Source organism: Amycolatopsis sp. EV170708-02-1 (assembly GCF_022479115.1).
Taxonomy (GTDB): Bacteria; Actinomycetota; Actinomycetes; order Mycobacteriales; family Pseudonocardiaceae; genus Amycolatopsis.
The window spans coordinates 6,383,521-6,440,519 of sequence record NZ_CP092497.1; the positions used below are offsets into that span (position 1 = coordinate 6,383,521).

At 69.3% G+C, this 56,999-nt stretch carries 54 protein-coding genes and 1 pseudogene (2 of these 55 only partly in view); 27 read left to right on the top strand and 28 right to left on the bottom strand.

Going from position 1 to position 56,999, the window contains the following annotated elements:
• The 7 genes from ffh to MJQ72_RS28965 form a co-directional block, all read right to left on the bottom strand.
• On the bottom strand, positions 1-1,246 hold the 5' portion of the coding sequence (gene ffh / locus MJQ72_RS28935; RefSeq protein ID WP_063271547.1) for a signal recognition particle protein. 296 nt of this gene lie to the left of the window's left edge; the window shows 1,246 of its 1,542 coding nt (coding positions 1-1,246); the start codon lies at positions 1,244-1,246; its stop codon lies off the left edge, out of view.
• Positions 1,247-1,324: 78 nt separating this feature from the next.
• The gene (locus MJQ72_RS28940) at positions 1,325-2,881 is read right to left on the bottom strand and encodes a pentapeptide repeat-containing protein (protein WP_240594238.1); all 1,557 of its coding nucleotides are present in this window, start codon (positions 2,879-2,881) and stop codon (positions 1,325-1,327) included.
• Positions 2,882-3,187: 306 nt separating this feature from the next.
• Positions 3,188-4,036: a Ku protein gene (locus MJQ72_RS28945; protein WP_240594239.1), complete on the bottom strand. Its 849-nt coding sequence runs from the start codon at positions 4,034-4,036 to the stop codon at positions 3,188-3,190.
• A gap of 50 nt (positions 4,037-4,086) precedes the next feature.
• The gene (locus MJQ72_RS28950) at positions 4,087-4,500 is read right to left on the bottom strand and encodes a hypothetical protein (RefSeq protein ID WP_315860764.1); all 414 of its coding nucleotides are present in this window, start codon (positions 4,498-4,500) and stop codon (positions 4,087-4,089) included.
• Between the two features lie 49 nt (positions 4,501-4,549).
• A complete protein-coding gene (locus MJQ72_RS28955; RefSeq protein WP_240594241.1) occupies positions 4,550-6,865 on the bottom strand; it encodes a [protein-PII] uridylyltransferase in 2,316 nt (771 codons plus the stop codon).
• 10 nt (positions 6,866-6,875) lie between these two features.
• Positions 6,876-7,214, bottom strand: a complete 339-nt coding sequence (locus MJQ72_RS28960; RefSeq protein WP_038509839.1) for a P-II family nitrogen regulator — start codon at positions 7,212-7,214, stop codon at positions 6,876-6,878.
• Positions 7,211-8,605, bottom strand: a complete 1,395-nt coding sequence (locus MJQ72_RS28965) for an ammonium transporter (RefSeq protein WP_240594242.1) — start codon at positions 8,603-8,605, stop codon at positions 7,211-7,213. The genes MJQ72_RS28960 and MJQ72_RS28965 overlap by 4 nt, the downstream gene beginning before the upstream one ends.
• Positions 8,606-8,780: 175 nt before the next feature.
• On the opposite strand from MJQ72_RS28965, the gene MJQ72_RS28970 reads away from it, so the two are divergent.
• The gene (locus MJQ72_RS28970; RefSeq protein ID WP_240594243.1) at positions 8,781-9,641 is read left to right on the top strand and encodes a putative RNA methyltransferase; all 861 of its coding nucleotides are present in this window, start codon (positions 8,781-8,783) and stop codon (positions 9,639-9,641) included.
• Positions 9,641-10,255, top strand: coding sequence for a (2Fe-2S)-binding protein (locus tag MJQ72_RS28975; protein WP_240594244.1), 615 nt, complete (start codon positions 9,641-9,643; stop codon positions 10,253-10,255). The genes MJQ72_RS28970 and MJQ72_RS28975 overlap by 1 nt, the downstream gene beginning before the upstream one ends.
• A 582-nt stretch (positions 10,256-10,837) precedes the next feature.
• On the opposite strand, the gene MJQ72_RS28980 is transcribed toward MJQ72_RS28975, so the two are convergent.
• On the bottom strand, positions 10,838-11,137 hold the full coding sequence (locus tag MJQ72_RS28980; protein ID WP_043848303.1) for a helix-turn-helix transcriptional regulator: 300 nt from the start codon (positions 11,135-11,137) through the stop codon (positions 10,838-10,840).
• Positions 11,138-11,484: 347 nt separating this feature from the next.
• On the opposite strand from MJQ72_RS28980, the gene MJQ72_RS28985 reads away from it, so the two are divergent.
• The 8 genes from MJQ72_RS28985 to MJQ72_RS29020 are packed head-to-tail and all read left to right on the top strand — an operon-like array spanning position 11,485 to position 18,680.
• Positions 11,485-12,297 carry a hypothetical protein gene (locus MJQ72_RS28985; RefSeq protein WP_240594245.1) on the top strand — a complete coding sequence of 271 codons (813 nt, stop codon included), beginning with the start codon at positions 11,485-11,487 and terminating at the stop codon, positions 12,295-12,297.
• Entirely contained in the window at positions 12,281-13,618 is a 1,338-nt protein-coding gene (locus MJQ72_RS28990; protein WP_240594246.1) for a hypothetical protein, read from the top strand. The genes MJQ72_RS28985 and MJQ72_RS28990 overlap by 17 nt, the downstream gene beginning before the upstream one ends.
• The gene (locus tag MJQ72_RS28995) at positions 13,615-14,079 is read left to right on the top strand and encodes a hypothetical protein (RefSeq protein WP_240594247.1); all 465 of its coding nucleotides are present in this window, start codon (positions 13,615-13,617) and stop codon (positions 14,077-14,079) included. The genes MJQ72_RS28990 and MJQ72_RS28995 overlap by 4 nt, the downstream gene beginning before the upstream one ends.
• Positions 14,076-15,446 (top strand): hypothetical protein, encoded by a 1,371-nt coding sequence (locus tag MJQ72_RS29000; RefSeq protein WP_240594248.1) that lies wholly within the window; start codon positions 14,076-14,078, stop codon positions 15,444-15,446. The genes MJQ72_RS28995 and MJQ72_RS29000 overlap by 4 nt, the downstream gene beginning before the upstream one ends.
• Positions 15,447-15,470: 24 nt before the next feature.
• Complete coding sequence (locus MJQ72_RS29005) at positions 15,471-16,652, top strand: hypothetical protein (protein ID WP_037342298.1); 1,182 nt, start codon at positions 15,471-15,473, stop codon at positions 16,650-16,652.
• 54 nt (positions 16,653-16,706) lie between these two features.
• Positions 16,707-17,996, top strand: a complete 1,290-nt coding sequence (locus tag MJQ72_RS29010; RefSeq protein ID WP_240594249.1) for an O-acetylhomoserine aminocarboxypropyltransferase/cysteine synthase family protein — start codon at positions 16,707-16,709, stop codon at positions 17,994-17,996.
• Positions 17,993-18,469 (top strand): CoA-binding protein, encoded by a 477-nt coding sequence (locus MJQ72_RS29015; protein WP_240594250.1) that lies wholly within the window; start codon positions 17,993-17,995, stop codon positions 18,467-18,469. Before MJQ72_RS29010 ends, MJQ72_RS29015 begins: the two co-directional genes overlap by 4 nt.
• Before the next feature lie 34 nt (positions 18,470-18,503).
• Positions 18,504-18,680: a hypothetical protein gene (locus tag MJQ72_RS29020; protein WP_167337779.1), complete on the top strand. Its 177-nt coding sequence runs from the start codon at positions 18,504-18,506 to the stop codon at positions 18,678-18,680.
• On the opposite strand, the pseudogene alc reads toward MJQ72_RS29020, so the two are convergent.
• Positions 18,671-19,683, bottom strand: a pseudogene (gene alc, locus MJQ72_RS29025) (allantoicase). The gene MJQ72_RS29020 and the pseudogene alc sit on opposite strands and share 10 nt — an antisense overlap.
• 1 nt (position 19,684) lies before the next feature.
• Positions 19,685-21,013: an allantoinase AllB gene (gene allB / locus MJQ72_RS29030; RefSeq protein WP_240594251.1), complete on the bottom strand. Its 1,329-nt coding sequence runs from the start codon at positions 21,011-21,013 to the stop codon at positions 19,685-19,687.
• Positions 21,014-21,117: 104 nt separating this feature from the next.
• Between allB and MJQ72_RS29035 the strand changes: the two genes are divergently transcribed.
• The 4 genes from MJQ72_RS29035 to pucL are packed head-to-tail and all read left to right on the top strand — an operon-like array spanning position 21,118 to position 23,343.
• Positions 21,118-21,594: a helix-turn-helix domain-containing protein gene (locus MJQ72_RS29035; protein ID WP_240594252.1), complete on the top strand. Its 477-nt coding sequence runs from the start codon at positions 21,118-21,120 to the stop codon at positions 21,592-21,594.
• A gap of 58 nt (positions 21,595-21,652) precedes the next feature.
• Positions 21,653-22,144 (top strand): 2-oxo-4-hydroxy-4-carboxy-5-ureidoimidazoline decarboxylase, encoded by a 492-nt coding sequence (gene uraD, locus MJQ72_RS29040; protein WP_038509815.1) that lies wholly within the window; start codon positions 21,653-21,655, stop codon positions 22,142-22,144.
• Positions 22,141-22,458, top strand: a complete 318-nt coding sequence (uraH, locus tag MJQ72_RS29045; protein WP_240594253.1) for a hydroxyisourate hydrolase — start codon at positions 22,141-22,143, stop codon at positions 22,456-22,458. The genes uraD and uraH overlap by 4 nt, the downstream gene beginning before the upstream one ends.
• Positions 22,459-22,464: 6 nt before the next feature.
• Positions 22,465-23,343 (top strand): factor-independent urate hydroxylase, encoded by an 879-nt coding sequence (gene pucL, locus MJQ72_RS29050; RefSeq protein WP_240594254.1) that lies wholly within the window; start codon positions 22,465-22,467, stop codon positions 23,341-23,343.
• Here the strand turns inward: pucL and MJQ72_RS29055 are convergent.
• Complete coding sequence (locus tag MJQ72_RS29055) at positions 23,340-24,845, bottom strand: alpha/beta hydrolase (protein ID WP_240594255.1); 1,506 nt, start codon at positions 24,843-24,845, stop codon at positions 23,340-23,342. The two genes, pucL and MJQ72_RS29055, sit on opposite strands and share 4 nt — an antisense overlap.
• A 151-nt stretch (positions 24,846-24,996) precedes the next feature.
• Here MJQ72_RS29055 and MJQ72_RS29060 point away from each other — a divergent pair, with 151 nt between their 5' ends.
• Positions 24,997-25,581: a TetR/AcrR family transcriptional regulator gene (locus MJQ72_RS29060; protein WP_240594256.1), complete on the top strand. Its 585-nt coding sequence runs from the start codon at positions 24,997-24,999 to the stop codon at positions 25,579-25,581.
• Between the two features lie 102 nt (positions 25,582-25,683).
• On the top strand, positions 25,684-26,373 hold the full coding sequence (locus MJQ72_RS29065; protein ID WP_240594257.1) for a hypothetical protein: 690 nt from the start codon (positions 25,684-25,686) through the stop codon (positions 26,371-26,373).
• A gap of 59 nt (positions 26,374-26,432) precedes the next feature.
• Here the strand turns inward: MJQ72_RS29065 and MJQ72_RS29070 are convergent, their stop codons facing one another.
• The 7 genes from MJQ72_RS29070 to MJQ72_RS29100 are packed head-to-tail and all read right to left on the bottom strand — an operon-like array spanning position 26,433 to position 33,751.
• Entirely contained in the window at positions 26,433-26,804 is a 372-nt protein-coding gene (locus tag MJQ72_RS29070; RefSeq protein WP_240594258.1) for a gamma-glutamylcyclotransferase, read from the bottom strand.
• Positions 26,795-28,237, bottom strand: coding sequence for an NCS2 family permease (locus tag MJQ72_RS29075; protein WP_240594259.1), 1,443 nt, complete (start codon positions 28,235-28,237; stop codon positions 26,795-26,797). Before MJQ72_RS29075 ends, MJQ72_RS29070 begins: the two co-directional genes overlap by 10 nt.
• 33 nt (positions 28,238-28,270) lie before the next feature.
• Positions 28,271-28,765 (bottom strand): nucleoside deaminase, encoded by a 495-nt coding sequence (locus MJQ72_RS29080; protein WP_240594260.1) that lies wholly within the window; start codon positions 28,763-28,765, stop codon positions 28,271-28,273.
• A gap of 33 nt (positions 28,766-28,798) precedes the next feature.
• A complete protein-coding gene (pucD, locus tag MJQ72_RS29085) occupies positions 28,799-31,078 on the bottom strand; it encodes a xanthine dehydrogenase subunit D (protein WP_240594261.1) in 2,280 nt (759 codons plus the stop codon).
• Positions 31,075-32,424 (bottom strand): 8-oxoguanine deaminase, encoded by a 1,350-nt coding sequence (locus MJQ72_RS29090; RefSeq protein WP_240594262.1) that lies wholly within the window; start codon positions 32,422-32,424, stop codon positions 31,075-31,077. The genes pucD and MJQ72_RS29090 overlap by 4 nt, the downstream gene beginning before the upstream one ends.
• On the bottom strand, positions 32,421-32,891 hold the full coding sequence (locus MJQ72_RS29095; protein ID WP_240594263.1) for a (2Fe-2S)-binding protein: 471 nt from the start codon (positions 32,889-32,891) through the stop codon (positions 32,421-32,423). Before MJQ72_RS29095 ends, MJQ72_RS29090 begins: the two co-directional genes overlap by 4 nt.
• Entirely contained in the window at positions 32,882-33,751 is an 870-nt protein-coding gene (locus tag MJQ72_RS29100) for a xanthine dehydrogenase family protein subunit M (RefSeq protein ID WP_240594264.1), read from the bottom strand. The genes MJQ72_RS29095 and MJQ72_RS29100 overlap by 10 nt, the downstream gene beginning before the upstream one ends.
• A gap of 135 nt (positions 33,752-33,886) precedes the next feature.
• Here MJQ72_RS29100 and MJQ72_RS29105 point away from each other — a divergent pair, with 135 nt between their 5' ends.
• The 6 genes from MJQ72_RS29105 (at position 33,887) to MJQ72_RS29130 (ending at position 38,527) form a co-directional block, all read left to right on the top strand.
• On the top strand, positions 33,887-34,507 hold the full coding sequence (locus MJQ72_RS29105) for a PucR family transcriptional regulator ligand-binding domain-containing protein (protein WP_240594265.1): 621 nt from the start codon (positions 33,887-33,889) through the stop codon (positions 34,505-34,507).
• A complete protein-coding gene (locus MJQ72_RS29110) occupies positions 34,474-35,307 on the top strand; it encodes a CdaR family transcriptional regulator (RefSeq protein WP_240594266.1) in 834 nt (277 codons plus the stop codon). The genes MJQ72_RS29105 and MJQ72_RS29110 overlap by 34 nt, the downstream gene beginning before the upstream one ends.
• A gap of 1 nt (position 35,308) precedes the next feature.
• Complete coding sequence (locus MJQ72_RS29115) at positions 35,309-35,791, top strand: MarR family winged helix-turn-helix transcriptional regulator (protein ID WP_240594267.1); 483 nt, start codon at positions 35,309-35,311, stop codon at positions 35,789-35,791.
• Between the two features lie 35 nt (positions 35,792-35,826).
• Entirely contained in the window at positions 35,827-36,432 is a 606-nt protein-coding gene (locus tag MJQ72_RS29120) for a DsbA family protein (protein WP_240594268.1), read from the top strand.
• A gap of 9 nt (positions 36,433-36,441) precedes the next feature.
• Complete coding sequence (locus tag MJQ72_RS29125; RefSeq protein ID WP_240594269.1) at positions 36,442-36,921, top strand: N-acetyltransferase; 480 nt, start codon at positions 36,442-36,444, stop codon at positions 36,919-36,921.
• Between the two features lie 352 nt (positions 36,922-37,273).
• On the top strand, positions 37,274-38,527 hold the full coding sequence (locus MJQ72_RS29130; protein ID WP_240594270.1) for an HNH endonuclease signature motif containing protein: 1,254 nt from the start codon (positions 37,274-37,276) through the stop codon (positions 38,525-38,527).
• A gap of 176 nt (positions 38,528-38,703) precedes the next feature.
• Here MJQ72_RS29130 and MJQ72_RS29135 read toward each other — a convergent pair whose 3' ends face one another.
• On the bottom strand, positions 38,704-39,327 hold the full coding sequence (locus tag MJQ72_RS29135) for a TetR/AcrR family transcriptional regulator (RefSeq protein WP_240594271.1): 624 nt from the start codon (positions 39,325-39,327) through the stop codon (positions 38,704-38,706).
• A gap of 70 nt (positions 39,328-39,397) precedes the next feature.
• Here MJQ72_RS29135 and MJQ72_RS29140 point away from each other — a divergent pair, with 70 nt between their 5' ends.
• Positions 39,398-40,144: an ABC transporter ATP-binding protein gene (locus MJQ72_RS29140; RefSeq protein WP_240594272.1), complete on the top strand. Its 747-nt coding sequence runs from the start codon at positions 39,398-39,400 to the stop codon at positions 40,142-40,144.
• On the opposite strand, the gene MJQ72_RS29145 is transcribed toward MJQ72_RS29140, so the two are convergent.
• Together MJQ72_RS29145 and aceB are read right to left on the bottom strand one after the other, a co-directional pair.
• Positions 40,123-41,319 (bottom strand): DUF6986 family protein, encoded by a 1,197-nt coding sequence (locus MJQ72_RS29145; protein WP_240594273.1) that lies wholly within the window; start codon positions 41,317-41,319, stop codon positions 40,123-40,125. The genes MJQ72_RS29140 and MJQ72_RS29145 overlap by 22 nt on opposite strands.
• A 4-nt stretch (positions 41,320-41,323) precedes the next feature.
• Positions 41,324-42,901, bottom strand: a complete 1,578-nt coding sequence (aceB, locus tag MJQ72_RS29150; RefSeq protein ID WP_240594274.1) for a malate synthase A — start codon at positions 42,899-42,901, stop codon at positions 41,324-41,326.
• A gap of 103 nt (positions 42,902-43,004) precedes the next feature.
• Here aceB and MJQ72_RS29155 point away from each other — a divergent pair, with 103 nt between their 5' ends.
• Positions 43,005-43,781 carry an IclR family transcriptional regulator gene (locus MJQ72_RS29155; protein ID WP_240594275.1) on the top strand — a complete coding sequence of 259 codons (777 nt, stop codon included), beginning with the start codon at positions 43,005-43,007 and terminating at the stop codon, positions 43,779-43,781.
• On the opposite strand, the gene MJQ72_RS29160 is transcribed toward MJQ72_RS29155, so the two are convergent.
• On the bottom strand, positions 43,771-44,502 hold the full coding sequence (locus tag MJQ72_RS29160) for a TetR/AcrR family transcriptional regulator (RefSeq protein ID WP_240594276.1): 732 nt from the start codon (positions 44,500-44,502) through the stop codon (positions 43,771-43,773). The genes MJQ72_RS29155 and MJQ72_RS29160 overlap by 11 nt on opposite strands.
• 106 nt (positions 44,503-44,608) lie before the next feature.
• Here MJQ72_RS29160 and MJQ72_RS29165 point away from each other — a divergent pair, with 106 nt between their 5' ends.
• Positions 44,609-46,105 (top strand): MFS transporter, encoded by a 1,497-nt coding sequence (locus MJQ72_RS29165; RefSeq protein ID WP_240594277.1) that lies wholly within the window; start codon positions 44,609-44,611, stop codon positions 46,103-46,105.
• 62 nt (positions 46,106-46,167) lie between these two features.
• Here the strand turns inward: MJQ72_RS29165 and ftsY are convergent, their stop codons facing one another.
• The gene (gene ftsY, locus MJQ72_RS29170) at positions 46,168-47,472 is read right to left on the bottom strand and encodes a signal recognition particle-docking protein FtsY (protein ID WP_240594278.1); all 1,305 of its coding nucleotides are present in this window, start codon (positions 47,470-47,472) and stop codon (positions 46,168-46,170) included.
• Between the two features lie 152 nt (positions 47,473-47,624).
• Between ftsY and MJQ72_RS29175 the strand changes: the two genes are divergently transcribed.
• Both MJQ72_RS29175 and MJQ72_RS29180 read left to right on the top strand, forming a co-directional pair.
• Positions 47,625-48,833, top strand: a complete 1,209-nt coding sequence (locus MJQ72_RS29175) for an anhydro-N-acetylmuramic acid kinase (protein ID WP_240594279.1) — start codon at positions 47,625-47,627, stop codon at positions 48,831-48,833.
• Between the two features lie 9 nt (positions 48,834-48,842).
• The gene (locus MJQ72_RS29180; protein WP_240594280.1) at positions 48,843-50,426 is read left to right on the top strand and encodes a sodium:solute symporter; all 1,584 of its coding nucleotides are present in this window, start codon (positions 48,843-48,845) and stop codon (positions 50,424-50,426) included.
• Positions 50,427-50,468: 42 nt separating this feature from the next.
• On the opposite strand, the gene smc is transcribed toward MJQ72_RS29180, so the two are convergent.
• The 5 genes from smc to MJQ72_RS29205 all read right to left on the bottom strand — a co-directional run.
• Complete coding sequence (smc, locus tag MJQ72_RS29185) at positions 50,469-54,068, bottom strand: chromosome segregation protein SMC (RefSeq protein ID WP_240594281.1); 3,600 nt, start codon at positions 54,066-54,068, stop codon at positions 50,469-50,471.
• Positions 54,069-54,156: 88 nt separating this feature from the next.
• On the bottom strand, positions 54,157-54,444 hold the full coding sequence (locus MJQ72_RS29190) for an acylphosphatase (protein ID WP_084098086.1): 288 nt from the start codon (positions 54,442-54,444) through the stop codon (positions 54,157-54,159).
• Positions 54,445-54,697: 253 nt separating this feature from the next.
• Positions 54,698-55,291: a hypothetical protein gene (locus tag MJQ72_RS29195; RefSeq protein WP_240594282.1), complete on the bottom strand. Its 594-nt coding sequence runs from the start codon at positions 55,289-55,291 to the stop codon at positions 54,698-54,700.
• 41 nt (positions 55,292-55,332) lie between these two features.
• Complete coding sequence (locus tag MJQ72_RS29200) at positions 55,333-56,034, bottom strand: response regulator (protein WP_005154857.1); 702 nt, start codon at positions 56,032-56,034, stop codon at positions 55,333-55,335.
• Positions 56,031-56,999, bottom strand: the final stretch of a protein-coding gene (locus MJQ72_RS29205; RefSeq protein WP_240594283.1) for a sensor histidine kinase KdpD. The gene runs 1,617 nt beyond the window's last position; 969 of the gene's 2,586 nt are visible here — the last part of the coding sequence; its start codon lies beyond the right edge, outside the window; it ends in the stop codon at positions 56,031-56,033. The genes MJQ72_RS29200 and MJQ72_RS29205 overlap by 4 nt, the downstream gene beginning before the upstream one ends.

Consider the following 56,999-nt stretch of genomic DNA (forward strand, 5'->3'; position numbering starts at 1 on the left):
GGTCGTTGACGTCGCGGACGGCGACACCGGACCCCTTCGAGATCCGCACGCGGCGCGAGGCGTTGATGATCTTCGGGTCGGCCCGCTCGGCGGGGGTCATGCCGCGGATGATCGCCTGCAGCTTGTCGAGCTGCTTGTCGTCGACCTGCGCGAGCTGGTCCTTCATCTGGCCGGCGCCGGGCAGCATGCCGAGCAGGTTGCCGATCGGGCCCATCTTGCGGACCGCGAGCATCTGCTCGAGGAAGTCTTCGAGGGTGAGCTGGCCGCTGCCGAGCTTGGCCGCGGTCTGCTCGGCCTTCTCCTGGTCGAAATGCTGCTCGGCCTGCTCGATGAGGCTGAGCACGTCGCCCATGCCGAGGATCCGGCTGGCCATCCGGTCCGGGTGGAAGAGGTCGAAGTCTTCGAGCTTCTCACCGTTGGAGGCGAACAGGATCGGCTGGCCGGTGACCTGGCGGACCGACAGCGCGGCACCACCGCGGGCGTCACCGTCGAGCTTGGTGAGCACGACACCGGTGAAGCCGACGCCGTCGCGGAACGCCTCGGCCGTGGTGACCGCGTCCTGACCGATCATCGCGTCGACGACGAACAGCGTCTCGTCCGGCGAGACGGCGTCGCGGATGTCCGCGGCCTGCTTCATCAGCTCTTCGTCGACGCCGAGACGGCCGGCGGTGTCGACCAGGACGATGTCGTGCTGGGCGCGTTTGGCCTCGTCGATGGCGCGGCGGGCGACGTCGACCGGGTCTCCGACGCCGTTGCCGGGCTCGGGCGCGAAGACCGCGACACCGGCCCGCTCGCCGACGACCTGCAGCTGCGTGACCGCGTTGGGGCGCTGGAGGTCACAGGCGACCAGCATCGGCGCGTGGCCCTGCTTCTTCAGCCACATCGCGAGCTTGCCCGCGAGCGTCGTCTTACCGGCACCCTGCAGACCCGCGAGCATGATGACCGTCGGCGGGTTCTTCGCGAAGGTGAGCCGCCTGGTCTCGCCGCCGAGGATGGTGACGAGTTCCTCGTTGACGATCTTGATGACCTGCTGCGCCGGGTTCAGCGCGCCGTGCACCTCGGCACCCTTGGCGCGCTCCTTGATCCGGGCGATGAAGTCCTTGACCACAGACAGCGCGACATCCGCCTCGAGCAGCGCGATCCGGATCTCGCGCGCGGTGGCGTCGATGTCGGCGTCCGAGAGCCTGCCCTTGCGAGACAGGGTCTGCAGGGCGGACGTGAGCCGATCGGAGAGGGTGTCGAACACGGGTGTGCACGCTCCAGCTGGGTCGTTGTGGCTTGCCGGTACGAACCGGCGGCTTCCCAGGGTAGTCGGTGTCCGAGGTCAGCGTTTGACGCGGTTGCGGACGGCCAGCAGCGTCAGTCCGAGCAGCAGCGGCCCGAGGACGCGCGTGACCAGCCGCAGGACCTCGCCGAACGGCGTCAGCTCCTTCGGCAGCGACGCCAGTTTCGTCTCCAGCGAAACGGTGCTCTGGGCGACGTAGATCAAGGTGTCACCGAAGGCGGGCGTGGTCTTGAAGCCGCCTAGCCAAATGCTCGTGCTCACGACGGCTATGAGGACCGCCAGGGTCGCGAGGGCCCTGAGGGCGCGAAGGCCGTAGCCGGAGACGAGCCAGTAGAGGTGGAGGATGACGCGCTCGGACCACGGGGTGGCCGGGCTGTGGCGGCGCATCTCCATCTCGCCGTAGTAGAAGTCGGCGGCGCCGGGTTCGTTCTTGCTGTCCTCCTGTGCCTTGCGGAGCTGGCGGTAGAGGTCGGCGATGCGGCGGGGGCCGACCGGCGCGTTCCGGTCTCTTCGCCAGGCACGCTCCTCCGCGAGCACCTGGCGCTTGCGGTACGAGCCGAACCCGCAGTCACCTTCCAGCCGCAGCTTGTCCAGGTGATGCGCGCCGGTGAAAAGACAGCTCGCGAGGTCGATGTCGGTGAACACGACATCCGCGACATCGGTGCCCTCGACGGATTTCACCGACGCGGGCCCCATGACCGTCGATGCCTTGCCGAAGATCGTCCGCTGCAGGCCGGCCGCCGAGTTCGCGCCCAGCCTGAGCGTGACCCCTTCCTCGAACCTGGTCTCGGCGCAGTCCATCGCCGGGGCTTCGGCGGTGACGAGCATCCGTCTGCGGAAGGTCGCACGCCCGAAGATCAGGTGCTCGGCGGTGACCGGCCCGAAGCGCTCGGCCGCCGTGAACTCGGCACCGCGGAAGCGGGCCGTCGCCTCGAATCGCACGCCTTCGAACTTCACGTCTCCGTCGAACCTGGAGTCCTTGAAGCAGGCGTGGTCCTTGAAACGGGACTCCGTGAACGTCGCGGCCCCGTGGAATTTCGCACCGTTGAAGAGGGCGCGGCCGTCGAACAGCAACGAGCCGAAGCCCGCTTCGCCCGCGAATTCCGCTCCGGCGAACGAAACCTGATCGGGGAATCCGTGCGAGAACGACACGTCGGTTTCGAACTTCGCGTTCTCGAAGGAGACACGACCGCCGAATCGCGTCTCGGCGAACGAGGTGTCCTCGAAGGATACGTCCTCGAACGTCACCGAGCCGCCGAACCGGCTGCGAAGAAACGAAGCGCTGTCCCGGAAGCCGGCCTTGTCGAACCTGGCGGCACCTTCGAACGTGGCATCGGTGAAGTCCGCGTCGAAGAACGTGACGTCTTCGAAGACCACGAGACCGTGGAAGCGCGCCCCGGCGAAATCCGCGCGGCCGAACTCCGCGCGACGGCCGTCGATGCTCCCGACGGCGTCGACGAGTCTCCCGACGAGTTCGCCGGAAAGCCCGGTCCCCCGGAGATCGACTTCGGCGCCGAGCGACAGACCGCGGAAGTACTCGTCCTGCCCGCTTCGTTCGAGATGTTCGAGACAGTGATCGAAATCCGGGACGCGCACGCCGCGGCAATCCTCGCGATCGCATGACGGCCAAGCCTCGCCCATGCGTAATTACTAGCGCAAAAAACAGGGCTCCGGGACCGATCGCCCCTCGCAGACCGGTACCGGAGCCCCTACGGAAGGCTCGCCTCCCCGCGAGCCGACCGTAAGCACACTTGGCGAGCTTCGCGGGACTCGGTATCGCCGGACCCCCAGTACCAGGCGATTCGCTGCCCGCGCTCTCTCCGCGCGATGGGCATAACCTTGCCCGGTCACCGTGGGGTCACGGCAGCGTGAAGACCCCCAACTCCCCCTGAGTAGATCTACTCAACTGGTCTTGGCCGACGACGCCGACGACGAAGCCCGCTTCGCCCGCGTCCGCGCCTGGCGGGCCTTGTCCGCCGCTTCGTTGGCCTTCTCGACCGGGCCCTGCTGCAAGGCGGCCAGGAGCCGCGTCACCCCTTCCGCCTGTTCGGCGGCGGTCGGCTGGAGTACGTCGTCGCCGTCCAGCTTGGCCTGGATGAGCGCTTCGAGCGCCTCGCGGTAGCGATCGGTGTACCCGCCGGGGTCGAAATCCCGCGTGAGGTCTTCGATCAGGGAGACCGCGTTCCGCAGTTCCCCGCGCCGCAGGTCGACGTCCTCGTGCAGGAACGGGAAGTCGGGCCGCCGGATCTCGTCGGGCCACAGCATCGTCTCGAGCAGGATCACCTGGTCCCGCACGCGCAGCGCGCCCAGCGTCTCGCGCTGCCGCAAGGTCACCTTCACGATCGCGATCCGCCCGGACTGCTGCAGCGCCTCGCTCAACAGCACGTACGGCTTCGTGCCCGCCGGCTCCGGTTCCAGGTAGTAGCTGCGCGCGAAGTACATCGGGTCGACCTGGTCGGCCGGGGTGAAGCCGACGACATCCATCGACTGGGTGGTCGGCGCGAGCAGCGACGCGAAATCCCCGCTGGTCAGCAGGACGACGTCACCGTTGGGGACGGGATAGCCCTTGGCGATCTCGGCCGCGGGCACCTCGGCGCCGTCGACCTCGCAGACCCACTTCACCCGCACCCTGCCGCCGTCCGGCTCGTGCACCTGGTGGAGGGGGATGTTGTGCTCTTCGGTCGCGCTGTACGCCTTCACCGGAATGGCGTAGGTCCCGAATCCGATCGTGCCTTTCCACACCGCTCGCATGGCCCACCTCCGCCTGGTCAGCGTATCCACGCGCCGAAGCGGCGGAACAGCTACAAACGGGTGTCAGGGGCGACTGAATCGCTCACACATTCGAATGACGGGCGCGATTCGGCGAGCGCCTCGGCCGAACAGTCGACAGCGGTGGCCGCCGCACGGAGCACTTCGGCGACCACCTCGACGTCGACCATCCGGGCGGTGGCCAGCGCGCCTTCGCCTCCTCCTTCGACCCGGCCCGCCATGCCTTCGAGCGCGATGGCGAGCGCCTGCTGGCCCGCGACGAGGTGCCGGACCACTTTGAGCAGCTCGGGCACGGTCGCGGCGGGACCGGACGCGGTGAGGGAGACGGCGAGGTCGTCCGCGCACGCGCGGAGATGGGAGGCGACGACGGTCGGGGGCAGCGTGACACGTTGCGGACCGGGCACGTGCTCACCACCCTCCGGCTCCTTCGGGTCTCGACCGCGCACATCCTGCCACCGCTACCCTCCGCGACTCGCGCGACACCCCGATCCCGGCTCAGGAAGCGGCCGTCAGCAGCGCCGCTTCGACCTTCGACCGCCACGCCTGGTCGACCTGTCCGCTCCGCGGAGCGACGGCGAACGAATCGACGACGGCGCCACCGAGCGTGGCGACCTTCGCCCACCGCACCTCGGCCTCGCACCGGCGCAACGCGCCCGCGACCCGGTACAGCAACCCGATCCGGTTCGCGGCCCGCAGTTCGACGACGACCGTGTCACGCCCGCTGGTCTCGTCGTCGAACCAGATCACCTTCGCCCCGGCCGACGGCGCCTCCCCTCCGCCGTAGTCCCGTTCCTTCGCGGCGAGCCGCTGGGTGAGCGGCAGCGTGCCCGCCACCGCCCGCGCGAACTGCTCCCGCAGCAACGTGACGTCGGGCAGCGAGCCGAACTTCGGTGACGCCGTGAAGACTCCCGCCCGTCCCCCGTCGTGCCCGCGCAGCACCGCCGCGTGGACTTCGAGCGAGTTCAGCGCGAGCACCCCGGCCGCGGGCGCCAGCAGTTCCGCGCGGGCCGGGACGGCGAGCACCACCGTCACCACCTTGCCGGCGGCGGTGATGCGCACCTCGCCGCGGCCGGACGCCACGGCTTCGGCGACGAGCTCCCGTTGTTCGGCACCCATCGGCTCCGGCGGCACGAAACCCTTGCCGTGCAAGGCTTCTTCGCAGCCGGACACCAGTTCGGCGAGCAGGCGCGCCTTCCAGTCCGTCCACACGCCCGGCCCGGTGGCCAGCGAATCCGCCGTCGTCAGGGCGTGCAGCAGTTCCAGCAGGACGAGGTTGTCGTCGAGGGTCTTGGTGACCCGCTGGATGGTGGCGGGATCACTGATGTCCCGCCGCGTCGCGGTGTGCGGCAGCAGCAGGTGATGCCGCACCATCGCCGCCACGAGCGCCGAATCGGCGGGCGGCAAGCCGAGCCGGGCCGCCACCTGAGCGCTGATCTTCGCGCCGAGTTCGGAATGGTCCGCGTCGCGGCCCTTGCCGATGTCGTGCAGCAACGCGCCGATCAGCAGCAGATCCGGCCGCGAGACGGTGGTCGTCAGTTTCGACGCCTCGACCGCGGCCCGGACGAGATGCCGGTCGACGGTCCACGAATGCACCGGCGACCTCGGCGGGAGATCCCGCACCGCACCCCATTCGGGGAACAGCCGCGCCCAGAGGCCCGTGCGGTCCAGCGCCTCCACGGCGTCGACGAGTCCCTCGCCCGCGCCGAGCAGTTCCACCAGCGCCTTGAGGGCGTCGGCGGGCCACGGCGCACGCAGTTCGGGCGCGGTGTCGGCGAGCGCCCGCAGGGTTCCGTGCGCGATGGGCTTGCGGATCCGGGCCGACGCCGCGGCGACCCGCAGCAGCAGGGCCGGATCCTTGGCGGGCAAGGCGTCCCGCGCCAGCGCGACCTCGTTCCCGTGCAGGACGACGCCCTCGTCGAGCGGCGTCCGCGCCGGACGGCGGCCGAACCGCGCCTTCGGTGGTTCCACAGTGGACCGGAGCGCGACGTCGACCGCGTACGCGATGGTCCGCCCGGCGCCGGAAAGCTTGCGCGCCAGCGTGAACCGATCGCCGAAGCCGAGTTCGCCCGCGACCGTCTCGGCCTCCGGCGCGCTGAGGATGTCCCGCTCCCGCCGCAGTTCCCGGCGCAGCTCCGTCCGGACGTCGAGCAGCAGACTCTTGGCCGCCAGCAGTTCCTCGCCGGGCCTGGCCGTCAACTGTGCCGCCGCCAGCGCTTCGAGGACGGCGAAGTCGCGAAGCCCGCCTCGGCCGTGCTTGAGATCCGGCTCGGCGGACTGCGCGATCTCGCCGCTTCGGGCCCAGCGCTGGCGCACCGCGTCCGACAGTTCGCCCATCCGCTTCCGCGCGGTCCTCCGCCACTGGTCCCGCGCCGCGGCGGCCAGCCTCGCGGTGATCTCGGCGTCCCCGGAGATGTGGCGGATGTCGAGCAGCCCCATCGCGGTCCGCAGATCCTCCGACGCCACCTTCAGCGCCTCACCCGGAGTGCGGACCGAGTGATCGAGGCCGATCTTGGCGTCCCACAACGGGTACCAGATCGCGTCGGCGATCTCGCCGACGCGCGAGTTGCCGTTGTGCAGCAACAACAGATCGAGGTCGGAGAAGGGCACCAGTTCGCTGCGCCCGAGGCCGCCGACGGCGGCCAGCGCGACACCGGGTTCAGCGGTGTCGACGCCGGCCGCCGCAGCGCCCTTGCCCAACCAGAATTCGTAGAGGTCGACGCACGCCGCGCGCAACGCGGCCGCCCCTAACCTCCCGTGCCTGCCCTCGAGCAAACGCTCGGTGGCCTTGACCAGCTCACCCCCGTCGGCCATCCCTGACGCCTTATAGGGCGTCCGAGCCGCGTTCGCCGGTACGTACCCGGATGACCGTCTCCACCGGCGTCACCCAGATCTTCCCGTCACCGATCTTGCCGGTGTGGGCGGCCGTGGTGATCGCGTCGAGGACCTTCTCGACATTGGAATCGTCGGTGACGACCTCGACCCGCAGCTTCGCCACGAAGTCCACGGAGTACTCCGCGCCCCGGTAGACCTCGGTGTGGCCCTTCTGCCTGCCGTAGCCCTGTACCTCACTGACCGTCATGCCGAGCACGCCCAGCTGCTCCAGCGAGGAGCGGACGTCGTCGAGCGTGAACGGCTTGACGATCGCGGTGATCAGCTTCATGCCTTGCTCTCCTCGAGTTTCGTGGCCGCGGTTCCGGTGGACGTCTTGACCGGGATGGAGCTCGGCTGGCCGAGGCCGCCGCCCGAACCGGTGAAGTCGTACGCGCTCTCCGCGTGCTGGGCCTCATCGATACCACTGACCTCGTCCTCCGCGCTGACGCGGAATCCGCCGAGCTTCTTGATCACCCAGCCGATGACGAAGGTCAGCACGAACGAGTAGCCGAGGACCACGGCCGCCGCGAGCGCCTGCTTGCCCAGCTGGCCGAGGCCGCCGCCGTAGAACAGGCCGTCGACACCGAGCGAGTTGACGCTGGTGGTGCCGAAGAAGCCGATGAGCAGCGTGCCGACGAGACCACCCACGAGGTGGACGCCGACGACGTCGAGGGAGTCATCGAAACCGAAGCGGAACTTGAGGCTGATCGCCAGGGCGCACAGGGCACCGGCGATGAGGCCGATGGCGATGGCGCCCAGCGGGCTGACGAAACCGGCCGCCGGGGTGATCGCGACGAGACCCGCGACGGCACCGGAGGCGGCGCCGAGGGTGGTCGGCTTGCCGACCTTGATCTGCTCGATGATCAGCCAGCCGAGGATGGCGGCGGCGGTCGCGACGGTGGTGTTAGTGAACGCGACGGCGGCGAGGTCGTTGGCGGCCAGCGACGAACCGGCGTTGAAGCCGTACCAGCCGAACCACAGCAGCGCGGCGCCCAGGAGCACGAACGGCACGTTGTGCGGGCGTCCGGTGCCCTTCGGCCAGCCCTTGCGCTTGCCGAGCACGATCGCCAGCGCCAGGCCCGCCGCACCGGCGTTGATGTGGACGGCGGTACCACCGGCGAAGTCGAGCGCCTTGAGCTGGTTGGCGATCCAGCCACCGACCGAATCCGCGCCGATGAAGCCGTTGAACGAGAACACCCAGTGCGCCACCGGGAAGTACACGATGGTCACCCACACCGCGACGAACAGCGTCCAGCCCCAGAACTTGGCGCGGTCGGCGATGGCTCCGGAGATCAGCGCGGGCGTGATGATCGCGAACATCAGCTGGAACATCACGAAGGCGAACAGCGGCAGCGCGTCCGCGCCGGGCCAGGCGACCTCGGGCGTGGAGCTCGTCGCGGCGGTCGCGAACCCGGCGAGCTTGCCGGAGATGTTCGAGAGCCCGGCGAAGTCGAAGTTACCGAGCAAGCCTCCGCCGATGTCGTTGCCGAACGCCATCGTAAAGCCGTACAGCGTCCAGAGGACACCGACCACGGCCAGCGCGATGAAGTTCATCATCAACATGTTCAAGACGCTCTTCGCGCGGACCATGCCGCCGTAGAAGAACGCCAATCCCGGTGTCATGAGCATGACCAGCGCGGCGCTGATCAACACCCATGCGGTGTCTCCTGCGTTCAGCACAATCGTCCTCCCGTGCCTGGGGTGTACTGCGCAGGAATTTTTGGACCGCGGTGTTTCCTCGGGCGGCGATTCAGGTTTCACCCGCGTGAACTGTCGGTACGGCGTTGTTACGGCCAGGTTTCCGGTGACCTGGTGCGTTCTGTCCGGTTGCGAAACCTCGTGGTCGAATAGGGCCATGAACGCGCGTGTATCCGGCCATGACCCTCTGCCACCGGCGATCGTCCGGTCGCTGCGGTGTTCGGTCTGCGGTGACCCGGTCGGGGTAAACGAGCGCACGGTGCGTTGCGGCCGGGGCCACTCGTTCGACGTGGCGAAGCAGGGTTACGTCAACCTTCTGCATGCACGCATCCCGGCGGGGACCGCGGACACGGCGCCGATGGTCGCGGCCCGTGTCGACCTTCTCTCGTCGGGCGTCTACTTGCCCCTCGCCGACGCCCTCGCGAAGGTGGCTTCGGAGCACGTCCAGGACGGGATGGTCATCGACGCCGGCGCGGGCACGGGGTACTACCTCGCACACGTGCTCGACGCCGTCCCCGACGCGTGCGGACTGGCGCTCGACGTCTCCGCCGTCGCCCTGCGCCGGGCCGCTCGCGCGCACGCGCGCGCGGGCGCGGCCGTGTGGAATCTCTGGGAGCCCTGGCCTGTGGCGGACTCGTGCGCGTCGCTGATCCTCAACGTCTTCGCGCCCCGCAACGCCCCGCAGTTCCACCGCGTCCTGACCGAGGACGGGCTGCTGGTCGTCGCGACACCGAACCCGGGTCACCTCCGGGAACTGGGCGACCTCGTGATCTCCGTCGACGGCGGCAAGGACGCGCGGCTGGAGGACACCCTCGGCGAACACTTCACCAGGGTGGACCGGCACGACGTCACCCTGCAGGTGACGCTGGCACCCGCCCAGATCCGCCAGGTGGTGGAGATGGGCCCGAGCGCACATCACCTCCACCGTGACGGCAGGCGTGAACGCCTCGACGCGATCACCGGACCGGTGGACGTCACCACTTCGTTCAGCGTGACGCTGTACCGGCCGGTGTCCTGATGGAGGCACCCGCGACCCTGCTCGCCGACGCCGCCTGGGTCAGCGCCCGCATCGGCGGCGCCGCGAAGCTCTACGGCTGCTCCCGGCCGGAGGTGCTCGGCACGATCTGGTGGTACTCGCTCTCCTCCGTCCTCGTCGCGCCCTCGGTGGAATCACTCGTTCGCGGCGAGCCCTTGGATCCGTCACTCGACGCCGTCACGATCGACCTCGTCCCGGACGGCCGCTTCACCGGCGCCCGATCGTCACGGCTCCTCGCCGGCGGCCTCGCCGAACTCGGTGACGCGTTCGCCGGGACGCTGGGCACGGCGATCGGCACGATTTCGGCCGTCACCGGGGCGAATCCGCGGGCGCTGGGCGCGATCGCCACGGATTCGATCGGCAACCGCCTGCTGTGGACCGGCGACACCGAACGAGCGATCGCGCTGGCGGCGCCGCTCGTCGCCGCGATCGGGCTCGGGCTGCCGGAGCCGCGTTTCTCCAGGGTCGGGCGGAACACCGTGGTGCGGCGTGCTTCCTGTTGCCTGATCTACGAGGCGGGCAATCCGAAGTGCACCAGTTGCCCCCGGCAGACGCCCGCGGAACGGGAGCGGCGGCTTCGAGCCGCACTCGGGTAGTGCGCGGTTTCTTTTGCGCGACAAGGGGAAAACGGGTAAGTCAGGTCGGGAAGAAAAGGGCATTCATCTCGCCGGCGGGACCGGAAGGCGGCCGGGCGGGGTGGTCGTGAGTGGCGATTCGCGTTCTGGTGGACCGGTATTCCCCTACCCGCGGGATTCCGCTTTGTCCCGGTGTCCGGAATCCTCCCCACTCGGCTGTGAGCCGGGGGATCGCGTATGAGCTTGATCAACGGAGGATCGGGGACGTCGAGTGTCCCCGATCCTCCGTTGATCAAGCTTCGAGGCCGGTCGACGATGGAGGAATCGGGACACTGAACGTCCCGATTCCTCCATCGTCGGCACCCTGCACGCCGAGCGGCCGCACCAGTCACGCGATCGGGCGATTCGAGCGTGGAGGATTCGGGGCACTCGACGTCCCGAATCCTCCACACTCGACCGTGCCGCGACGAGCTTCCGGCTCGTCGAAATCCGGGACCAGCGGAGCCGTCGCCGCTAAACGTTCCAGCCCTAATCGGCCAACCCGGCCCGCACTTCGGCCCGCCGACGCGGTTCTGTGACCAATGGGGCCCATGTGACCTCGCCTCATCCGGCGGCGAGATTCTCACCGGTCAGCGCCGCCACCATCGCGGCCCGGGAGCCGACCCCCAGTTTGGTGAAGATCCGGCGCATATGCGCGGAAACCGTGTTCAAGCTGATTTCCAGCACGCCGGCGATCTGCTTGTTCGTATAGCCGCGGCCGACCATGCGCGCCACCTCGTGTTCGCGCGGGCTGAGCAGGTCGTGCGGCTCCGGGGCCACCGGGACGAGCAGGCATCTGACGCCGTGCTCGGTGACGTCGAGCAGCGGCTTCCGCTGCACGGAGCCCCCGTCGTTCAGTTCCATGACACGTCTGACGAGTGATCTCGCCAAATTTCGTACGGCTTCGTCCTCCGTGACGACCGTCGCCCGCTGCCGCGCGAGGTCGTGTATCGATGAAGCAGGAAATCCCATCACCGGGCTCGTGGACATAGACCGGCCTCCCCCCTCTAGGTCTCCCTCCCTCTCTAGCAAACCCCTCCGACAGGAAAAGCGCATCGTCGGTTTGTGTGACAAGTACGAACTAGTCGATTCATGTCACGCAAGAACGTGTGACTACCGATGCGCACGGTGCACGGGCAGGGTCGGATCCGTGCTCACCGACGCACCGCGCCGGCGATCGCGGATTTTCACCGGAGCAGAGGAGAACGGTTATGAGCCGTGGCTATGCGGCAGTGGACGGCGAGCTGGAAGACGAGCTGAGCCGTGAACTCGAGGCCGAGTTCGAAAACGAACTCGAAGACGAACTGGAAGGCGAATTCGAGGACGAGGACGAGTTCGAAGACGAGCTCGGCGGCCTGGCCCGTGAGCTCGAAGACGAGCTGGAGGACGAGGTCTACGGCGAGTACGAGGACGAAGACGAATTCGAGTCCGAGTTCGAGGCCGTCGTCCGCGAACTCGAGGACGAGTTCGAACTGGAATCCGAGGACGAGGACTTCACGCATCCGGCCCGGCGGGTCTATCCCGACGCCGAGATGATGGCGCAGCTGGCCTTCCAGGCGGAGAACGCCGAGACCGAGGACGAGGCGGAGGCCTTCCTCGGCGCGCTCGCGCCGCTGGCGTTCCAGGCGGCGAAATGGGCGGCGCCGAAGATCATCAAACACGGTCCGCAGCTGATCCGCGGCGCGGTCAACCTCGGGCGCAAGCTGTGGCGGAACCCGGCGACCCGCCGCGCCGTCCGGCATATCCCGAAGATCATCGGCCGCACCGCGCGCGACGTCGGGCGCCGGTACGCCGACGGCCGCCCGATCAACGCCCGGTACATCACGCGCAGGCTGGTCGGCCACACCGTGAACAGCGCGCAGAACGCGCCCGCGAACCGCCGGAACCAGCAGCAGCGCCGTCGCGGCCGTCCCCAGCAGCGCCGTCGTCGCCCCGCCGCCCGCGGCGGGCGCCGGACACAGTCCCGGGCCCGGGCGGGCGCCGCCCGTCGTGGCAAGGCGCGCGGCCGTGCGCGCCGCCGTTGAGGCACCGCCCGCGGCATCCGGTGAATCGGCCTCGTCCACCGGATTCCGGCGGGCGAGGCCGTCCAGGGACCTGACGGCCTGGGTCCTGTCCCAGGCCACCAACGTGGAACGGCATCTGGAGGCGCTGCGGCCGTTCCGCTGGTCGGAGTTCGGCGACCCGGCCACCGGCCCGAGCCGGGCGCATCTCGCGGCGGTCAACCGGACGATGGCGACCTTGCGGAAGCCGTTGTACTCCGCGACCCGTGCGGTCCGCCGTGCCGCGGACGAGGCGGTGGCGCGGCCGGAGCGGGCCGAGCTGGCCCGGCTGCTGCGGGCGAAGTCACGGGCACAGCGCTGGGTCAGGACCACCGAAGGGGTCTGGGACTTCTACCTCGACCTGTTCAACCAGCGGCAAGGCGCGTTCGCCCCCTGGCTGGTGGCGTGCGACCGGGTGGCACTCGACTGCTACCAGTACGCCTATCTGGGGGTCGGGCGATGGCGGTCGATCCCGACCCCGCCACCGTTCTGCTATCTGCGCACCGGATCCGGCCCGGCCACCTCACGCCGCGGGATCCCCTTGCGGCGGCTGGGGAACCGGCTGAACCCCTTCCCGCTGATCCAGCTCCCGTACCACCGGCTGGTGAACCCGTGGACGCTCGGCGCGGTCCTGCACGAGGTGAGTCACAACCTGCAGAACGACCTCGGCATCGCGAGGGCGATCCCGCTCCAGGTGGCGGCGAGGCTCGTCGAAGCCGGGGTGCCGCGGGAGGTGACCGGCATCTGGGTCAGGTGGAACCGGGAGACGTTCGCCGACCTGTCCGCGTTGCTGCTGGGCGGCCCGGCGGTCGTCGGTTCGCTGTTCGACGTCATCGGGCGCACCGAGCTCGAAACGACGGGATTCACCCCGCGCGCGGTGCACCCGGTGCCGTACCTCCGCGCGAAGATCTCGGTGGAACTGTTGCGCCGCATGGGTTTCACCCGGCACGCGGAGTCGTACGAGGCGATATGGCACAAGCTGTACCCGCGGGCGAAGCTGGTGAACGCGCCGCCGGCGCTGCTGCGGACGGCGGACAAGGCGATCCCCGTGGTGGTGGACGCGATGTGCTTCACCTCGTTCCCGTCGCTGGGGCACCGTCCCCTGGCGAAGGTGCTGCGGTTCGAAGCCAAGGAACAGGCGATGATCGAAGAAGCCGCGGAAAGGCTGGCCGACGGGGTGTCCCCCGGCGTGGTGCCGGAACGGTTCCTGATCGGCGCGGTCCGGTTCGCGCTCGACGAGCGGATGGCTCCGCCGAAACGGCTTTCCGGCTTCTTCATGGAAGAGCTCGGCAGGAGGGCGAGATGACGCTCGACATCGAATTCTCCCGGCTGGGCAAGGAAGTGAACCAGGTGGCCGCGTGCTGGCGGGCCTTGGAGATCAGTGTCGCCGAAGACCGGCCGTCCGGCGTCGGGCTCGCCGCGGCGGATCATCTCGCCGAGGTCGTCCTGGACGGCACCGGGGAGGTCGAGGCGGCCACACGTGCGACACAACGCCCGGTGAGCGCGGAGTCGTTGCACACCACGGCGTCGTCGCTGCTGAACCTGCGGCGGCGGGTGGACGGGCAGTGCCGTTCGCACCACGCGGTCTCCGGGCTGCTGCGCGCGGTGCACGGGCGGGAACAGGAATGGCGGGGCTGGGCGAAGAGCTTCCACGCCGGAGTGGACCACTGCGCCGCCGCCTTGTCCTCGGCGGAGGACGCGATGGTGCGGTGCTGGCGTGAAGCAGTGGAACTGGCCGAATTCAAGGGATGTGGGGCGACCCGATGACGATCAACGACGACCGCGGCGCGACGTTGCCGCGCGCACAGGACATCGACAGCGCGTATCCGCTGTCGACCGGGCAGTACCCACCGCCGGCGGCGGCACCCGGCAAACTCGCCGAACAGACGATCAGCGACATGCTCGGCTGGAAGTGGCGTGACGGCGACACGAAAGGTTTCGTGGCCGCGCTCACCGGGAGCTTCGAGCTGAAAGAGGTCCAGGGGCGCACCGAGGCGAAATGGACTCCGCGCGGGTACGCGATCCAGGCCGATCTCGGCGCCGTCACCGGCGGCCAGGCCTCGCTCGCGGCCAGGGCCAGGAGCGCCGTCAAGGACTCGCTGGCGCTGCTCGATTCGCTCCGTCCACTGAGGACGGACGCGGATCCCGAGAACGCGGAGGGTTTCCGCGCCCTCGTCCGGCACGACCTCGAACAGATCCGGCAGGAGCTGGAGAGCCCGCTGATCCGCGTGGCGCGGGTCGATCAGCTCTTCCTGCTGCTGCTCGGGAACGGCGGCCTCGCGGTCGGCGCCGGAGACCGTACCCAAGGCCACCTCGGCCAGCTGCGGGACGAGTTCGGCCTGGTGTCGGGCAAGGTCAACACGATCGAAGAGGAGCGGATCCAGACCTCCTTCATCACGCTGACGGATTGGGTGGTCTCGTTGTTCAGGGGCTGGCAGGACGCACGCGACAAGATCGACCCGTTCTCGCAGCCGGCCGGCGGCCAGCCGTTCTTCGGTCCCGCCGTGGTCGCCCTCTCCCGGCTGCTGTCCGCGACCGCGTCGCAGGTCGACGAGGTCGTCGCGATGCTGCGGTCGGTGTTCGTCCAGCAGGAGGACCTCGAAGTGCTCCGCGTCCCCGATCCGCAGGGCGGGACGATGTCGCTCGGCGGGCTACTGCGGTGGATCCGCGAGTTCGCCACCTTCGAGGGCGGCAAGCTGATCGAGTCGGCGGGCAAGGAGGGTGTCGGCACGTCGTTCCTCCAGATCGCGGTGCGGCTTCAGCGGATCGTGGCGAACCTCCCCCGGCAGAGCACCGGCGGTTCCAACGGCGATGTGCCGGGCAACTTCCGCGCGTCGCTTCCCCCGGGGTTCTTCAGCTCCCGTGTGCAGCGGGCCATCGACGAACTCGACGACCACCTCCAGGAGGTCGTCCGGATCGCCGAGCCGATCGGGCGGGACGGCTCGCCGTCGTCGTCCGAGCCGAACCCGCCCGCGCCGCCCACCCCGCAGCTCACGCCGCCGCCCGGCCGGACGCCGGCGGTGCCCTCGGTCGCCGAGCTCCGCGAGGGGCACGGCGCCGGGGAAGGCCAGCCACCACCCGAGGCGGAGGAACCGCCGAAACCCCGGACCACGCGCAAGCGGCCCGGGCAGTAGCCGGACCCGTACGGGAGGAAGACGATGGGCACGGAAAAGGAATACCGGGAACTCTTCGACCGGGTCGCGGCCTTGCGCGGGCAGGTCGCCGGGAAGCTCGCGAACGAACTGGGCAGCGACCCGAAACTCGGCGACGCGGTCCTCAAACAGCTGGACGACATGCTCACCGCGGTCGAGGCCGAGCAGCGGGGCAAACCAGGACCCGCGGACGGCGGGATCGCGCAGCTCGTCGGGCTCGGCGACGGTTCGGCCGCGGACCTCGGCGCGACGGCGATGCCGCCGGGGGTCGACGCCTACGACGAGACCGTCGCCTCGGAACGGGTCATCGCGGTCGGCGACCTGTACTACCTGTACCAGCACGAACGGATCGGCGTGTTCCGCGTGGTGCAGAAGCTGCAGGAGCTGTTCCAGGGCGGCGCCATCCGGCTTTCGGACGGCCCCGGCGCGTTCGGGCTGTACCGGTTCGACCGGCGGGACGTCCTGCGCTACACCCGGCGGGACCGCGTCAGCGCGTATCGGCGTGTGCTCGGCTACGGCAAGGGGCTCGGCTCCGCGAACTCACGGCCGAACACCGATTTCCACCAGCTGTTCACGCAGTTCAGCAACCAGGTGGCCTTGTTCTGGCGGGACAAGCGGATCTCCGACGTCGTCCGCGAACGCGCGTACGACCCGAGTTTCGGCAGTGTGGCCGTCGTCCGGCGCAGCGGTCTCGACCTGCGGAACAACCTGAAGTTCACCTCGTACGGCCATCTGAACGTGCTGCGGGTCGAGGTCATGCAACTGCTGACCGAGGCGTTCAAGATCCTCGGTTCGGAGGACGTGCTGGACCTGTTCGGCGCGGCCAACGCGTGGGACACCGTGGACGAGGTGCTGATCCGCTACTTCGATCAGCGGCTGGTGTCCTCGCCGCGTCAGCGGATGGCGGTCACCGGACGTCAGGTGCTGCGCTGGCTCGCGGCCCCGCACATCCTGGAGACCACCCGTTCGGAGTTCGAGGCGCTGCTGCTCGAAATCGCGGAGCCCGCCGAAGAGTGGCTGACCTCGGCTCAGTCCCTGCGGCTGGCCGACCGGACGAACTCGCGGGAGGTCCTGCCGGTCGATCGGCACCGGCCGGCCGGGGTCGCGGTGTCCCGTGAACCGCGTCCGGTGACCCCGCGCCGGAACGGTCACCGTCCCGGCACCGTGATCACCCTGGACCGCAAGTAGCCACGGGCTGGGAACGATGGTCACGGGGTGGGACGCGAGGTAGCGTCGGGCGCGATGAGTGAACGCACCTGGGGCTTCCGCACCCGCGCCCTGCACGCGGGCGGGACGCCCGACCCGGCGACCGGCGCCCGCGCCGTGCCCATCTACCAGACCACGAGCTTCGTCTTCGAGGACGCGGCCGACGCGGCGAACCTGTTCGCGCTGCAGAAGTACGGCAACATCTACAGCCGCATCGGCAACCCGACGGTCGCGGCCTTCGAGGAGCGCTTGGCCAGCCTCGAAGGCGCGATCGGCGGGGTCGCCACCAGCAGCGGTCAGGCGGCGGAGTTCCTGACGTTCTCCGCCCTCGCCGAGGCGGGCGACCACATCGTCTCGGCGGGCGGGCTCTACGGCGGCACGGTCACGCAACTCACCGGCACGCTGCGCCGCTTCGGTATCGAGACCACCTTCGTCAGCGGAGACCGCGTCGAGGACTACGCGGCCGCCATCACCGACCGGACGAAGCTGATCTTCACCGAGGTCATCGGCAATCCCGGCGGCGGCATCGCCGACATCGCCGGGCTGGCGGAGCTCGCGCACGCGCACGACATCCCGTTGGTCGTCGACGCCACCCTGGCGACGCCGTACCTGTGCCGCCCGATCGAGCACGGCGCGGACATCGTGCTGCATTCGGCCACGAAGTTCCTCGGCGGGCACGGGACCACGCTGGGCGGGGTGGTCGTCGAGTCCGGGAAGTTCGACTGGGGCAACGGGAAGTTCCCCCGGATGACCGAGACCGTCGAGAGCTACGGCGGCCTGAAGTACTGGGAGAACTTCGGCGAGTACGCGTTCTGCACCCGGCTCCGCGCCGAGCAGTTGCGGGACATCGGCGCCGTCCTCTCGCCACACTCGGCCTTCCTCCTGCTGCAAGGGGTCGAGACGCTGCCGCAGCGGATGGACGCCCACGTCGCCAACGCGCGAGCCGTCGCGGAGTACCTCGCGAACGACAGCCGGGTGGCCTGGGTGAACTACGCGGGCCTGCCGGATCATCCGCACCACGAGCGCGCGAAGAAGTATCTGCCCACCGGGCCGGGCGCCGTGTTCTCCTTCGGCGTCGACGGTGGCCGCGCGGCAGGCGAGACGTTCGTGAACTCCGTCGAGCTGCTGTCGCATCTGGCGAACGTCGGGGACGCGCGGACACTGGTCATCCACCCGGCGTCCACCACCCATCAGCAGCTCTCCGAGGATCAGCTGCGTTCGGCCGGGGTGGGCGCGGACCTGATCCGCCTGTCGGTCGGGCTGGAGGACGTCGACGACATCCTGTGGGATCTCGATCAGGCGCTCGGGAAGGCGGTGGCGGGATGACCTACGACGTCGGCGCGGTCGAACGCCGCCGCATCCTTTCGCGCACGAGGTCGGTGACCATCGTCGGTGCCTCGGACAACCCGGCGAGGCCGAGCTATTTCGTCGCCACGTACCTGCTCTCCTCCAGCAAGTACGAGGTCAACTTCGTGAACCCGCGCCTGGACGGGCTCCTCGGGCGGCCGGTGTATCCGTCACTGGCCGACGTGCCCGGCGAGACCGACCTGGTCAGCGTGTTCCGCAAGCACGACGACCTCCCCGGCGTCGCCGAGGAGGTCGTCAAGGCCGGAGCGCGGACGCTCTGGCTTCAGCTGGGCCTGTGGCACGAGCCTGTCGCCGACCTCGCTAAGGAGGCAGGGCTCGACGTGGTGATGAACCGCTGCGTCAAGATCGAGCACGCCCGGTTCGCCGGTGGGCTCCACCTCGCCGGTTTCAACACCGGTGTGATCAGCTCCCGTCGCCAGTCCGCCCCCTGACCAGGGCCGCCGCGGCCCGTGAGAGGGTGGCGGCATGGCCAAACCGACGCCGCTGCAGATCAGGAACATCGTCATGGCACTGCTCATGGCGGGTGCCCTGGTGTGGAACCTGTCCATCGGCGGCGCTTGGTGGCTCACCGCGATCTTCTCGGTCGGCATCGTCCTCTCGTTGTTCTCCGCGTACCTGAACCGGCGCGACGCTCAGTCCTGAGCCGCCTCGAAACGCGAAGCGAGATCCGCGCGTCCTCGCTCGGAAAGCGCGCCGAAGAGACGTAGGCGCGCCATCCCGCCGTCGGGATAGATGTCGAGACTTCGGTCACCTCGGGTCCCGCGGTGAGGGCGAACCGGTGCCGCGTGTCCGGCTGCAACCGCGTCCTGGGCAGCAGTTCGACCCACTCGCCGTCACCGTCCCGGCCGCTCAGCGCCGCCCAGCCCGGCGCGTTGCCCTTGAGATTGCTGTTGTCGAACTCGGCGAACCGGACGACACCCGCGCCGGCGAGCCGCACCGTGACCCAGTCGTTCCCGTCGTCCCGGCGCCGGGCGGTCTCCCAGCCCTCGGCCTGATGCGCGGCGAGCCCCGGCGAGAAGAGGTTGTTGGGCGAGGAATAGAACATGTTGCTGCAGCCGGTGACCACCGCGCCGTTCTCCAGCGCGGCGAGGTCGAGCGCGCCGAGGTCGAGCAGGCGCGGATCCGGGATGGGTGTGCCGTGCACGCGCAGCCGGGCCACGCCGCCGTCCGGATGCATGGTCAGCCGGACGTGCGTGTAGCGCTTGCTCCCGCCGATCTCGAAGAAGTTCTCCGTGTGCCCCGCCGCCGCGCCTCGTTTCACCAGCACGTCCCAGTCCGCTTCGGACAGTTCGGCGGCGTTGGGATAGCCGTCGACGGCGCAGGCCTCGACCGAGATGAACGGCGGGTAGTTGCCCTTGAAGAAGGCGGTGTCCACGATGACGCCGGTGATCGCGCCCGCCAGGCCGAGCCGGAGCACCGCCTGGTCGTCGCCGGGCTCGCGGTGCCGCCGGGTCTCCCAGCCGTCGTAGACCTGGCCCTTGGGGCCGAAGGTCTCCGTCTGGTGCGCGGGCACCCAGGGGTTGACCAGGTTCTCCTTCTCGGCGAACAACTCGTCCGTCGCCCACATCACGGTCCCGCCGAACTTGCGCGAGGCCAGGTCGGGCAGGGCTGTCCACTCAGGACGGTCGTTCACGGCATCCTCCATCTCAGCAGTCACCCCGGCTCAGCAGAACGCCTGCCGGGTCTTCACCGGTGATCTCCTCGCCCCGCAACCAGGTGCTCCGGACGACGCCGGCCAGGGGCCGTCCGTGGTAGGCGCTGACCGGGTTGCGGTGCTTCAATTTCGCGACGTCGACCACGAAAGCCTCGTCGGGCGCGAACACGCTGAAGTCGGCGTCGTAGCCCGGCGCGAGATGTCCCTTGCGGCGCATCCCCGCCTGCGCGGCCGGATGTTCCGCCATCCAGCGGACGACGTCGGTGAGCGCGAACCCGCGCTGCCGCGCCTGGGTCCAGACGGCGGGCAGGCCCAGTTGCAACCCCGCGATCCCGCCCCAGGCGAGTCCGAAATCGCCGCTGTCGAAGCGTTTCAGCTCGGGCGTGCACGGCGAATGATCGGTCACCACGCAGTCGATGACGCCGTCCGCGAGCCCCTTCCACAGCAGTTCGCGGTTCCCGGCTTCGCGGATCGGCGGGCAGCATTTGAACTGCGTGGCGCCGTCTCCGATCTCCTCCGCGGTGAAACTCAGGTAGTGCGGGCAGGTCTCGGCGGTCAGCCGGACGCCGTCGCGCCGCGCGCTCTCGACCATCGGCAGCGCGTCCGAAGAGGACAGATGCAGGATGTGCGCGCGGACGCCGGTCTTCCTGGCCAGCTCGATGACCTGCGCGATCGCCACGTTCTCGGCGCCGCGCGGACGCGAGTGCAGGAAGTCTTCGTACTTCTCGCCGTGCGGGTCGGGCGCGTGATCGATCGCGTCGGAGTCCTCCGCGTGCACGATGATCATGCCGTCGAAGGTCCGCAGTTCGGTCATCGCCTCTTCGAGCCCGCGCGCGTCCAGCGGCGGGAACTCGTCGACGCCGGAATGCAACAGGAAGGACTTGAAGCCGAAGACCCCGGCCTCGTGCAGGCCGCGCAGCTCCGCGAGATTGCCGGGGATCGCGCCGCCCCAGAACCCGACGTCGACGTGCACCCGGCCCTCGGCGGTCTTCCGCTTCACCTCCAGCGACGCGACGTCGACCGTCGGCGGCAGGCTGTTCAGCGGCATGTCCACGATCGTGGTGACCCCGCCCGCCGCGGCCGCGCGGGTCGCCGAGGCGAACCCCTCCCATTCGGTGCGGCCAGGGTCGTTGACGTGCACATGGGTATCGACGAGTCCCGGCAGCAGGACAACGTCCTCGCCGAGTTCGAGTACCCGATCGCCGTCCAGATCGGCTCCGGCGGGCTCCACCGCGACGATGCGGCCGCCGTCGACACCGAGGGTCGCGGGTACCTCTCCGGCGGCCGTCACGACTCGGGCGGCTTTGATCACCAAGTCCATCTCAAGCCTCCAACTTCCACTGAGTGGAATCGAGGTTTCGCACTCCGACATTAACTCCGGCCACCCTGCTCGTCAACGAGCCCAGGCGGCGCTACCTTCGCTTCGTGCAGTTAGAAGCCGAGTTCACCAGCGAACCGTTCCATGGCGAGGGTCCGCCACCCGAGCACGCCGTCAAAGCCCGCGACACCGCGGAAGACGCGGGCCTGTCCGCCGACTTCGGCCCGCTCGGCACCCTCGTCCGCGGCGACGCCGACGCCCTCCTCGACGCGCTCCCCGCCATCGCCAGGGCGGCGCTGGACGGCGGCGCGACCCGCGTGACCCTCCAGCTCCGGCAGGTCGGCGACGACAAGGGCGAACCCGCGGTCGAACTGCACAGCGCCCTCGCCCGGCTCATCGGCGACGTCGAACGCGAACTCGGCGGCAAACTCGACACCCTCGACCGCGCCGCCAAGCAGCGCGCGGTGCGGCTGCTCAAGGAACGCGGCGCGTTCGGCCTCCGCAAGTCGGTGTCGACCGTCGCCGAGGCACTGGGGGTCACGAGGTTCACGGTCTACAACTACCTCAACCGGGACCAAGACTGAAGAGCAGATTCAACAAAATGTTGACGACGGCGGAAGCGTCGCCGTACCGTCAGTTCCCGTGCCGCTCACCATTCGAGAGTTCAACGAGGCTCCCGCACAGGACGTCCGGCCGGCGCTGACCGCCTGCCTCGACGTCCCGCGCTGGGTGGAAACCCTGCTGGCCAGGCGCCCGTACGCCGATCTCGCCGCACTGCTGGCCGCGTCCGAGGCGCTCACCCCGTTGCGTCCCGAAGAGGTCCGGCGCGCCATGGCCGCCCATCCCCGGATCGGGGAGAAAGCGGGCGGCCAGAGCACCGAAGCGGGCTGGTCGCGCTCCGAACAGTCCGGTGTGGACGGTGACGCGGCACGCGAGTTCGCCGCGGCCAACGCCGAATACGAAGCGACGTTCGGGCACGTCTTCCTGGTCTGCGCGAGCGGCCGGAGCGGCGCCGAACTGCTGGAGAACCTGCGTTCGAGGCTGTCGAACGATCCGGAGAAGGAACTCGAAGTGGCCGGTCAAGAGCTGGCCAAGATCGCCGCGCTGCGGCTGGAGAAGGCGGTGACGGCATGAGCCTCGTGACCACGCACATCCTCGACACCGCCGCGGGACGGCCCGCCGCGGACGTCGGCGTCCGGCTCGAAACCGGCGCGGGCGAACCCGTCGCCGAAGGGCGGACCGACGCCGACGGCCGGATCCGCGACCTCGGCCCGGACACCCTGGAACCCGGGGTGTACCGGCTGGTCTTCGACACCGGCGCCTACCTCGGCCCGGACTCCTTCTTCCCCGAAGTCACCCTGACCTTCCGCATCGCCGACGGGACCGAGCACCACCACGTGCCGTTGCTGCTGAGCCCGTTCGCCTATTCCACCTATCGAGGGAGCTGATCGCCCGTGGCCATCACCCTGGGCCCCAACCAGTACGGCAAGGCCGAAGTCCGGCTCGTCACCGTCCAGCGCGAAGGCACCGTCCACCACCTCAAGGACCTCACCGTTTCGACGTCGCTTCGCGGCGACCTCGCGGCGACGCACCTCACCGGCGACAACGCCGACGTCGTCGCGACCGACACCCAGAAGAACACCGTCTACGCCTTCGCCAAGGAAGCCCCGGTCGGCGAGATCGAGGACTTCGCGCTGCGGCTCGGACGCCATTTCGTCGGCTCGTTCGAGCACATCACCGGCGCCCGGATCCTCATCGACGAACACGGCTGGAACCGCATCTCCGGCCACGACCACGCGTTCTCCCAGGCGGGCAGCGAGAAGCGGACGACCGCCGTGACCGTCCAGGGTGATCAGGCCTGGGTGGTGTCCGGTTTGGACGATCTCGTAGTGCTCAAGTCGACCGGCTCGGAGTTCCACGGTTTCCCCCGCGACGAGTACACGACGCTGGCCGAGACGAACGACCGGATCCTCGCCACCGCCGTGACCGCCCGCTGGCGCTACCAGGGCGACGGGATCGACTGGGCCACGAGCCACGCGGAGATCCGGCGGATCCTGCTGGAGACCTTCGCGGACAAGCACAGCCTCTCCCTGCAGCAGACGCTGTACGCGATGGGAGAGGCTGTGCTCAAGGAACGCGAAGAGGTCGCCGAAGTCCGGCTGTCACTGCCGAACAAGCACCACTTCCTGGTGGACCTCTCACCGTTCGGGCTGAAGAACGACAACGAGGTCTTCTACGCCGCCGACCGCCCGTACGGCTTGATCGAGGGTGTCGTCCTCCGGGACGACGCCGAGGACGCCGGTCTCGCCTGGCACACCCTCGCCGCCTTCTAGGGCACCGGCAGCGGCATACCGGGGACGCTCTGGTCGGCGGGGACGACCCCGTCGACCAGGTAGGCGTTCACGATCTCGTCCAGCTTCGGGTTCCCGTCCGCGTAGAGCCCGTGGTCGCCCTCACCGGTCACGGTCAGCATGCGCGAGTTCGCGAACCCCGCGTGCGCCTTCCGGGCACCCTCGATCGCCGTGGCCGGGTCGTGCTCGGAGTGCACGATCAGCACCGGCGGAACCCCCTTGCCGTCCATCTTGGGCAGCGGGCGCGGCTCCTTGTCCCAGAACAGGCAGACCGAGGCGTTCAGCGTGCCTCCGCCCGCCAAGAGCAGGCCGCGGTCCAGGTTCCGTTGCGAAGCGCGGATCAGCGACTCGCGGGTGCCGATGAAACGTCCTTCGCCGCAGAGGGTGTTCCAGAACGTGGCGTCCTGCGCGTCGGGGTGGTCACCCGCCGCCTCGACGGCGGCCTCGGCCTCGGCCCTGGCCTGCGGATTCTCCATCGCGTCCCGGATCTTGACCAGCAGATCGGCCAGCGCCGGGAAGGTCGCCTTCTTGTAGAGCATGTAGATGATGGAGGTGTCGAGTTCCATCGGCCCGCTCCCGTTCAGCGGGTTGCGGGACAAGGCGTAGCGGACGCGCTCGTAGGTCTGCCGGACCTCTTCGCCGTTGGTGCCGAAGTGGTACTTCGCGTCGTACCGCGCCATCCAGGGCAGGAAGTCCTGCCGCCAGCGCCGCTCGAAACCGACCGGCTGCCGGTCGAACGTCTTCTGCCAGTCCGTGGTGAACTCCGTCGAGGAGTCCAGCACGAACCGCCCGGTCCGCTGCGGGAACTGCTGGGCGTAATGCGCGCCCAGCCAGGTGCCGCCCGAATACCCGACCCAGTTGATCTTCTCGCGGCCGAGCAGGTCGCGGAGCAGATCGAAATCCCTGATCGTCTGGTACGTGGTGATCAGCGGCCCGAGTTCGCCGCCGGCGCTCTGGCAGGACCTGGCCACGTGTTCGGCGTTGGCCAGGATCTGGTTCAGATTGCGCGGATCACGGTCGCGCGGATCCAGCTCCCTGATCAGTCCGGCGGTGCCCCGGCAGGTGACGTTCGTGCTCTTGCCGGTCCCGCGGACGTCGATACCGATGATGTCCTGGTGCTCGCGCAGTTTCTCCTGCCCGCGGAACATCGTCGGCTGCCAGCGCCCGGCACCGCCCGGCCCGCCCGGGTTGGTGAGCAGCGAGGCCGTCGACGTCCCGGTGGCCTTCAGCCTGCTGACGGCGATGGTCAGGTCCTGCCGCTCGTCCGCGCGATCCCAGTCCCGGGGTGTGCGGAACGTCGAGCATTCGAGCCCGCTGATGTCGGTGCCCGGCGGCAACGAGATCAGCTCCGATTCGGCACAGGGATGCCACGCCAGCTCCTGGCCGGCGTAGTGAGCCGGGACGCCCGCCGAAGCCGGTGTGGCTCCGGCGAGCAACCCGCCCACGATCACCGGGAGCATCCCGATGGCCGATAGCCGTTTCATGTTCTTCCCCCTTCTTTCCTTGGATTCCCCACGGCTCACGACGCTAGGGCCGGGCACACCGCGCGAACATCGACCGCAGGTAGCGCCGGAAGGTGAACCAAGGATCGAGGGACGGCTAGATCCACGGACGCGTTTGATAGAACGCTCTATCATGGGGAGCGTGACTGGAACGCGGGAACGCATCGTGAACGCCGGCGCCGAGCTGCTCCGGCGCAACGGGTACACCGGCACCGGGGTGAAGCAGATCGTCGAGGCGGCGAACGCGCCCTTCGGCTCGCTGTACCACTTCTTCCCCGGCGGCAAGGAACAGCTCGGCGAGGAGGTCATCCGCACCTCGGGGATGATGTACCTCGCGCTGTTCGAGATCTTCTTCGCCGACGAGCCGGACCTGATCCACGGTATCGAGGCCTGTTTCGCCAGCGCCGCCGAGACGCTGAAGGCGACCGACTACGCCGACGCGTGCCCCATCGCGACGGTCGCGTTGGAGGTCGCCAGCACCAACGAGAAACTCCGGATCGCGACGGCCGACGTCTTCACGGCGTGGATCGAGACCGGGACGGAGAAACTGGGCAAGTACGGCCTCGAACCCGCGGCCGCGCGGCGGCTCACGATCGCTCTGGTGAACAGCCTCGAAGGAGCGTTCGTGTTGAGCCGTTCGCTGCGTGACACCGAAGCGCTCGAGGTGGCGAGGGCGTCGTCCGTGGCCTTCGCGCGAACGCTGCTCCCCGATGCGTGAAGCACCGACGGCGGGCTTCTGAACACAGGGATTTCCCCGCAACGGACGACGGCTTCGGGCCGACCTAGCCGTCGCCAACACCGGAATCCGTTTGGGGAGCCCATGATCATCAGGAAGCTCGTGATCGGCACCATCGCCGCGGCCGCGCTGCTCACCGCGGGCGCGATACCCGCGACCGCCGCCGAGGTGCAGCCGTCCACCCTGACCGCGACCACCAGCACCACGCAGATCGACGCCGGGAAGACCGTCACGATCTCCGGGAAACTCACCAAGGCCGACGCCACCCCGATCGCGGGCGCCGAGGTGGGCATCTCGTTCTGCTTCAACGGCTTCTGCGGCGAGGCCCAGGCCAAGCCGGTCACCGACGCCGCGGGTGCCTATAGCGCGACGCTGACCCCGATCCGCACCGGCAACTACCGCGCCGACTTCTTCTCCACCGACCCGACGATCGCGAACTCGGGCGCCGACACCGCGAAGATCGTCGTGCTCCACCCGGCGAAGATCACGTCGTTCGCGGCGGGGCGGGACGCGGCCAAGGCCGTGACCGGCTCCGGCACGATCGAGTTCCCCGGCCGGTACACCGCGAACCCCATCCCGGTCGAGCTCCAGTACTTCTCGTTCAGCACCTACCGCTGGACCACGGCGGCGACGGTCACCGCCACCTGGAACGGCACCACCTGGGCCTTCGCGGCTTCGGCCGAGCACCGTAAGCCCGGCGCCTGGCGGGCCTTCTACGCGGGCTCGCCCGAGATGTTCCACTCCGCGGCGAGCGACCTCGTCTTCGTGCTCTGACGTTCCGTGAAGGCCTCCTTGAGGGACCCTGGGTCCCTCAAGGAGGCCTTCACGGAACGCTAGCGGGACGCGAGATACGCCCGCCAGTCCCCCACCGCGGAGATGTCCGTCAGCTCCGGAGAGTCCACATAGGACGAACGCAGGACGGTGGCGAGACAGGCCGCGCCGTCCTCCAGTTCGATGACGCCCAGCTCCAGTTCCGGCGGTTCGGCGGGGACGAGATGGTCCCGCAGGACCGTGAGCGGCAGGTCGTAGACCTCGCCCACGACGGAGGCGGAGCCGCCTTCGTGCATCGCCGGGAACCGGTCGCCCACGGAGTAGTAGTGGTACTTGGGCGCGGACCGGGCCACGCAGCACAACGGCGCGCCCTGCAACTGTTCGTGCAGCGGTCCGCCGCGCATCCCGCCGCCGTTGAGGAACATCAGAACCACGACATGATCCCTTCGATCCCGAAGTACACCCCGAACACCGCGGCCAGGATCCCGAGGATCCAGCCGATCTCGCAGATCTTGCCCTTGCAGATCTTGATCAGCACGTAGGCGACCAGCCCGGCGCCGATCCCGTTGGTGATCGAGTAGGTGAACGGGATCAGCGCGATGGTCAGGAACACCGGGATCGCGAAATCCAGGTCCTGCCATGGGATCCGGCGGCACTGCGCCATCATCATCCCGCCGATGACCACCAGCGCGGGCGCCGCGGCCTGTGCCGGGACGATGGCCGCGATCGGCGTCAGGAACAGCGTCGCGGTGAACAACCCGCCGGTGACGATGCTCGCCAGCCCGGTCCGCGCGCCTTCGCCGACGCCTGCCGCCGATTCGAGGAACACGGTGTTCGGCGCCGATCCGGTGACGCCGCCCGCCAGCGCGCCCGCGCCGTCGACCAGCAGGATGCGGCCCATCCCTTCGACCTTGCCGTTCTTGACCAGCCCGGCCTCTTCGGAGACCGACGTGATGGTGCCCATCGCGTCGAAGAACCCGGAAAGCACCAGCGTGAACAGGAACACCGCCGCCGTCACCGCGCCCGCAGAACCGAATCCGCCGAAGAGATCGATGTCGCCCAGGAGGCTGAAGTCGGGATGCGCCACCACCTGGTCGGGCACCTTGGGTTCGACCAGGCCCCAGCCTTCGACGTGGAACACGCTGTTGACCAGCACGGCGAGCCCGGTCGCGACCGCGATGCTGATCAGCACCGCGCCCGGCACCCCGCGGCTCACGAGCACGATCATCAGCAGCAGCCCGAGGCAGAAGATCGCGATCGGCCAGCCTTCGAGGTGGCCGGCGATCCCCATCCGCACCGGCACCGTCGACTGCGCCGAATCCGGTGTCCTGGTCACGAATCCGGCGCTGACCAGGCCGACCAGGGCGATGTAGAGCCCGATGCCGACGGTGATCGCGACCTTGAGCGCCATCGGGATCGCGTTGATGATCCGTTCACGGACCCCGGAAACGGCCATCAGCACGATGCAGAAGCCTTCGAGGACGACGAGCCCGAAGGCCTGCGCCCACGTCATCGCCGGAGCCATCTGGAAGGCGACGACACCGTTCACGCCGAGCCCCGCCGCGAGCGCCAGCGGCGCGTTGCCGACCAGGCCCATCAGGATCGTGGTGACACCCGCCGCCAGCGCGGTCGCGGTGGTGATCGCCTCGGTGGTCAGTTTCGCGCCGGTGATGTCGGCCGACGCGCCGAGGATGAGCGGGTTGAGCAGCACGATGTAACACATCGCGACGAACGTGGTGATCCCGCCGCGCACCTCGCGGCCGATCGTGCTGCCGCGATGGGAGATCTTGAACCATCGGTCGAGCCCGGACAGCCGCCTCGGCTCGGACGAGGGCAGGTGGGGACGCTCAGTACCTAATTGGGTCATGCCTACTCCACAACGTTGTGGGGCGGGAAGAGACTAGTAGGCCTTCTTGTCGGGTTTCGACAGCCAGGCCTGGAAAGGCGCGAAGGAGTCCGGAAGGGACAGTTGGCCGACGGGTAGTGACCAGGTCTCGCGCGGGCGGGAAAAGAGGTCGTAGAACTCGCGGTCGTCGAAGCCCGCCTCGGCCGCGTCGTGGCGGTCCGCGGCGTAGACGACCTTGCCGACACGCGCCCAGAGCGCGGCGGAAAGGCAGAGCGGGCAAGGCTCGCAGGAGGTCACGAGGACGCAGCCGTCGAGTTTGTAGTCGCCGATCGCCCGGCAGGCCGCGCGGATCGCGACCACCTCGGCGTGCGCCGTCGGGTCCAGTGTCGGGGTCACCTGGTTGGTCCCGGTGGCCAGCACCGAGCCGTCACGGACGATCATCGCGCCGAACGGACCACCGCCGCTTTCGACGTTCGCGGTGGCCAGCTGGACGGCTTCGGCGAGCCATTTCTGCTCGTCGGACTCCGAAATGGACAGACGGGTACCCACGGATGTGCTCCTAGCTCGGAAAAGTACGGATTCTCAGGTGCCGGTGAGGTGTTCGGGACGCACCGGGACACGGGGCAGCGCGAGCCCGGTGGCCGCGCGGATGGCCGCGACGATCGCCGGGGTGGACGAGATCGTCGGCGGTTCGCCGACCCCGCGCAGACCATACGGGGCGTTGGGGTCGGGCCGTTCGAGGACGTCGATGTCCATCGGCGGCATGTCCAGCACGGTCGGGATCAGGTAGTCGGTGAACGACGGGTTGCGGATCTTCCCGCCGTCGGTCTGGATCTCCTCCATCACCGCGAGCCCGAGCCCCTGCGCGGAGCCGCCCTGGATCTGGCCGAGCACCGCCTGCGGGTTCAGTGCCTTGCCGACGTCCTGTGCGCAGTCGAGCGCAACGACCTTGATCAGGCCGAGTTCGGTGTCGACGTCCACGACCGCGCGGTGTGCCGCGAAGCCGTACTGGACGTGCGCGTTTCCTTGCCCTGTCTCGGGGTCGATGGGCACCGTCGGCCGATGACGCCATTCCACGGTCTCGTCGAACACCTCGTCGCCGAGGACGTCGGCGAGGTCCGCGAGCACACTGCCGTCGGCCGAGACGACCTTGTTCGCGACGACGTTCAGCTTCCCGTCCGCGGCGAGTTTGCCGGCCAAGTGCTTGTGCAGCCCCGAACGCACCGCGACGCACGCGGCCTGCACGGCGCCGCCGGTGACGTAACTCTGCCGGGAGGCCGATGTCGAACCACCGTTGCCGATATTGGTGTCCATCGGCAGGATGGTCACCTGCTCGATGCCGAGTTCGGTCCGCACGATCTGCTGCATGATCGTGACCAGTCCCTGGCCGACCTCGCAGGCCGCGGTGTGCACGGTCGCCGCGGGTTCGCCGCCGACGAGCTGCAGCCGCACGCGGGCGGTCGAGTAGTCGTCGAAACCCTCGGAGAAGCAGATGTTCTTGATGCCGACCGCGTATCCGACGCCCCGTACAACACCTTCGCCGTGCGTGGTGTTGGAGACGCCGCCGGGCATGCGGCGCAGGTCGAGTTCCTCGTGTGCGACAGGCAGCGGCTTGGCGCGCAGGCGTTCCAGCAGTTCGGCGACCGGAGCGGCGGAGTCGACGATCTGACCGGTCGGCATGACACTGCCCTCGGCCATGGCGTTGCGGATCCGGATGTCGACCGGGTCGATCCCGCACGCCTCGGCGAGTTTGTCCATCTGGGACTCGTACGCGAATCCCGCCTGCACCGCGCCGAAACCACGCATCGCACCGCACGGCGGATTGTTGGTGTACACGCCCCAGCAATCTACCGAAGCACTGTCCACATTATACGGACCGACACCGAGCGTGGCCGCGTTCGCCACGACCGCGCCGGTGGACGAAGCGTACGCGCCACCGTCCAGGTACAGCTTCGCCCGGACGTAGACGAGGCGGCCGTCCTTGTCGGCACCGTGCTCGTAGTACATCTTCGCCGGGTGGCGGTGCACGTGACCGTAGAAGGATTCCTCGCGGTTGTAGACCATCTTGACCGGCTTGCCGGTGTGCAGCGCCAGCAGACACGCGTGGACCTGGATCGACAGGTCCTCACGGCCACCGAACGCGCCGCCGACCCCGCCGAGCGTCAGCCGGACCTTGTCCTTGGGCAGGCCCAGCGCGGCGACGATCTGCTGCTGGTCGACGTGGAGCCATTGCGTGGCGACGTACAGATCGACTCCGCCTTCGGTGTCCGGGATCGCCATACCCGACTCCGGCCCGAGGAAGGCCTGGTCCTGCATGCCGACCTCGTAGACGCCGGACACCACGACGTCGGCCTTCACCGACTGGTCACCGTGGCGGATCTTGGCGTACCGCACGACGTTCCCGCCGGGGTGCAGCTCGGCACCCTCGCCGGCGGCGGCCTTCTCGGAATCCGTCACCGGCTCCAAGACCTCGTAGGAGACCTTGATCCGCTTCATCGCGCGGCGTGCGGTCTCGGGGTGGTCCGCGGCGACGAGCGCGACGGGCTCGCCCTGGTAGCGCACGACGTCGACGGCGAGCACCGGCTGATCCGCGTGCTCCAGGCCGTACTTGTTCACGCCCGGCACGTCTTCATGGGTCAGCACCGCGTACACCCCTTGCACGGCGAGGGCTTCGGTGATGTCGATACCGGTGATCCGCGCGTACGGATGCGGGCTGCGCAGCGTCGCGCCCCACAACATGTCCTCGTGCCACAGATCCGATGAGTAGGCGAACTCGCCACGGACCTTGACCGTGCCGTCGGGCCGTCGGGGGCTCGCCCCCACGCCGTTCTCGGTCTGCTTGGAGACTTCGGTGGTGGTCATACCGTCTCCCTCAGCCGCGCACTGGCCACGGCCAGCTCACGGGCGATCTCGTCTTCGGATTCCTCGCGCAGCGTTCCGCCCTCGACGACGGGCGCGCCGCCGACGTACAGCCGCTCGACCGGCGGCGTCGTGCCGAGCACCAGGGCGGCGACCGGATCGGTGATCCCGGCGTAGTTCAGGCCGTTCAGATTCCAGACCGCGAGGTCGGCGAGCTTGCCGACCTCGATCGAGCCCAGGTCCTTCTGCCTGCCGAGGCAGCGCGCGCCGCCCATCGTGCCCATCCACAGCGCTTCCCGCGTGGTCAGCCCGCGCGGTCCGCCGCGCTGCCGCGCCTGCAGCAGCGCCTGGTGCAGTTCCTCGCCGAGGCCACCGGATTCGTTGGACGCCGCGCCATCGGCGCCGAGCCCGACCGGCACGCCGGCGTCGAGCAGCTGCCGGACCGGGGCGATCCCGGCACCGATCCGCCCGTTGGACGTCGGGCAATGCGCCGCGCCGGTCCCGGTGGCGCCCATCCGCCGGATGGCCTCCGGGGCGAGGTGGATCGAATGCGCGAGCCAGACGTCGTCCGCGAGCCAGCCGAGTTTGTCGGCGTATTCGGCCGGGGTGCAGCCGACTTCGGCGAGGCACTGCTTCTCCTCGTCGACCGTCTCGGCGAGATGCGTGTGGAGCCGGACGCCCTTGCGGCGCGCCAAGTCCGCCGCACCGGTCATCAGCCGCTCGCTCACCGAGAACGGCGAACACGGGCCGGCCGCGATCTGCAGATGCGCGCCGGCGGAGGCGTCGTGGAACCGCTCGATCGCGGCCTCGGTGCCGAGCAGCGCGGCCTCGGTCTCCTCGACGAGGTTGTCCGGCGGGAGCCCGCCCTGGGACTCGCCCCGGTCCATCGAGCCACGCACGACGTGCAGGCGCACGCCGACCCGGATCCGGGCGGCGGCGAGGGCTTCGACCTGGTCGCCGCCGTCACGCGGGAAGACGTAGTGGTGGTCGGCGACCGTGGTGCAGCCGGTGGTCGCGAGCCGGGTGAGCCCGGCCGTGGCCGCCGCGTGAGTGATCCCGGCGTCGAGCCTGCCCCAGACCGGGTACAGCGCGACCAGCCATTCGAACAGCGTGTGGTCGGCGGCGAGGCCGCGCGTAGCCCACTGGTAGAGGTGGTGGTGGGTGTTGATCAGGCCGGGGGTGACCAGGCAGCCGGAGCCGTCGACGCGTTCGTCGTACTCGCCGTCGGGCGCCTTCCCGCCGCCGACCGCAGCGATGCGGTCGTTCTCGATGACGACGTGGCCCGAGGCGTGCTCAGTGCCCGCACCGTCGACGGTGGCGATCGCGGCGTTCTCGATGACGGTCTTCACGCGGTCTCCCCCCTGGCCGCGGCCAGCCGGACGGCGTCGAGGATCTTCTCGTATCCGGTACACCGGCAGAGGTTCCCCGCCAGCGCCTCGCGGATCTCCTCGTCGGCGGGGTTCTCGACCCGGTTGAGCAGATCGTGCGCGGCCACCACGAGGCCGGGGGTGCAGAAGCCACATTGGACGGCACCGGCGTCCACAAAGGACTGCTGGACCCGGTCGAGCTTGTCGCCCTCGGCGAGCCCCTCGACCGTGCGGACCTCGCGGCCCTCGACCTGACCGGCCGCGACCAGGCACGAACACACCGGGACGTCGTCGAGGTACACCGTGCAGGAACCGCATTCGCCCTGTTCACAGGCGTTCTTGGAGCCCGGGAGGCCGAGCCGTTCGCGGAGCACGTACAGCAGGCTTTCGCCCTCCCAGACGTCGTCGGCCTGGCGGGACTCGCCGTTGATCGTCACGTTCACGCGCACTCGCGTTCACCCTTCTGGAAGTCGTTCCACGCCCAGGTCAGCGTCCGCCGCGCCAGGACGGACAACGCGTGTTTGCGGTAGTCGGCGCTGCCGCGGACGTCGTCGATCGGCGACGCCGCCTCCGACACCAGCTCGCCGAACCGGCGTTTGACGGAATCCGTGAGCGACGCCTTGGTGGACCACGGAAGTTCGCCGCCGAGGTACTCCTCCGCCGCGGTCGCGCGCCGCGGGGTCGGCGCCGCCGAGCCGACCGCGGCGCGGATCTCGCGGGTGTCGAGATGCAGCGCCAGCGCGAACGAGCAGACCGCGATGACCATCGCGTTGCGCGTCCCGACCTTGGCGAACTGCTGCGGCCCGGCCTCGGCGGGAAGATGCACCGCGGTGATCAGCTCGTCGGGTTCGAGGGCGTTGCGCTTGACGCCGAGATAGAACTCCTCGGCCGGAATCAGCCGTGTCCCGCGTACCGACGCGGCCTCGACTTCGGCACCGAGCACGAGCAGCACGGGATGCGTGTCACCGGCGGGCGAGGCGGCGCCGAGATTGCCGCCGACGGTGCCTCGGTTGCGGATCTGGGGCGAGCCGACGGTGCGCGAAGCCATCGCCAGCGCGGGCAGAACTTCACCCAGCTCAGCGATCACCCGGACGTAGGGCACCGAGGCGCCGAGGCGGATCTTGCCGTCGGATTCGGTCCACTCGGCGAGTTCGGTGACGCGGTTGAGGTCGAGCAGCGCGCCGGGGCGGCGGTGGTCGAAGTTGAGCTCCACCATGACGTCCGTACCGCCCGCGATGGGCACCGCGTCGGGTCGCTCGGCCTTGACGGCGAGCGCCTCGGTCAGCGAGCTGGGGCGCAGGAAATCCACTCTCGGCTCCTCGGTTCGGCGGCGTTGTGTGACGGCTGACTCAGTAGACGCCCTGCGCCCATACGGCGGCAACGGTGCCGAAGCATGAAATCTCCCCTGCACGCGCCGGTCGTTTTGTGCTTTCCTACAAACCTGATGACGACCGTGAAAACTCTGCTCGCGCTACCCGGGCTGCGCTTGCGCGTACGCGCCGGGACGACTCTGCTCGACCGTCCGGTGTCCCGGATCTACGTCACGGAACTGCCCGATCCCGGGCGGTACGTGTCGGCGGGCGAATTCGTCCTGAGCGGACTGCTGTGGTGGCGCGGGCCGGGTGATTCCGAAGCCTTCGTCGCCGCGCTCGCGAAGGCCGGGGCGGCGGCGCTGGCGGCGTCCGGGGCGGATTCCGACGGCATTCCCGAGGATCTCGTCGAAGCCTGTACGCGACACGGGATCCCGTTGCTGGAAGTGCCGGCCGATCTGTCGTTCTCGGTCGTCACCGAACGCGTCGTCCTGGCGCTCGCCGCGGCCGCGGAAGGCGCTCGCAAACGTTTGCTTTCAGCGGCGACGGAAGACGCGTCGGTGGAAACGCTGCTGGAGCGGGCGCGCGCCGAGATCGGTCTCCCCTGCTGGGTGGAACCCGCCGGCACGGCGTCGGAACTCGTGCGGCGGTTCGTCGCCGCGGGCGGCCGTTCCCTGGAAGCGGACGACGTCTCGGTCCGCCCGGTCGGGGCAGGCACGCGGTGCCGTGGCTGCTCGCGATCGGCGGCGCGCTGACCGCCGCCCAGGCGGAGATCGCCGAGGAACTCGCCGGGCTGATCGGGCTCGCGCGCACGCGGGCGGACGAGGTCCGCGCCGTCACCGACAGGGTGCTCGAACCCTTGCTCGCCGCACTCGACGAAGGAAGCGATCCGCACCCGGCGCTGACCGCGACCGGGCTGCGCGGCGATCTGCGGTTCGTCGTCGCGCGCACCGAAGGATCCGAAGCGGCACGCGGCATCCTGACGGAACTGCTGCCGCCGGGCGCACTGGTCGGCCCCGCCGGGGAAACCACCTGGGCGGTGGCCGAGGACGACGGCGAGTGGCCGGAAGAGTGGCCGGCCACGGTGACCGCCGCACTGTCCACAGTGGAACCGCTGCTGCCGTGCCGCCGGGTGCTGATCGGCATCAGCGACCGCTCCCCGGTCTCCGTGCTGCGGGGCGCCAAGGAAGTCGCGCGCTACGCGCTGGCCGTGGCGGCGGAACGGCCCGGCACGATCGAGGTCGTCCCCGGCGGCGAGATCGGCATGCACCGGCTGCTGCTGGCGGGCACCCCTGACGATCTGCGGGCGGCGTTGCGGCGCCGGGTGCTGGGCCCGTTGCTGAGCTACGACGCCGAGCAGGGCACCGATCTGGTGCACACCCTGCGCGTCTTCCTCGAATGTTCCGGCTCGCCGACGCGGGCCGCGCGGGCGCTGCACATCCATGTCAACACCTTGCGGTACCGGATCGGGCGCGCGAGCGAACTGCTCGGCACCGATCTGACCGAGTTCACCGAACAGCTCGACGTCTATTTGGCCTTGTCGGCAGGGAGCTGAAATGGGCATCACCACGGCGAAAGAAGCCGCCTACGACCCGCGCGTGCTCGCCTTCGGCCGGATGATGGGCGCGGCGAACCGGCTCGAATACCTGCTCGGCCGCGCGCTGGAGGCCGAATGCGGGATCTCGCATCTGATGTTCGAAGTCCTCCTGATCGTCGGCCGATCCGGTGAGGCCGGGATGAGCATGCGCGCGATCGCGCAGGAGCAGGTGCTGACCACCGGCGGCGCGACACGGCTGGTCGACCGGATGACGACGCTCGGCCTGGTCGTCCGTTCTTCCGATCCCCAGGACCGCCGCGTCCAGCTCGTGCGGCTGACCGCGCGAGGCGAGGAGACGACGGTGCGGGCCGCGCGGGTGCACGTGGAGAACATCCAGCGGCTCTTCCTCGACCCGCTGCCCGCGGACCATCGCGAACGGTTCGCCCAGGACCTGCGGACGCTGAGCCACTCGGCACGTGACGCACTCCCCAAACTCCGGTAGGAATATCTGACCAGTCAGACATCGTTGGTCTCGACATGAAGCTCATCTATGTCTTCGACGCGTACTGCGGCTGGTCGTACGGGTTCGCCCGCACCATGGCCGACGTCGCGCACCGGCATCCGGACCTGCCGGTCGAAGTGGTTTCCGGCGGCCTGTTCCTGGGCGGGCGCCGGGTGCCGATCCGGCAGTTCGGCTACGTCCAGGGAGCCAACGCCGAGATCACCAGCCGCACCGGCGCGCCGTTCGGGGAAAGCTACGAACGGCTGATCGCGGACGGCGAGTTCGTCATGGACTCCGAGGCCGCCGCCTGCGGGATGGCGGCGTTGCGCGAGGTCGCGCCGGACCGCGCGGTGCGGCTCGCGGCCCTGCTGCAGGAAGCCTTCTATCTCGACGGACTGAGCCTCTCCGAGGTTTCGACCTATCGCGTGGTCGCGCAGCGAGCGGGCCTGGACGGGGACGCCGTCGAGGCCGCACTGGACCGCGTATCCGCGGCGGACGACTTCCAGCGAGCGCGGGAACTGGGCGTCACGGGCTATCCGACCCTGCTCGCGTCCTTTTCCGGGGAACGAGTGGTGACGCTGGTCGCCGGGAACGCGAGCGCGGACGAAGTGGAGCGGCGGATCGGCGCGCTGGTTTCCTAGACTTCGCGCATGCCTTTGACGATTCGACCGGCCACAGCCGCGGACGCCGACGCCGTCGCCAAGATCTGGTACCACGGCTGGCAGGACGGCCACCTCGGCAACGTGCCCGACTCGCTCGTCCGGATCCGCACCCGCGATTCGTTCTGGACCCGGGCCGCGGACCGCGTCGGCGACACGACCGTCGCCGTGTCGGGCGGCGAGGTGGCGGGTTTCGTGATGGTCGTCGGCGACGAGGTCGAACAGGTTTACGTCTCCTCGGACCATCGCGGAAGCGGAGTGGCCGGGGCGCTGCTCGCGGAGGCCGAACGACTGGTGCGCGAGGGCGGGCATGCCCGTGCCTGGCTCGCGGTGGCGCCGGGGAACGCGCGGGCGCGGCGGTTTTACGAGCGGTGCGGATGGGCCGATGAGGGTGAGTTCGACAATCGGGTTCTCGGTCCGGATGGGGTGGTTTCGGTACCTTGCCGGCGATACGTCAAGGCGGTCGCTTGAGTTTCCTTCCCGGGCGCGTTTAGTCGACTAAATGCGGCGCACTTTCCTTGCGCGACCCTTCCTGCGCGCATTTAGTCGGCTAAATGCGAGGCGCCTTCTTTCCGTGGCCTCATGCGAGCGACGCAGCATCGCCATTGGGCGACGGCGGCAGTCCGGCCATCGCTGGTTCACCGACGGACGCGTTTAGTCGACTAACTGCGGCAGCATCCTTCGCATTTAGTCGGCTAAACGCGGGGGTTGCCCAAGGTGATCCGACGTCGGCGGCCGTTTCACTCTTCAGTGTTGTTGGCGCGTTTCGCTGGTCGCTTAAAATTACGAACACGTGTTCGAATTCTTCGGGTATGATGGAGTCGTGTCCGAGACCTTCCTCCCCGAGTTGCCGCAGGAGTTGTGGCGCGCCGGCAAGCTGGAGCTTGCACATGGCGTGCAACAGTCGCTGCAGGTGATTCGGATGGCGACCGCCGCGCTGGGGCAGTTCTTGGCGGAGATCGAATCTCGGGGCGTCAAAGACTTGTACGGCCATGGCACTACGGCCAGCTGGCTCGCGGAAATGGCGGGATTGTCGCGTGCCGAGGCCGGTGCGGTCGTGAAGCGGGCCATCGCCCTGAACCCCACCCGCGCCCTGGACGGCACCGAAGTCCCCGCCGTTGCTCCCGCCACCGCCGCGGTCGCCGCCGAAGGACTGATCGGGAACGAACGGATCGATCAGATTCTGGAGATTTTGAAACGGCTCCCGGCGGATACCTCTGCGGAGGATCGGGCGAAGGCGGAGAAGATCCTCGCCGACCTGGCCCCGAACGCCGGACCCGCACAGCTCACCAAGGCCGAAGCAAACCTGCTGGGCTGGCTCGACCCGGACGGCAAGGAACCCAAAGACCCGGAGCCGAAGGAACCACGCCGGGAGATCACCCTGGAGCGCCGGAAGGACGGGTTCTGGAAGCTGACCGGCCTCTTGGACGATGAGACCGGGGCTCGGACGGCGGCCGCGTTGGAGGCGCATGCCCAGCCACGGCCGGTGGACGAGTTCGGGCAGGCGGATCTGCGGATGAAATGCGAGCGCATGGGAGACGCCTGGGTCGACCTGCTGGATCTGGCGATCGCCTGCCCGGACCAGCCCGGGACCAGCGGCTACCGCACCTTGGTGCACGTCACCATCGGGCTTGAGGAACTGAAGTCCGGTCTCGGGACCGCGTGCCTCGACTTCGTCGGCACGATGACCGCGCGGGAAGCGCGGCTCGCGGCCTGTGACTGCCTCATGCTGCCGGTCGTGATGAGTGCCTCGGGCGAGCCGCTGGATATGGGACGGCTACGACGGTTCGTCACCCCAGGCCAGAGACGCGCGTTGAACATCCGCGACGGAGGCTGCGCCTTCCCCGGCTGTCATCGGAAACCCAAGAACTGCCACGCCCACCACATTCACCACTGGGCAGACGGCGGACCCACAGACCTCCGGAACCTCGTACTGCTCTGCAGCTTCCACCACCGCCTGATCCACCACGGCGACTGGGAAGTACACATGGCCGCCGACGGACTACCGGAATTCATCCCACCCCAATACCGAGACCCGCTCCGAAAACCCCGCCGCAACACCCTGCACCACGTCTGAACTCCGAAGAGCCCGTCGGCCACGCCGGCGACGGGCCCTTCGTCATGCCCGCCAGCCACCCCTGACCGGACCTATCACGCACGACTGTGTGGATTTCGGGTCATCCAACGCTCCAAAATCCACACACCGAGTCGAGATCCTCAGGACTCGGCGACGAAGCCCTCCCCAACAGAGACTCAAGCCGACTCCAGGTAAGCCAAAGCCATCTCGGTCGTCTCACTCGCCCAGACGTCCCAGCTCAGGCCATCGGGCCAGAACCGGCCACTGGCGGCCCGGTGCACACAGGATCCGATGATGGTCCGGCTCATCATCCGGATCGCCTGCTCCCCGCCCACCCGGCGGATCTCGTCGAGACAAGGCTGAGCCGCCTCCAAGAAACCGCGCTGGATCGTGGCCAGCGCCCGGAGACCACGGTCCCGCCCCTCGGCGCGCTGGCTGTCGAGCAGCTCGGAGAAGATCCGGTCGTGGCGGGCGAATGTCCCCGCCAGAGCCCGGGTGAACGCGCTGACGATCCCGCGCAGCCCGGGCTCCGCGGCGCCGAGCGCTTCGCCGACGCTGGATTCCAACTGCCCGAGCAGCTGGTCTTTGACGGCGTACAGCAGCTGGTTCTTGCCGGAAAACCGGCGATAGATGGCGCCCACCGACATTCCCGCCTGCTCGGCGACCGCCGCGACGGTGAACTCCTCGAAGCCCTGGCTCGCCAGAACGTGCTCGGCGGCGGCCAGCACCTTCTGCAGGGATTCCCGGCTGCGGGCTTGCTGCGGCGGCCGGAAGCCCTGATCGACGGATGGCTGACTCACCGGCCGGACGTTACCACAAATGCGAATGATAACTTCCGTTCGCATCTGACGAGCACGAGGAGGCCGGCCCGTGGTGAGCATCGAAGTACAGGACGCCTACGTCGATTTCCCGATCTTCGACGCCAAGACCCGGTCACTCAAGAAACGGGTGCTCGGCAAGGTCGGCGGCAAGATCGGCACCGAGGCGAAAGTCCCGATCATCGAGGCCCTGCGGGACATTTCCCTGTCACTGGGCGAGGGCGATCGGGTCGGCCTGGTCGGGCACAACGGTGCCGGGAAGTCCACTCTCCTGCGACTGCTGTCGGGCATCTACGAGCCGACGAGGGGCAGCACACGGGTCGTCGGGCGGATCGCGCCGGTGTTCGACCTCGGCGTGGGGCTGGATCCCGAGGTCTCGGGTCACGAGAACATCCTGATCCGGGGCCTGTTCCTCGGCATGAGCCGCAAGCAGATGGCGAAACGGGTCGACGACATCGCCGAGTTCACCGAACTGGGCGACTACCTGCACCTGCCCTTGCGCACCTACTCCGCCGGGATGCGGGTGCGGCTCGCGCTCGGTGTGGTGACCACCATCGATCCCGAGATCCTCATCCTCGACGAGGGCCTCGGCGCGATCGACGCCGCGTTCCTCGCCAAGGCCCGCGAGCGGCTGGTCGACCTCGCGCGCCGCTCGGGCGTGCTGGTGTTCGCCTCGCACTCCGACGAGTTGCTGCGCGAACTGTGCACCACCGCCCTCTGGATGGACGAAGGCCGGATCCGCGCACGCGGTTCACTGGACGACGTTCTCGCCGAATATCACGCGGTCCTTCGCGCGTAGCCGTCCAACTCGGCTCGCGAGAACGAAAGCTCCCCCACGTCCACTGCTCCGCAATCCAGCCCACGCAACAAGAAGCTCGCCAGAGCCTGCGCGGTCGCCGGTTCGTCCAGCACTCCGCGCCCGGTTTGGTCCGCGTAGTCGCGCAGGCGGCCGAGCGCCGCCGGGAAACCCTCGCGGAAGAAGGCGTACGTGGCGGCGAACCGGGTCGGCAGCTGATGCGGGTGCAGATCCCAGCCCTGATAGAAACCTCGCTCCAGCGAGCGCCGCACCAACCGCAGATGTTCGCGCCAGGCCGGGAGGATCGCGTCGCCGACGGGCAGTTTGTTGGTCGAGCCGTCCGAAAGCCGGACGCCAGTGCCCGCAGCCGAAACCTGCATGAGCTGCTTGGCGAAATCGGCGGCCGGATGTTCCATGCTCTGGTGTTCGGCGCTGATCCCGAGCCCGGCGCTGTAATCGTAGGTGCCGTAGTGCAGGCCGGAGCAACGCCCGCGCGCGGCTTCGATGATCCGCGGGACCGCCACCGTCCCATCGATGTCCACAATGGACTGGGCGGTCTCGATCTGGACTTCGAACCGCAAGACTCCCTCTGCCAGGCCGTACGCGGATTCGAGGCGCTCCAGGACATCCGCCGCCACCTCGACCTGCTCGACGGCGGTCACCTTCGGCAGCGTGACGACGAAGCCTTCCGGCAGCGGCCCGCTTTCCAGCAATCCGGCCAAGAAGAGATCGAGCGTGCGGATGCCACGACGGCGGGTCGCGGCTTCGAAGCTCTTGAAGCGGATGCCGACGAAAGGCGTGCCGCCCGTGACGGCGAGGGTCCGCCCCGCGGCGAGCGCGATGACGTCCTCTTCGTCGTCGCCGGGCCTGCCGAGACCGTCCTCGAAGTCGATCCGCAGATCTTCGATCGGCTCGGTCAGCAGTTTCGTCCGGACCCGGTCGGCGATGTCCGCGTCCAGGCCCAGCTGGTCGGCGTGTTCGCCGAAGACCCGCAGGGCCTGCTTTCCCCAATCCGCCACGAGCCGCGTCTTGTACTGCGACGCGGGCACGTACACGGTGTGCACGGGCTGGCGGCCGGGCGGCTCGCCGGGATACTTGGCCGTGACGCGCGCGTCCGCCTCGGCGAGGCGCGCGTCAGCGGCGGTGTAGACGTCCTCGGTGAGCCGCCCGTTCCCCATCTGTCTACTTGATCCGTTCGTAGGCGGGCAGGGTCAGGAAGTCCGGGAACTCGTCGGCGAGCGCGACCTGCTCGAACAGCTCGACGGCGGGCTCCAGCAGTTCCGGCTTGATCTCGGCCGCGAGTTCGCCGCGGACCTCGGCCAGCACGCCACGCACCAGGTCGGCGGTGACCTTGTCGCCGCTGTCGAGCTGCGTGCCGTTGCGCACCCACTGCCACACCTGCGAACGCGAGATCTCCGCGGTGGCGGCGTCCTCCATCAGGTTGTGGATGGCCGCCGCGCCGTTCCCGCTCAGCCAGGAGGCGATGTAACGGATGCCGACGTCGACGGCGCCACGCAGCCCGGCCGCGGTGGCTCCACCAGGGGTCGAGGCCGCGTCGAGCAGCTGGTCGGCGGTGACGGACACCTCGTCGCGGGTGCGGTCGAGCTGGTTCGGCTTGTCGCCGAGGACCTTGTCGAACTCCTCGCGGCAGATGTCCACCATGCCGGGGTGCGCGACCCAGGAACCGTCGAAGCCGTCGCCCGCCTCACGGCTCTTGTCGGCGCGGACCTTGTCGAGCGCCGCGGCGGTGACTTCCGGATCCTTGCGGTTCGGGATGAACGCGGCCATCCCGCCGATCGCGAACGCGCCGCGCTTGTGGCAGGTGCGCACCAGCAGTTCGGTGTACGCGCGCATGAACGGCGCGGTCATGGTGACCGAGTTGCGGTCCGGCAGGACGAACTTCTCGCCCGCGTCGCGGAAGTACTTGATGACGCTGAACAGGTAGTCCCAGCGGCCGGCGTTGAGGCCGGAGGCGTGCTCGCGCAGTTCGTAGAGGATCTCCTCCATCTCGAACGCGGCCGGGATGGTCTCGATCAGCACGGTCGCGCGGACGGTGCCGTGCTCGATGCCGAGCGCCTTCTCCGCGTGGGTGAAGACGTCGTTCCAGAGCCGGGCTTCGAGATGGCTCTCCATCTTCGGCAGGTAGAAGTACGGGCCCTTGCCGCGGTTGAGCAGCTCCTGCGCGTTGTGGAAGAAGTGCAGGCCGAAGTCGACCAGCGCGCCGACGGCCTGGCGCCCGCCGAAGGACAGGCCGCGCTCGTCGAGGTGCCAGCCGCGCGGGCGGACGACGATGGTCGCGTGCTCGACGTCGTCCTTCAGCGCGTAGCTCTTGCCGCCGCTCTCCAGCGTGATGGTCTCGCGGACCGCGTCGTACAGGTTGACCTGGCCGGAGACGACGTTCGCCCAGTGCGGCGTGTTGGCGTCTTCGAGGTCGGCGAGCCAGACCTTGGCGCCGGAGTTCAGCGCGTTGATGGTCATCTTGCGGTCGGTCGGGCCGGTGATCTCGACGCGGCGGTCGCGCAGGGCGGGCGGGGCCTCGGCGACCTTCCAGTCGCCCTCGCGGATCTCCTTGGTCTCGGGCAGGAAGTCCAGCTTGCCGGTGGTCCTGGCCTCCTCGCGGCGCTTGCTCCTGGCCTGCAGCAGCTCGTCGCGGCGGGCGGCGAAGGCCTCGTGCAGGCCGGCGAGGAAGGCGAGCGCCTCCGGCGTGAGGATTTCGTCCCCGCGCTCGACCGGATCGCCGAGCACCTGAGCTTCAGACATGAGTAACACCCCGAGTTCGGATAAATAACGTCCCTACGGTTTTACATGACGGACTATAGTTTCTGCATAGCGGAACATCAACGCCGACGTAAGGAGTACCACGGTGGCAGCGGAGAAGAACGGGCGCGATGGCGGCGTCCAGTCACTTCAGCGGGCCTTCGAGCTCCTCGAGCATCTCGCGGACACCGGCGGGGAGGCCAGTCTTTCGGAGCTGGCGACCCTGTCCGGATTGCCGATGCCGACCATTCACCGGCTGATCAGGACACTGGTGGATCTGGGCTACGTCCGGCAGAACACCAACCGCCGGTACGCGCTGGGCGCCCGGCTCATCCGGCTGGGTGAGAACGCCAGCATGCAGTTCGGCTCCTGGGCACGTCCGCTGCTCGCGGAGCTGGTCGACGAGGTCGGCGAGACCGCGAACCTCGCCGTCCTGGAGCGGGACGAGGTCGTGTACGTCGCCCAGGTGCCCTCGAAGCACTCGATGCGGATGTTCACCGAGGTCGGCAGGCGGCTGCTGCCGCACGGCACCGGCGTGGGGAAGGCGATGCTCGCGCATCTGCCGTCCGAAGACGTCACGGCGCTGCTCGCCAGGACGGGCATGCCGTCCTACACCGAGCACACCTTCACCGACCAGGACGCGCTCCTGCGCGAGCTGGCGAAAATCGCCCAGCAGGGTTACGCGCTCGACGAAGCGGAGCAGGAGCTGGGCGTCCGCTGCGTGGCCGTGGCGGTCCCGGGCGCGCCCGTGCCGGCGGCCGTCTCGGTGTCCGGGCCTTCGGGGCGGCTCACGATGGAGGCCGTCGAGCGGATCGCGCCCGTCGTCCAGCGGATCGCGACCTCGCTCGGCTCGACCCTTTCGCGGGACGGGGTCACCGTTTGAGCCTGGTCTCCAAACCGTCGAGCATCCTGTCCAGCCCGTAGCGGAACTTCTCGTCGCGAAGCCGGACAGGATCGGCTTCGCCCTCTCCCCTGGCCAGCATTTCCCGCTGGTGCGGATGTTCCCGCGCGGCCTCCTCGACGGCGGGACGCAGACGTTCCGCCCATTCGCGCTCGTTCCGGCCGCTCTTGGCGACGGTCGTGAGCCAGGCCGCCTCCGTCGTCCCCATGCCGATGACGTAGGAGATGACGGCGCTGATCGCCTGATTCGCCTCGTCTCCGGGGAAGCCCGCGCCCACGAAGACGCCCAGCAGCCGCTCGTTGAGCCGCATGACGTTCGGCCCGAGGTACGACAGGCCCACCGAGCCGAGCAGTGACGCCACCCACGGGTGCCGCAGGATCATCGCGCGGACACTTTCCGCCCCCACGACGGCCGCCTCACGCCACCGGGCCGGATCGTCGATATCCGGCACGGTGATCTCGCCGTAGACCTCGTCGACGACCAGTTCGATCAGCTCGTCACGGTTCGCGACATGCCGGTAGAGCGAGGTCGCGCCCGCGTTCAGCGCGGTGCCCAGCCTGCGCATGCTCAGCGCGTCGACGCCTTCGACGTCCAGGAGCCGGACGGCCTCGGCCACGATCTGCGCCTGGCTCAGCGCGGGCTGATCCCGCTTCCGGCGAGGGCGGGTCCACACCGACTGGATCGGCTGTTCTTCGACTGACATGCGTCCATTCTAGCGCACGAAGTACCCCATTGCGTACGTCGTTCCGATATGCGTACAGTGTGCGCATCAACCGAACAACGTACGCAAACACTCTGGGGGTTTCCCGATGAACGTGCCCATCCGCGATCCACGCCGCTGGTGGATCCTGATCGTGCTCTGCCTGAGCACGCTCGTGCTGGTGGTCGACAACATGGTGCTGACGGTCGCCGTGCCGCCGCTGGCCGAGGATCTCGGCGCGAGCGCCCAGGACACGCAATGGATCCTGGACTCCTACATCCTGGTGTTCGCCGGGCTGCTGCTCACGTCGGGAAGTCTCGGCGACCGGTTCGGGCGCCGAAAGGTGATGGTCATCGGCCTCCTCCTGTTCGGGGTGGCCTCACTCGTCGCGGCGTTCGCCGCGAACCCGCTCGAACTGATCGCTTCCCGCGCCGTGATGGGCGTCGGCGGCGCGCTGATCATGCCGAGCACCCTGTCGATCCTGATCACCGTCTTCGACGACGAGGAACGCCGCAAGGCGATGGCGGCCTGGAGCGCGGTCGCGATGATCGGCCTGATCGGCGGCCCGGTGCTGGGTGGCGTGCTGATCGCGTGGTTCTGGTGGGGCGCGGTGTTCCTGATCAACGTGCCGATCGTCGTCATCGCGGTGCTCGCCGCGTTCACCCTGATGCCGGAGTCCAAGGGCCCGTGGCAGAAGCCGGACCCGCTCGGCGCCGTCCTCTCCGCGGCGGGCATGGTCGCGCTGGTCTGGACGATCATCGAGCTGCCCAAGCACGGTCTCGCCGAAGCCGGAACCCTGATCCCGCTGGCGATCGCGGCGGTGAGCCTGACCGGTTTCGTGTTCTGGGAGCGGCACACGCCGTCGCCGATGGTCCCGCTGAAGCTGTTCCGCAAGCGCAACTTCAGTGGCGGCAGCCTGTCGCTCACGCTGGTGCAGATCGGCAACGGCGGCCTGCTGCTGCTCCTGACCCAGTACCTGCAGTTCGTGCTGGGCTACACGCCGACCGAGGCGGGGCTCGCGTTCATCCCGATGGCCATCGCCTCTCTGCTGTTCAACACCCTCGGCGCCACGCTGGGCCGGAAGATCGGCAACCGCGCGCTGGCCACGGGCGGGATGATCGTGATGGCGGGCGGCTTCGGCCTGCTCGCGACGCTCTCGGCGAACGAGGGCTTCCTGCTGCCCGCGGCCGCGCTGTTCCTGCTCGGTACGGGCGGCGGGCTGGCGATGCCGGCGGCGATCGCGGCGCTGATGGGCGAGGTCCCGGAGGAGCAGGCCGGGGTCGGCTCCGCGCTCAACGACACCATCCAGCAGCTGGGCGCCGCGCTCGGCATCGCGATCCTGGGCAGCATCGTGTCGAGCCTGTTCACCTCGCAGATGCCCGACTCCGCCCCGGCTCAGGCGCGGCTTTCGATCGGTGACGCCTTCGCGACCGGTCACGACGGCATCATCGCCGCGGCCCGCGAATCGTTCACCTCGGCGATGTCGACGACGTTCCTGGCGAGCGCGATCGGTGTGCTGGCCGCCGCGGTGGTCGCGTTCCTGGTGATGCGGGACAAGAAGACCGCGCCGGTTTCGCCCGGCGAGAACGTCCCGGTCACGGCCTGACGCGCGCTATGAAAGGTCCCTTCCTCGCAATTTCGCGAGGAAGGGACCTTTCATAGCATTGGCTAGCTGCTCAGAAGCGCGTCGACGAAAGCGCCCGGCTCGAACGGCGCCAGATCGTCCGGCCCCTCACCGAGGCCGACCAGCTTCACCGGGACCCCGAGTTCGCGCTGCACCTGGAAGACGATGCCGCCCTTCGCGGTGCCGTCCAGTTTGGTCAGGACGATGCCCGTGACGTCGATGACCTCCGAGAACACGCGGGCCTGCATCAGCCCGTTCTGCCCGGTGGTGGCGTCGAGCACCAGCAGCACCTCGTCGACCTTCGCCTGCTTCTCGACGACTCGCTTGACCTTGCCCAGCTCGTCCATCAGGCCGGTCTTGGTGTGCAGGCGGCCGGCCGTGTCGACCAGGACCGCGTCCACGCCCGCCTCGGTGCCGCGTTTGACGGCGTCGAAGGCGACCGCCGCCGGGTCCGCGCCTTCCTTGCCGCGCACGACCTCGGCGCCCACGCGCTCGGCCCACGTCTGCAGCTGGTCCGCCGCGGCGGCGCGGAAGGTGTCGGCCGCGCCGAGCACCACGGTGCTCCCCTGCGCGACGAGCACGCGGGCGAGTTTGCCGGTGGTGGTGGTCTTGCCGGTGCCGTTGACCCCGGCGACCAGCACGACGGCGGGCTGCTTCTTCCCGTCGACGGTGTGCGGCAGCGCGCGGACGGCCCGCACCGCGTCGGTCGACAGGGCGGCGGTCAGCACCTCCTGCAACACCGCGCGCGCCTCTTCCGAGGTCCGCACGGCGCGACGCTTCAGCTCGTCGCGAAGTCGCTCGACGATCTCGGTGGTCGTCGCGGCACCGAGGTCCGCCATGAGCAGCGTGTCCTCGACGTCCTGCCACGAGTCCTCGTCGAGGTCACCGGCGCCCAGCAGGCCGAGCAGGCTCTGCCCGAACACCGAACGGGACTTGCCCAGCCTGCCGCGCAGCCGCTCCAGCCGTCCGGTGGCCGGGGCGATCTCCTCGGCGGGGGCGGGCTCGGGGGCCGTTTCCTCGGCAGGTTCGGGAAGTTCGACGTCGCGCACCGTGCGCTGCGCGGAATCCCTCGGCACCGACGCGTCGTCCCCGACGGCGGGCTGGCCGTCGGTCTCCGGGCGATCCTCGACCGGGTGTTCCGGTTCCTCGGTCTCCTCGCCGCCGGGAGCGAGCGCGATCCCGCCCGTCGCGGTATAGCCGCCGCCCTTCGGCTTCTCGACGACGTCGGCAGCCTTGGACTCGTCCAGGCTGATCCGGCGGCGGCGCGCGATGAGCAGCCCGGACACCAGAACGGCGACCAGGACCACGACGGCAACGACAACGATCCAGAACCAGGGGCTACTCGACACGGCGTCATCCTCGCATCCGCACCCCGCCGCGCTCAGACGCCCCACGGGAAGGAAGCCGATCTTGTCAAGCACCCACTGGATAGGACTCATTTCGGACAAGAAGAAACAGTCCCGCTTGCGCGGTCTCCGGAACGAGGGCTAGACCACTTCGAATGACGGTTTTCTCCGGCACTGGGGTCCGGATCATCGGGCTCATCTCCGGCACCTCGATCGACGGGATCGACGTGGCGGCCGCCGAACTGCGTGCCGACGGGGACACGGTGGTGCTCTCCCCGCTCGGCCAGCTCGAAGTCCCTTACCCCGAAGCGCTCCGCGAAGCCCTGCTCGCCGCCCTCCCGCCGAATCCCTGCGACGCCGAGCAACTGACCAAACTCGACACCCTGGTGGGCCAGGCCTTCGCCGAGGCGGCCACGCGCGGCGTCGAAGAACTGGCCGGTGGCGAAGCGGACGTCGTCGCCTCGCTGGGCCAGACGGTGTTCCACTGGGTCGAAGACGGAACCGCACGCGGCACGCTGCAACTGGGGAACCCGGCGTGGATCGCCGAACGCACCGGGCTGCCGGTGGTGGCCGATCTGCGCGTCCGCGACGTCGCCGCCGGCGGGCACGGTGCGCCGCTCGCCAGCACGATGGACGCGTTGTGGTTACGGGAAATGGCCGCGCTCGGCCCGGTCGCGGCGCTGAACATCGGCGGTATCGCGAACATCACCGTGGTGCCCGCCGAGGGCGATGTCCTGGCCTACGACACGGGCCCCGGCAACGCCTTGATGGACATCGCCGCGCATCGCGCCACCGGCGAACGTGCCGACATCGACGGCGCGCTCGCCCTGCGCGGCACCGTCCGGCCCGACCTGCTGGCGAAACTCCTGCTCGACCCGTATTACGCGGCCGCGCCGCCGAAATCCACCGGCAAGGAACTGTTCCACGGCGCGTACCTCGACGCGGCACTCGACGGGCTCCCGCCGGTCGGCGCGGAAGATCTCCTGGCGACGCTGACCGAACTGACCGCGGTGACCATCGCCGCGGAATGCCGTCGCCACGGCATCGCCACGCTGATCGTCTCCGGCGGCGGCGCCGACAATCCGGCGCTGATGGCCGCGCTCGCCAGGAATCTGCCGGGTACGGCGCTGAAGACCAGCGACGACCACGGGCTGCCGCGCGCGGGCAAAGAGGCATACCTGACCATTCTGCTCGGCTGGCTGACGTGGTCCGGCGTCCCCGGGAACCTCCCGTCGGCGACCGGCGCCCGCGGCCACCGGTTGCTCGGCAGCATCACCCCGGGCGCGGGTCCCCTGCGGCTCCCCGCCCCGCATACCTCAACCGTGACCCGGCTACGGGTAGCGGCGAAGACCGGCGAGCGATAGGAGATACGGATGCGCGCACTTGACCTCGCGATCATCGGGCTTTTTCTGGTCGGCATGCCCTTGCTGGGCGTCTGGATCGGTGGCAAACAGAAATCCGGCTCCGACTACTTCGTCGGCGAAGGCAAGATCTCCTGGTGGGTGGCCTGCCTTTCGGTGGTCTCCGCGGAGACGTCCACCCTCACCGTGCTCTCCGTGCCGACGGTGGCCTACATCGCCACCCCGGGCGACGGCGGCATGACGTATCTGGCCTTGGCGATCGGTTACATCGCGGGCCGGATCGTGGTGTCGATGGTGCTGTTGCCGCGTTACGTGGCGGGCAACCTAGTCACCGCGTACGCCTTCCTGGGCAAACGCTTCGGCAGCGGGCTGCAGGGCACCGCGTCGGTGACCTTCCTGCTCACCCGCACGCTGGCCGACGGCATCCGGCTGTTCGCCACCGCGATCCCGATCAAGGTGGTGATGGCGGCCTACGGCCTGAACGTCTCGTACTGGACCATCGTGCTCGGCCTCGGCATCGCGATGGTGCTCTACAGCTTCTTCGGCGGCGTCCGCGCCGTCGTCTGGGTCGACGCGATCCAGATGCTCTGGTACATCCTCGGCGCGGTCGTGGTGATCTGGGCGATCTCCAGCAGGCTGCCGGACGGCTGGTTCGGCAAGGCCGTCGACGCGAACAAGTTCCAGATCTTCGACTTCTCCTCGAACATGCTCACCGGGCAGTACGCCTTCTTCACCGCGCTGATCGGCGGCGCGGTGCTCTCGATGGCGTCGCACGGCTCCGACCAGCTGATCGTGCAGCGCCTCCAGTCCACCAACGACCTGCGCGCCGCACGGAAGGCGTTGGTCGCGAGCGGTTTCGTGGTGTTCGTGCAGTTCGCGCTGTTCCTGTTCATCGGCGTGCTGCTGTGGGCGCTCTACAACGGACTCAACCCGACGAAGCCGAAGCCCGAAGGCCTCGGGCTGGGCAACAAGGACGAACTGTTCGCGAACTTCATCGTGAACGACCTGCCGAGCGGCCTGTCCGGGTTCGTGATCGCCGGGATCCTCGCCGCCGCACTGAGTTCGTCGCTCGGCGCGCTGGCCTCGTCGACGGTGACCGACGTCTACGAACGGGTGATCGGCCGGGAACTCCCGGAGGCCGAACGGCTGAAGCACGGCCGGATCTGGACGATCGTCTGGGCGGGCGCGCTGATCCTGTGCGCGGGCTTCTTCGCCTCCTCCAACAAGACCTCGGCCGATCCGATCGTGGTGCAGGCGCTGGGCATCACCGGCTACACCTACGGGGCGCTGCTCGGCGCGTTCCTCTTGGGCCTGCTGTTCAAGCGGGCGAGGCAGGCGGACGCGATCGTGGCGTTCGTGTCGACGGTGCTCGTGATGGCGTTCGTCATCCTGGGCGTCAAATTCAACAAACCGGACGGCAGCCTGATCGGCGTCGACTTCAGCAAGGCTTCCGGGAACACCGTGGCGCTGGCGTGGCCCTGGTACACGCTGTGCGGTGTGGTGATCACGCTCGTGGTGGGCGGGTTGCTTTCGCTGCGGCACGGGAGCGTGGACCCGCTGGCGGAGCCGGACGTGAAGGAGTCCACTCCCGTCTAGGACCTCGTGAGTGGTGAGGACGGTTCTAACCGTCCTCACCACTCACGAGGTGACGAGCTCCTCTTCGGACGTCCGCAGCCGCTGCGAGATCACCTTCGTGATGCCGTCGCCCTGCATCGAAACGCCGTACAGCGCGTCGGCGATCTCCATGGTCGGCTTCTGGTGGGTGATGATGATCAGCTGCGAAGAATCCCGCAGCTGCTCCAGCAGCCCGATCAGCCGTCGCATGTTGGTGTCGTCGAGCGCGGCCTCGACCTCGTCCATGACGTAGAAGGGCGAAGGCCGGGCGCGGAAGATCGCCACCAGCATGCCGACGGCGACGAGCGACTTCTCGCCACCGGAGAGCAGCGAGAGCCGCTTGACCTTCTTGCCCGGCGGGCGCGCTTCGACGTCGACGCCGGTGGAGAGCAGGTCGTTGGGCTGCGTGAGCACCATGCGCCCCTCGCCGCCGGGGAACAGCACGCCGAACACCGTCTCGAACTCGCGCGCGACGTCCTCGTACGCCGACGCGAAGACCTCGAGGATCTTTTCGTCGACCTGTTTGATGACGGCTTCGAGGTCCTTGCGCGTGTCCTTGAGGTCTTCGAGCTGGGTCGAGAGGAACTTGTACCGCTCCTCCAGCGCCGCGAACTCCTCCAGCGCCAGCGGGTTGACCTTGCCCAGCAGGCTCAGGTCCTTCTCCGCGCGCTTCGCCCGGCGAGCCTGGGTGTCGCGGTCGAACGGCATGGGCGGCGGCGGGGTGACGTCCTCTCCGCGTTCCTTGGCGGCCTCGTATTCGGCCATCTCCCCCGCGCTCGGCGGCACGGGGACGTCCGGGCCGTACTCGGTGACGAGGTCCTCGAGGCCGATGCCGAAGTCTTCGGCGATCTTGGTTTCGAGCTGTTCCAGCCGCAGCCGCTGCTCGGCGCGCAGCACCTCGTCGCGGTGGACGGCGTCGGTGAGCTTCTCCAGTTCGCCGGTCAGCTCGCGGACCTTGCTGCGGACCTGGGTCAGCGCGGTCTCCCGCGACTGCCGCTGCGCCTGCGCCTCGTCCCGTTCGTGGGCGGCGCGCTGCACGGAGGCCTCGATGCGCTCCAACGCGATCTCGCCGCCGTTGACCACCGCGTTGGCGATCTCGGCGCCGCGTTTCCGCGCGGCCCTGGACTTTTCGGCCCGTTCGCGGGCCTGCCGCTCGGCGTGCGCGGCCCGGCGGAGCGATTCGGCCTTGCCCTGGATGCTCCGCGCGCGCTCCTCGGCGGTGCGCAGCGCGAGCCGGGACTCCATCTCCTCCTGGCGGACCGTGCCGAGGTCTTCGGCGGCTTGGTCGCGCTCGGCGGTGTCCGGGTCTTCGTCGACTTCCTGATCGGCGACGGCGGCCAGCCGCTCTTCGAGTTCGGCGAGCTGCTGCAGTGCCTGTTCACGGCTCTGCTCGACCTTGGCCCGCTGGTTGCTCAGCCGGTCCATTTCGGCCTGCGCGGCACGCGCGGCCTGCTGCAGCCGGTTCAGCCGCTCGGACGAGCGCGCCTTGCGGACCTTCGCGTCCCCGAGCGCTTCCTTGGCCCTGCCGACCTCTTCGCGCCGGGCGGCCTGCCCGGCGCGGGCGCCTTCGAGCTCCGCGGCGGTGCGTTCAAGCGCGCGCTCGGCGGCGTTCAGCCGGTCGCCGGCCTCGTCGACCGCGGCCTGCACCTCGATGACGCTCTCGCTGCGCGCCGAACCACCGACCGCCCAGCGCGCACCGAAGACATCGCCCTCGGGCGTGACCGTGCTGACCTCGGGGTACACCTCGACGAGACGGCGCGCGGACTCCAGACCGTCCACAATGGCCACCCGGTCGAGCGCGTGCTCGACGGCGGACCGCAACGCGGGCGGCGCCGTGACCACTTCACGCGCCCAGCGCGCACCCTCGGGCAGCGACGGCCACGCACTGGTGTCCACAGTGGATTCGAGCCCGCCGAGCAGAATGCCCGCACGACCGGAATCGTTGTCCTTCAAGAACTTCAGCGCGGCGAGCGCGTCGGCGCCGCCGTTGACCGCGACCGCGTCGGCGACCGGGCCGAGCGCCGCGGCCAGCGCGACCTCGTGTCCGGCCTCGACGGTGAGCAGCGCGGCCACCGAACCGAGCAGGCCCGGCAGTTCGTGCTGCGCGCCGAGCAGCGCGCCCGCGCCGTCCTTGCGCCGCAAGCCCATCGACAGCGCTTCGACCCGCGCCTTCTCCGACGCGATCTCGCGTTCGGCGGCCCGCTCGGCCTTGACCAGCTCTTCGACCCTGGCCTTGGCGGCGTTGTTGGCCTCCACCGCGCGGTCGTGATGCGCTTGCAGGTCGGAGTCGTCGGATTCCTCGACACCACCCGCGGCCTTGGCCTCTTCGAGCTCCTCGACGGCGATCTCGGCCCGCTCGGCCGCCTCTTCGAGCGACACGGTGAGCCGGTCGATCTCGTCGGAGGTGGCGCCGTTCTTGCTGCGCAGCGCCTCGACCTGCCCGGAGAGCTTCGCGAGCCCTTCCCGGCGGTCGGCGATCGCGCGGACGGCGGCCATATGCGCGCGCTCGGCGGCCTGGACGAGGTGTTCGAGCTGCTCGCGCCGCTGGACGGTCTCCGAAAGCACCAGGCGCGCCTCCGCGACGGCCTCGTTGAGCTCCTGCTCCCGCTCGGCGACCTGCTCGGCCTCGGCGAGCAGCTCGTCAGGGTCGCGGCCGGTGTTCGCCTGCTGCACGTCGGACGACAGGTGCCGCTGACGCTCCAGCGCGAGACGCACGGTTCCGCGCAACCGCTCGGTCAGCGCGGAAAGCTTGTACCAGGTCTCCTGGGCCGCGGCGAGCTTCGGCGCGTCCTCGGCGAGCGACGCTTCGAGCTCGGCCTCCTCGGCGGCGACGATCTCCAGCGCCTGCTCGACCTCCGCACGACGCTGCCGGGCGACGCGCTCGTCGGCCTCTTCCTTGGCGATGCCTTCGCGCTGGGTGACGAGGTCGTGGGCGAACAGCCGCAGCCGGGCGTCGCGCAGCTCGGACTGCACCCACTGCGCCTTGCGGGCGATCTCGGCCTGCTTGCCGAGCGGTTTGAGCTGGCGGCGGAGCTCGGTGGTGAGGTCGCCGAGGCGGTCGAGGTTGCCCTGCATGTTCGCGAGCTTGCGCAGGGTCTGTTCCTTGCGCTTGCGGTGCTTGAGGACACCGGCCGCCTCTTCGATGAAGGCGCGGCGCTCCTCGGGCTTGGATTCGAGGATCGCCGAAAGCTGCCCCTGCCCGACGATGACGTGCATCTCGCGGCCGATACCGGAGTCCGACAGCAGTTCCTGCACGTCCATCAGACGGCAGCGGTCGCCGTTGATCTCGTATTCGCTCGCTCCGTCACGGAACATCCGGCGGGTGATCGAGACCTCGGAGTACTCGATCGGCAGCGCGCCGTCGGCGTTGTCGATGGTCAGGGTGACCTCGGCGCGCCCGAGCGGGGCACGGCCGGCGGTCCCGGCGAAGATGACGTCTTCCATCTTGCCGCCGCGAAGGTCCTTCGCGCCCTGGGTGCCCATGACCCAGCGGAGCGCGTCGAGGACGTTCGACTTGCCGGACCCGTTCGGTCCGACCACGCAGGTGATGCCCGGCTCGAAACGCAACGTCGTCGCCGAGGCGAAGGACTTGAAGCCCTTGAGCGTCAGGCTCTTCAGGTGCACGTCGTGCTGACCCCTCTGGCTGCGGGAACCGGTCTTTCAATCGGCCCAGGCTACCTGTGTGCTCACGGTGATCGTGGGACGCGGGGCCTCAGCGCTCCACGAACCCGCGGAGCCCGCCCTTCGCGGGCGACCAGCGTTCGACGACGTGGTCCACACTTCCGGGTGATTCCCCGGAACGCAAAGCCGCCAAAAGCCGCTCACAGTGTTCACGAACACCCTCCGCCACCACCTCGACACGCCCGTCGGCCAGATTGCCCGCGCTGCCGACCAGCCCCAGCTCAAGCGCCCTGCTGCGGGTCCACCAGCGGAAACCGACACCCTGCACCCGACCGTGTACCCACGCGGTCAGCCTGATGTGCGTTACTTCTTCACTCACGCCCCCTATCGTGCACCATGTGAATGAACGCGGAGGGTGAACACGACGCCCGCTGTAGTTCGCAGACGGTGAAGCGGCGGTGATAATCTCCGCGCCGGGTCCCCACTTCGGGCTACCTCGCCCGGGTAGCCGAACTCCCCGAAGCCCCCCATCCGAGGAGCCAGCACATGCCCCGTCCCGACGGGTCTGATTCGAGCGCACGCGTGTCCGTGGCACCCCCGCGCGGCGCCACCGGCAAGCTCAACCGCGCCGGCTACGCCGTACTCGGCGTCAGCGGGCTCGTGGTGGCCACGGCCTTCGCCGCGATCGCCGAACTCGCGGGTCCCGGCGTGTCCGCCACCGCGGGCGGCACCGGTATCCCCGGCGGCGGCCAGGGCGTCGCTCCCGCCGGTGTCCAGCTGGTGCCGGGCAACGCCGTCCCCGGCGGCCCGATGACCGTCAGCGGCTCGCCGACCCCCGGCGCCCCCTCCAGCTCGACTGCGCCGCCGACCACGGTGACGTCGGTCGGCCCGGACGGCAAGGAGACGACGAGCGTCGTCGCCCCGCCACCGCCGGTGACGACCCCGGGCGGAGGTGAGCCGACGCGTACGGTCCTGCCGCCGACGACGCCGACCACTCCGAAGCCCACCCCGACGAAGACGACGACGCCGACCACGACGCCTCCGACCACGACACCCCCGTCGGAGACCACGTCCACCCCGCCGGGTGGCGGCTCCAGCACCAGCGGCGCGCCCAGCGAGTCGACTCCCGGCCGGTCCAGCACCTCCGGCACCGACACCTCGACGAGCAGCGCCCAGTAGGACTTTCGGTCCGTGAAGGCCTCCTTGAGGGACTCTGGGTCCCTCAAGGAGGCCTTCACGGAATCCCGGGTTGCAGCACCGCGAGGGATCACATTTCGAAGCGGTACCCCATCCCCGGCTCCGTCAGCAGGTGCCGCGGCCGCGAGGGTTCCGGCTCCAGTTTCCGCCGCAGCTGCGCCAGATACACCCGCAGGTAGTGCGATTCCGTCTCGTACGTCGGTCCCCACACCTCGTGCAGCAGCTGCTTCTGCGCCACCAGACGGCCGCGGTTGCGCACCAGCAGTTCCAGCACGCCCCATTCGGTCTTGGTGAGATGCACTTCCTTGCCGTCCCGGCGCACCTTCTTCGCCGCGAGGTCGATCCGGAAGGATCCCGTGTCCACCACCGCGTCCGCACCGTCCACACTGGACGTGGCCGACCGGCGGACCGCGGCGCGGAGCCGCGCGAGCAGCTCGTCCATGCCGAAGGGTTTGGTGACGTAGTCGTCGGCGCCGGCGTCGAGGGCCTGCACCTTGTCGGCCGAGTCGCCGCGGGCGGACAGCACGATGATCGGCACCGTCGTCCAGCCGCGGAGCCCGGCGATGACCTCGGTGCCGTCGAGGTCGGGCAGGCCGAGGTCGAGCACGACGACGTCGGGTTTGGTCTCGGCGACGGCCTTCAGCGCGGCCGTCCCGTCGTGCGCGGTGATCACCTTGTAGCCGCGGGCGGACAGGTTGATCCGCAGGGCTCGCACGATCTGCGGTTCGTCGTCGACGACCAGTACGGTCGCCGACGCGGTGTCTGCGCTCATCGCACTCGCTCCTCCTCTTCGTTCTCGAGGCCCTCGTCGTCGAAAGCGAGGAGGCTCTTTTCCGGATCCTGACCAACATATGCGGGCAGCGAGATGACGACGGTGAGCCCGCCGCCTGGCGTGTCCTCCGCCCGGATCCGCCCGCCCATCGCCTCGGTGAACCCCTTGGCGACCGACAGCCCCAGTCCCACGCCGGGCACGCTGTCCCGGTCTCCCCCGAGCCGCTGGAACGGCGCGAACGCCGAGTCCGCGGTGCCCTTCTTGAGCCCGCGCCCGTGGTCGACGATACGCAGTTCGACGTGTTCGGAATGCGTGCTGGCGCGCGCCGAGACCGGCTCGCCGGACGCGCCGTGCCGCAGCGCGTTGTCGATCACGTTCGCCACCACGCGTTCCAGCAGGCCGGGGTCGGCGCAGACCGACGGCAGCCGGGAGTCGATCGCGACCACGACCGAAGCCGAGTTGTCCACATTGGACAAGGCGTGCGAGACGACCTCGTCGTAACCCACCGGGCGCAGGTGCGGGCGGACGGCACCGGTCGCCAGCCGGGACGAGTCGAGCAGGTTGTCGATCAGCCCGGCGAGCCGGTCCGCCGATTCCTCGATCGCTTCGAGCAGCTCGTCGGTGTCCTCTTCGGACAGTGAGATGTCGGTCGCGCGCAGGCTGCCGATGGCCGCCTTGATCGACGTCAGCGGGGTGCGGAGATCGTGTCCCACGGCCGAAAGCAACGCCGTGCGCAGTTCGGTCGCCTCGGCCTTGCGCTCGGCGCGGATGGCCGCCTTCGCCGTCCGCTGCTGCCGCAGCGCCAGCAACGCCTGCCCGGCGACGGCTTCCAGCACACCCCGATCCGACGCCGGCAGCGCGCGGCCCCGCAGCGTCAGGTGGACGTCGGCGGTGACGGCGATGTCGACGTCGGCCTGGTCGGGGTCGGCGCAGGGATCCGTACCGGCGTTCGCCACCCGTTTCCA

Bases quoted from the DNA above. Each gene is read 5' to 3' on its own strand.
- MJQ72_RS29015 (WP_240594250.1), top strand. From the start codon at position 17,993: ATGACCTACGACGTCGGCGCGGTCGAACGCCGCCGCATCCTTTCGCGC.
- MJQ72_RS28970 (WP_240594243.1), top strand. From the start codon at position 8,781: ATGAACGCGCGTGTATCCGGCCATGACCCTCTGCCACCGGCGATCGTC.
- MJQ72_RS29120 (WP_240594268.1), top strand. From the start codon at position 35,827: ATGAAGCTCATCTATGTCTTCGACGCGTACTGCGGCTGGTCGTACGGG.
- MJQ72_RS29125 (WP_240594269.1), top strand. From the start codon at position 36,442: ATGCCTTTGACGATTCGACCGGCCACAGCCGCGGACGCCGACGCCGTC.
- MJQ72_RS28955 (WP_240594241.1), bottom strand. From the start codon at position 6,865: ATGGCCGACGGGGGTGAGCTGGTCAAGGCCACCGAGCGTTTGCTCGAG.
- MJQ72_RS28980 (WP_043848303.1), bottom strand. From the start codon at position 11,137: ATGGAACTGAACGACGGGGGCTCCGTGCAGCGGAAGCCGCTGCTCGAC.
- MJQ72_RS28945 (WP_240594239.1), bottom strand. From the start codon at position 4,036: ATGCGAGCGGTGTGGAAAGGCACGATCGGATTCGGGACCTACGCCATT.
- MJQ72_RS29200 (WP_005154857.1), bottom strand. From the start codon at position 56,034: ATGAGCGCAGACACCGCGTCGGCGACCGTACTGGTCGTCGACGACGAA.
- MJQ72_RS29175 (WP_240594279.1), top strand. From the start codon at position 47,625: ATGACGGTTTTCTCCGGCACTGGGGTCCGGATCATCGGGCTCATCTCC.
- MJQ72_RS29105 (WP_240594265.1), top strand. From the start codon at position 33,887: ATGACGACCGTGAAAACTCTGCTCGCGCTACCCGGGCTGCGCTTGCGC.
- MJQ72_RS29020 (WP_167337779.1), top strand. From the start codon at position 18,504: ATGGCCAAACCGACGCCGCTGCAGATCAGGAACATCGTCATGGCACTG.
- pucD (WP_240594261.1), bottom strand. From the start codon at position 31,078: ATGACCACCACCGAAGTCTCCAAGCAGACCGAGAACGGCGTGGGGGCG.
- MJQ72_RS29000 (WP_240594248.1), top strand. From the start codon at position 14,076: ATGACGATCAACGACGACCGCGGCGCGACGTTGCCGCGCGCACAGGAC.
- uraH (WP_240594253.1), top strand. From the start codon at position 22,141: ATGAGCCTCGTGACCACGCACATCCTCGACACCGCCGCGGGACGGCCC.
- MJQ72_RS29065 (WP_240594257.1), top strand. From the start codon at position 25,684: ATGATCATCAGGAAGCTCGTGATCGGCACCATCGCCGCGGCCGCGCTG.
- MJQ72_RS29005 (WP_037342298.1), top strand. From the start codon at position 15,471: ATGGGCACGGAAAAGGAATACCGGGAACTCTTCGACCGGGTCGCGGCC.
- allB (WP_240594251.1), bottom strand. From the start codon at position 21,013: ATGGACTTGGTGATCAAAGCCGCCCGAGTCGTGACGGCCGCCGGAGAG.
- aceB (WP_240594274.1), bottom strand. From the start codon at position 42,901: ATGTCTGAAGCTCAGGTGCTCGGCGATCCGGTCGAGCGCGGGGACGAA.
- MJQ72_RS29060 (WP_240594256.1), top strand. From the start codon at position 24,997: ATGGGGAGCGTGACTGGAACGCGGGAACGCATCGTGAACGCCGGCGCC.
- MJQ72_RS29160 (WP_240594276.1), bottom strand. From the start codon at position 44,502: ATGTCAGTCGAAGAACAGCCGATCCAGTCGGTGTGGACCCGCCCTCGC.
- MJQ72_RS28985 (WP_240594245.1), top strand. From the start codon at position 11,485: ATGAGCCGTGGCTATGCGGCAGTGGACGGCGAGCTGGAAGACGAGCTG.
- MJQ72_RS28995 (WP_240594247.1), top strand. From the start codon at position 13,615: ATGACGCTCGACATCGAATTCTCCCGGCTGGGCAAGGAAGTGAACCAG.
- MJQ72_RS29145 (WP_240594273.1), bottom strand. From the start codon at position 41,319: ATGGGGAACGGGCGGCTCACCGAGGACGTCTACACCGCCGCTGACGCG.
- MJQ72_RS29115 (WP_240594267.1), top strand. From the start codon at position 35,309: ATGGGCATCACCACGGCGAAAGAAGCCGCCTACGACCCGCGCGTGCTC.
- MJQ72_RS28975 (WP_240594244.1), top strand. From the start codon at position 9,641: ATGGAGGCACCCGCGACCCTGCTCGCCGACGCCGCCTGGGTCAGCGCC.
- MJQ72_RS29075 (WP_240594259.1), bottom strand. From the start codon at position 28,237: ATGACCCAATTAGGTACTGAGCGTCCCCACCTGCCCTCGTCCGAGCCG.
- MJQ72_RS29165 (WP_240594277.1), top strand. From the start codon at position 44,609: ATGAACGTGCCCATCCGCGATCCACGCCGCTGGTGGATCCTGATCGTG.
- MJQ72_RS29055 (WP_240594255.1), bottom strand. From the start codon at position 24,845: ATGAAACGGCTATCGGCCATCGGGATGCTCCCGGTGATCGTGGGCGGG.
- MJQ72_RS29180 (WP_240594280.1), top strand. From the start codon at position 48,843: ATGCGCGCACTTGACCTCGCGATCATCGGGCTTTTTCTGGTCGGCATG.
- MJQ72_RS28960 (WP_038509839.1), bottom strand. From the start codon at position 7,214: ATGAAGCTGATCACCGCGATCGTCAAGCCGTTCACGCTCGACGACGTC.
- MJQ72_RS29010 (WP_240594249.1), top strand. From the start codon at position 16,707: ATGAGTGAACGCACCTGGGGCTTCCGCACCCGCGCCCTGCACGCGGGC.